The sequence below is a fragment of the Micromonospora sp. NPDC049359 genome (assembly GCF_044466585.1).
GTDB lineage: Bacteria > Actinomycetota > Actinomycetes > Mycobacteriales > Micromonosporaceae > Micromonospora.
Window position 1 is genome coordinate 1 of record NZ_JBITMW010000008.1, and the last position, 55,753, is coordinate 55,753.

Below are 55,753 nucleotides of genomic sequence, written 5' to 3' on the forward strand. Positions count from 1 at the left end.
CTGGCCCGCGAGCTGACCGACGCGATGGAGATCGCCACCAGCTCCGCCGGCACCACCGTCCGAATCACCACCACCCTCCCCCCCCCCCAAACCCCCCCCCCCCCCCCCCCCCCCCCCCCCCCCCCCCCCCCCCCCCCCCCCCCCCCCCCCGCGGCGGGGGGGGGGGGGGGCGCCCCCCGCCCCGGGGGGGGGGGGGGCGCCCCCCCCCCCCCCCCCCCCGCCACTCGCGTCACGGACGGGGTAGGCGCATCGCCATGGTGGGAGCCTCGGCCATTACCGAGGTGGGGGTGAACGGGGCGCCGGTGGGCAACTCCTCGGCGCGGCCGATCTGCACGCCGGGGTACAGCTCGATCATGTCGTTCTCGCCGAGGACCCGGGACTGCTGCGGGGCCAGCGGAATCCGGTCCGACTCGGCCATCGAGCCGGCCGGTCGGATGCCCGAGCCGTTGGTGCTGATGTCGGTCACGATGACCTCGCCGACCCGCAGCTCGAAGTGGACGTGACCACGGCTGATCCACCGCCGGGCCTCGTCGTTGAGCCACTGCCCGAGCATGATCCCGCCCTCCTGCTCGGGTGCCCGGCCGGCCACCACCGGCTGCTCCTCACTGAGCACGAACCGCCGCCGGACCAGGCCGCCGACGCGCACCGCGAGCACCTCCGTACGCGGACGCGGGCCCACGTCACCGAGCCGCGCGCCGTGTCGGGGGCAGGTCGGTACGCCGTTGCGCAGCGAGGGCGGCGGCTGCGCGGCCGGACTACGGTCGGCGCCGCCGGCGAGGTCGGCGAACGCGCCACCCCCACCACCGCCGCCGAACAGCGCGCACCCCGACTCCGGGCACCGCCACTGGCGGGCCAGCAGCTTCGCACCGGTGGGCGAGCGCTTGCCGGCGACCGGGGCGTGCCCGCCGCCGACGTGCGCGATGAACACCGGACCACCCGCGCCCGGCACCGGGGCGACCACCCGACCGGGCTGCTCGACCAGCCACGGGAACCGCCCACGCAGCCCGTCGAAACGGACCCGGGTGAGCACCGGCACGCCCAGCAGGTCGGCCACCTCCAGCATCCGGTCACCGGGATTGTCGAGCACCTCGACCAGCCCGTCGTCCGCCCAGCGGCGGACCACCATCCGCTCGTTGGAGGTCAGGTCGGCGTCGGAGAGCAGCGCGCGGTGCACCACCGCGTACACCTGGACGCTGTCCTCCTCCAACTCGCGGGAGAGCGCGTCGATGACCATGCCGAGGCGCAGCAGGCTCGCCGGCCGACCGCCGTCGATGTCCTGGTAGCGAATGATCTCGGCCAGGTCGAGCACCGCCCGGACCAGCGACGGGTCGGTGCAGACCCGCCCCTCGATGGCGTCCAGCACCTTGCTGATCTCAAATCTCATGCCGCGCTCCGGACGATGTCGTCAATCCGCCTGGCCAGCTCGATGTCCCGGTGGGTGACCCCGCCGGCCGAGTGCGTGACACAGCGGAAGGTCAGGGTCCGCCATCGGATGTCGATGTCGGGATGGTGGTCGATCTCCTCGGCCACCGCCGCCACCCGGTCCACCACCGCGATGGCGTCCGGGAAACTGCCGAGCTGGACGGTACGGCCGATACCGGTCGGGTCGCCCGACCAGTCGGACAACCCGCCCAGCTCTCTCCGCACCGCGTCCGCGGTGAGCAGGTCTGCCATGACCAGACCCTACCGGTGGCGCACCCGCCGCGTCCGACGCGCCACCGGTGGACGGCACAGCGGGACGCGTCAGCCGCGCAACGGCCGGCCCACCTCGTGCAGGTGAGCGAGCGCCTGCCGGTACGACTCGACCAGACCCGTTTCCGCGTACGAGATGCCCTGCTCGGCACAGTAGGCGCGCACGATCGGCTGCGCCCGGCGCAGGTTGGCCCGGGGCATGTTCGGGAACAGGTGATGCTCGATCTGGTAGTTGAGCCCGCCCAGCGCGGTGTCGACCAGCCGGCTGCCCCGCACGTTGCGCGAGGTCAGCACCTGCTTGCGGAGGAAGTCCAACTCGTCCTCGGCGGTCGGCATCGGCATGCCCTTGTGGTTCGGCGCGAACGCGCAGCCCATGTAGAGGCCCCACAGCGCCTGGTGCACGGCGGCGAAGAGCAGCGCCTTGCCCGGCGACATGACCGCCAGCAGCAGCGCCACGTAGCCGACGGTGTGTGCCACGAGCAGCGCCGCCTCGGCCGCGCGGTGCCGCATCGGGGTGGCGTACCGGCCGTCCGGCCCCCGGCCGACGATCGCCCGGATGCTCGCCGCGTGCAGGTTCAGACCCTCCAACAGCAGCATCGGAAAGAACAGGTACGCCTGCCGTCGCGCCAGCCACCGACCGAACCCTCGCGTACCCAGTGCCTGCTCGTACGTCCACACCAGGGCGCCCGCCCCGACGTCCGGGTCCTCGTCCTCGTGGTTCGGGTTGGCGTGGTGCCGGTTGTGCTTGTCGACCCACCAGCCGTAGCTGAGCCCGACCGCCGCGTTGCCGGCGACCAACCCGACCAGCTCGCTGGGAAGGCGACGACGGAACATCTGGCGGTGTCCCGCGTCGTGGCCCAGGAACGCGACCTGGGTGGTGGCGACCGCCAGCACGACGGCCAGCGCCACCTGCCACCAGGAGTCGCCGACGAGGACCACAGCGACCCAGCCGGCCACGAACGCGCCGAGGGTGAGCACGATCCGGGCGACGTACGAGGCGGGCCGCCGCTCCAGCAGACCGGCCTGACTGACCCGTCGGGACAACTGTGCGTAGTCACTACCCCGCCGTCGTGCGGGCCGTTCCGCCACCGCTCCGAGCGCCATCGCTGCTCCCCGCTTCATGTGGATCGGACCGGACGGTCCGGGCTCACCGTCAACCCTGCCCAAAAAAGTTGCGCTGAGTAACCCTGGGAACCCCCGTACGGGGGGTAGGGCGAGCCCTACCCCCCGACCTCGACTCAGCCCAGCCGGGCCACCACGGCGCGCAGTCGGGCCAGGTCACGCCGCCGCCGCTCGTAGCTCGCGGCCAACCCGATCAACGCCAACCCGCCGACGCCCAGGTAGATCCACCGGGGTAGCAGGTCCCAGCCACGGGCCAGCTCGTGCAGCGCCAGGGCCGCCAACACCACGCCCCCGACCAGCACCGGCGCCTGCCAGCGACGGCGGGCCCCGGCCAACACGATGCCCAGTGCCGCCGCTCCGAGCAGCAGCCGCCGCCACGGCTGCGGGTCCGGCCCGGCCAGCACCGACACCAGGCTCGGCACCAGCGCCGCGACCAGCCCCGGACCGAGCGCCGGCCAACTGGTCAGCCCCGGCCGGCTCCGCATCGCCAGCAGCCCCGCCCCGACGGCGAGCGCCGCCGCCGGCAGGGTGTACGCCTCCAGCACGGTCACCCCGCCCGCCGCCAGCAGCACCCACGCCCCGAGCAGCTCACTGCCGGCGGCGACGGCCGCGAACCGCCACCGTCGACCGGCCGGCTCGCCCTGCCGCAGCAGCCGCAGCGCCACGGCCACCCCCCACAGCACGCAGACGGTCGCGAGATGCCGGGCCGACTCGACGGCGAGCACCGCCGCCACCAGCGCCACCGCCTGCGCGGCGGCATCCAGCACCCGGCCGACGACCAGCCGCCGGCCGCTCGCGGCGGCAACGGCGAGGACCAGCACGGCCACCCCCAGCAGCGGGTACGCCGCCGCCCGCACCGGCAGCCCGCCGGCGAGCGTCGCCGACACCGCCAACGCGCACGCCGCCCCCACCGCCGCGACGCTGCCGGCGACGCGTACCCCGGCCAGCCGCGCCCCGACGCCGATGACCACGGCGGCCACGACGAGCGTGCCCTCGGCCACGAGCGTGCCGGACCGGGTGGCCAGGAACCCCGTCACCCCGGACACGGCCAGCACCGCCCCCGTCGGTGCGACGAGCGACGCGAGCGCCCACCGGGGCGTCAGCAGCGCGGCGAGCAGCAGCGCGGACACCCCGGCGAGCAGGGTGGCCGCCGGCAGCACCGGCCAGGGCGCGCCCACCGCGACGAGCAGCACCGGCAGCGCGGCACCGGCGAACGGCACGGCCGCCAGCACGGGTGGGCGTACCCGCCAACCGGCCAGCACCGCCGCCACCGCCAGCGTGCCGAGCGCCAGCCCCGCGGGGAGCAGCCCACGGTCGGCGACGACGGTCGGCGCGCCGGACCAGACCGGCCCGGGGATGCCGTACGGCGTGAACAGCGCCCCCCACACCGCCGGCAACGCGGCCAGCGCCGCGACCCCCGCCAGCACCGCACCCGCCGCCACCAGCACACCCGACACGCCGACCATCGACGGCCCCTCGACCGCCGGCTGTTCCCCCGGCCCGGCCGGCTCGTCACCGGTCGCCGACAGGCCGCCCCAACGGGCGACGAGCACGACGCCGAGCGCCGCCAGCGCGGCGTACAACGTCACCGGCTCGTCCCCCGCCGCCAGCAGCGGCGCGACCCCGGCCGCCAGCGCGGCGACCACCGAGCCCGGCACCGCGTACCCGATGAGGTCGGTCCGGCGGCGACGCACCGCGAGCACCGCGACCAGCGAGAGCCCGGCGGCGGCCAGGGCCGCGCGGGCCTGCCACCACGGCGGCGAGCCGGCCGCGAACACCGCCGTCGCGGCGACGCCGGGCAGCGCGAGCTGCGCGACCAGCACACCCACACCCGCCACCCGGCGGTACGCCCCGACCCCCCGCCGCGACGCCACCGCCACCCCGAGCATCCCGGCGGTGCCCAACGCCACCGCCACGCCGACCGGATCGGCAAGCGCCACCAGCAGCGCGTGCCCGAGCAGGACCGCGCCGCCGGACGCCCAGCCGAGCAGAATCGCCGGTCGGGTCGCCGGACGGGCGAGCACGGCGAGCAGCAGCATGGACGCACCCACCAGGTCCACGGCCACCACCGTCGCCCACGACGCCGTCCAGCCGGCCGGAACGGCGAGCAGCACCGCCACCGCGCCGGCCGAGGCGAGCACCGCCCACAGGCGTCGAGGCAGCAGCGACACGGTCGCGGCCAGCGCCAGTGCCACGGCGGGCGCCAGCTGCCACCCCCAACTCAGGTCCGGCCCCCCACCGGCCCCGTGCCACGGTGGCAGCGACCGGGCGGCGGCGGCCACCGCCAACGCGCCGGTGATCAGCACCGTGATCTGCGCCGTGCCGGCGGCGACCAGCAGCGCGCCGGCACGCGGCCCGGCACGCCAACCGGTGGGCAGCAACCGCACCACCCCCGCCAGGACGAGCGCCACCGCCGACGCCGCGAGCAGCAGCAGCGACGGACGCAGCTCGCCCACCGGGCGCAGCAGCGCGGCGGCGAGCACCGGAACCAGCAGCCCCGCGGTCACCGCCCGCAGCGCCGCGCCGCCGACCAGCCACGCCGCGCCGACCCCCGTCACCGCGACCAGCAGCAACGGCGCCCCGGCCAGCAGCGGCGTACCGGGAGCCCGCCCCAGCAGCAACGGCACCAGCGCACCCGCGGCGGCGGCGACCAGCGCGCCGACGTGACCCACCCCGGCGAGCACCCGACCGGCGAGCCGGCCGCCCGCCACCCCGTCGCGCAGCGCGACCAGCACCCCCAGGTCGAGCAGGGCCACCCCGAGCAACACCAGCGCCCAGCCGTCCGCGCCGACCTCGGCCTCCACCGCGAGCAGCGGCAGCACCGGCTGGGCCGCCACCAGCGCGGTGAACCAGGGCCCGGCCAACCCGCTGAGCCGCCCGTACGCGACGGCGACCACCGCGCTGACCCCCCCGACCAGCGCGGCGTACCGGGTGCCCGGCCAAGCGGACACCCCGGCCAGGTCCACCGACCAGGCGGCGTACCCGTCGAGCAACACCAGCAGCAGGCCCACCGCGGCGAACGTCTCCGCCGTCCCCCGTAGACCCCGCCGGACCACCAGCAGCGGGACGGCCAGGACCAGGGCCGTGACCGCCGCCAGGATCAACGCCCGGCCACCGACCCCCACAGCCGCCCAGGCCACCGCCGTGAAGACCACCGCCGCCGTGCCGAGCAGCAGTCCACCCAGGACGAACAGCAGCCCCTGGACGGTCCGCGTCGAGGTCTCCGCCACACCGGGTGCCGGCGTACCCACCGCTGGCGTCGACGCGGCGAGCGGCGTCGCCGGCACGACCGGAGTCCCCGCCGCCCGCTGTGCCCGCACGACGGCAGCCAGCTCGGCACGCCGCCGCGAGGTCGCCGCCAGCAGGCCCGCCAACTCGGTGTACGTCCGGCGGGCCCGCTCAACCTCGGGTTCGAGCCGAGCCACCTCCCGGCCGAGTCGGACCACCTCGGCCGCCGTCGGGTCCGGTGGGCGGTGGCAACCGGCGCAACCGGCGCTCAGGTCGGCCGGGCCGCCGCAGGCGGGGCAGGGATAGCGGGTGTCGTCCACCCGGTCATCATCGACAAGCCGGTGGGGTACGGCCCAGAGTAGGCGTACCTAGGGGCGGGTGTGGTCGTGCACCCAGGCCGCGTAGGCGGGGTCCCCGCTCTCCACCCTGGACACGAGGATCTCCGGAACCTCGTACGGATGGCTGGCCCGGATCTGGTCCACCAGCGCGGCCAACCGGTCCGGCGCGGTCTTGAACAGCACGGACCACTCGGTGCTGGTCTCCACTCCGGAGCGCCACCAGTAGGTGCTGTCCACCTGACCGCCGACCTGGGCACAGGCGGCGAGCCGCCCGGCGACGGCCGCGGCCGCCAACACGTCCGCGACCGAACGCGCATCCACCACCGTCGTCACCACGCAGATCTGCTCCACGAGCGCACCCTACGCGGAGACCTCACGGTTGGCGGCGATCCACGTGTCGATCTGCGCCCACCAGTCGAAGAGCCAGTCGATGCGCTGCTGCCGCCCGGTCGGCACCTCCTCCGGCGGCACCGACCAGAACCGCATCACGATCCGCTTGTCCATGGGCAGTTCCCGCCACACGTCGCCGATGCTGACCAGCTGGTCCAGGCCGGTGTGGGCGACGAAGATGACCCCGGCGTCCGGTGCGGCGTCCAACGCGGCGAGCACCCCACCGGGCTGCGGGGCGAGCACGTGGCGCATGCGTTCGGCACGCCTCGCCATGCGTTCCATACCGAGCGAGCGGAGCCGGGCGATGGCGCGCAGTCGCCGCCTCGGGGTGAAGTTGCCGCCCTCCGGGAAGATCACGAAGGCGTCGTTGTCGTCCAGGCCGGTGGCCAGGTGCCCGACCTGGCGTACGGTCTCCTCGCCACGCTCCGCCATGGGCGCGATGAACCGGTTGGGCAACCTGTTGAGCAGCACGTCGATCGCCGGGTCCCACTGGAGGCTGTCCTTGAGGACGATCCGCGGCTCCCGCTTGAACCAGTTGACCAGCCCGTGGATCAGGATGAACGAGTCGCCCGGCCCGGCGTGCCGGCACAGCACCAGCTCGGGCCGCCCGGGCAGGGCAGTGTCCGGGTCGGTGCCGACCACGTCGATGCTCAGCCGCAGCGACCAGCGGGCCTGCCAGAACAGCACCCGCAGGAACCAGCCGGCCAGCACGTAGTGCGCGCGCTGGAAGGCCGGCGACCGGCTGCGCCAACCGAAGCCCGAGGCGAGCCAGAGGACGAACAGGGCGAGCAGCGCGGCGGCGTCCCAGACCAGGTAGACACAGCCGATCCAGAGCAGTCGCAACGGACGCAGCCGGCCCGGGACCAGCGGTGAGGCAGCCGCGGCCAGCAGCGCCCAGACCGGCAGCGTGGTCACCACGACCACCGCGAGCAGCACCACGCCGGGAGCGATCAGCAGCCGCCGCAACCACCTGGGAGGAAGCGGCATCAGCGTTCCACGTGAGTGGCGAGGTAGCGGCGGGAAGCGGTGTACGCCCGGCTGATCCGGCGGCCCACCGCCGCCATGTCCCGGTACGCCCACGGCGTGTCGTCGCGCGGATTCAGCCCACCGGTCGGGAGGACGTGCACCTCCACCCCCTCGGGCAGCGCGGCCATCTCCCGGAAGAAACGGTGCCGGCGGGAGATCTCGAACGCCACCTGCGCGATCTCCCACGGCCGCCGGGGCGGCGTCAGCTCCCGTTCGATCCGGCCCACCTGAAGGACGAAGACCTGACTCGCGCCCGCGGCCACCGCCTCGCCGATCGGGATCGAGTTGACGATGCCGCCGTCGATGTAGTGCGCGCCGTCGATCTCCGTGGGCGGGAGCAGGCCCGGCACCGACGCCGACGCCAACACCGCCGGAACGACCGGGCCGCTGGTGAACCAGTGCTCGGCGGCCCGCTCGATGTGGGCGGCGCAGCAGCGGAACGGCACCCGCAGGTCGGCGAAGGTGGTGTCCACGCCCAGCTCGGATTCGAGCAGCCGGCGCAGCGGCCGGGGCGAGTGCAGATGGGTACGGGCGGCGAAGCGGCGCAGTTGTCGGGCGACCGAGTCGCCGTACACCTCGCTGGCCTCGGGTGACGCCCAGAGCCGGACCAGCCGGTCGGTCACCGCCTCGGACGGGTCGGCGGCGACCAGCGCGCCGTTGACCGCGCCGATCGACGTGCCGAGCACCATGTCGGGCTGGATGCCGGCGCGGAACAGCGCGCGCAGCATGCCCACCTCGACGGCGCCGAGCACCCCGCCGCCGCCGAGTACGAACGCCACCGGTCCCGGAGCCATGTCCTCATCCTGGCACGGGCCCGCCGCCCACCCACGGCCCGCCGCCAGCGGACGGTCGGCGCACCCCAGCCACCGTCCGCCGACGATCCGTACCGTCGGCGTTGACAGGGTGGACACATTCGCGCAACCTGATACCGCTCCCACCCCGAGGGCAGGTGCGATCCGTGAAGGCAGCATTGCATCCGGGCCGCTTGCTGGCCCGCAGGTACCGACTCATCGACCAGATCGGTGCCGGCGGCATGTCGGTCATCTGGCGCGCGCGGGACGAGGTGCTCGACCGCTTCGTGGCGCTCAAGGTGCTCGCCGCCTCGCTGGCCGCCGACGCGCGGTTCCGCGACATGGTGCGGGAGGAGGCGCGCGCCGCCGCCCAGTTGGTGCACCCGCACGTGACGTCGGTGCACGACTACGGCGAGACGGTCGACCCGGACGGCTCCATCACCTCGTTCGTCGTGATGGAGCTGCTCAGCGGCGAGGAGCTGGAGCTACGGCTCACCGAGGGGCCGCTGCCGTGGCCCGAGGCCGTCGAGGTGGGGGCCCAGGTCGCCGACGCGCTGGCCGCCGCGCACCGGCTGGGCATCGTGCACCGGGACATCACCCCGGCCAACGTCATGATGACGGCGATGGGGGTGAAGGTCCTCGACTTCGGCATCGCCACCCGGATCGGCGCACCGGACGAGGACGAGGACGGCGGCACCTTCGGCACCCCGGCGTACGTCGCCCCGGAACGCCTCGACGGCGCGCCCGCCCAGCCGGCCACCGACGTCTACTCGCTCGGCGTCCTGCTGCACGAGGCGTTGACCGGGCGGGTGCCGTACCCGGCGGACACCTGGGAACAGCTCAGCGCCGCGCTCGCCGGCGGCCCCGCGCCGACGCTGGCCGGCGTGCCGGAGCTGCCCACCGAGGTCGCCCGGATCTGCCTGCGCAGCCTCGCCCGCGACCCGGCCGACCGGCCGACGGCCCGGCAGGTCGCCACCGTGCTGCGCGGGCACCTGCTGACGCCCGAACCGCCGACCGCCACGATCGCGGTGCCGGTCCCGACCCTGTCGGGTTCGTTGCCGCAGCCGGCCGTTGCTCCGGCCGCGCGGGCGGGCGTCGTGACGGTGGTACGCGCCGACGACGTGGCCCGGCCGCTGACCTCGCCCGGTGACGGTACCGGCCGGTCGTTCCGACGTCCGGCGCTGCTGCTGATCCCGGTGGTCCTGGCCGTCGCCGTGGCGCTGGCCGGGGTGGCCCTGCTCCCCGACGACCAGCTGCGTCGTCAGGTCCAGCCCACGGCCGGCCCGACGACGCCCGCAACCAGCGAGCCGCCGACCGATCCGCCCGCCACCCAACCGCTCCAACCGGCGCCGGCGAAATCGTCGGCGCCGCCCAGCGTCGCGTCCACCGCCGGGCCGGGCACCCTCGCCGAAGCTGGCCTCCGCGTCAACGGGCTTGTCGACGCCGGGGTGCGCGACGGGGAGATCCGTAGTGATGTCGGCCTCGACCTGCGCCAGTCGCTGGGCAACCTGCTCGTCGCCGTCAGCTCCGGCCGGGACGAGCTGGCACCATCGGTGGCGCGGCTGCGGGCGAAGGTCGCCGTCCGGCTCGGCGAGGGAGCGATCAGCCCGGCGTACGCGCAGCGGCTCGACGCCGCGATCGCCGAACTGGGCGCGGCACGTGTCTGATCCGGGGCGAGGCGGTCAGCGCACCGCGACGGTGGCGGTGCGCCGCACGTCGGGCCGGCCGAGGGCGAAGCGCTGGTAGACCTCCTCGTAGCCGTACGCCATCCGCTCGACCGAGAAGTTCTCGGCGACGTGCGCCACGCAGTCGCGCGGGTCCAGCCCTCGCGCGGCCAGCAGCGCGGCGGGCAACTCCTCAGGCCCTCGGCAGATCAGCCCGGTTCGTCCCGGTCGCACCAGTTCCGGCACCGCGCCCCGATCCAGCGCGACCACCGGCGTACCAGTCGCCATCGCCTCCAGCATCACCATCCCGAACGGCTCGTCCCACTGGATCGGCATGATCAGACAGCGGGCGTCGACGAGCATCCGCAGGGTCTCGGCACGGTCGGCGTTCAGGACGACTGTCACGTCCTCGTCGAGAAGCGGCTCGACGACCTGCTCGTAGTAGCGCCGCTCGGCCGGCTCGTTGCACTTGCCGGCCAGCAGCAGCGGTAGGCCCGCCTCCCGGCAGGCGCGGATGGCGACGTCCGGACCCTTGTCCGGGCTGAACCGGGCCAGCCACAGCACGGGCCCGGGGCCCGGCTCGGTCTTGCGCGGAAAGCCCCGCAGGTCCAGCGCGTTGTGCACGGTGCCGGCCCAGGGCAGGCCCGTGTTGAGTCGACGCTGGGCGTGCGAGATGGCCACCAGGGCGACGTTCTCGTCGGCGTCGCCGAGCACGTCGCCGTACTCCCCCACCGGGTTGCCGTGCACGGTCGCCACCGTCGGCACCGACCGGCGACCGGCCACCAGCGGGCCGATCGTGCTGTGGTCGTGGATCACGTCGAAGTCGGCCGGCGTGATCAGGCGGTTCACCCGGGCCAGGTGCGCCAGCTCCGGCAGGGACTCGCCGAGTCGTTCGTACTGCACCTCCGCCACGGTGGAGACGAAACCGCTGGCGGCGGTGCCATGGTGATCGCCGGCGCCGAACAGCGTCAGCGCGTGACCGTGCGCGGTCAACGCGTCCACCAGGCCGGCCACCACCTGTTCCAGGCCGCCGTAGCCGGGCGGCGGCACGGACAGCCAGGGCGGGACCACCATCGCGATGCGCAACGACCGCTCCGGCGGGCGGTCGGCGGGCGGGTGGTTCACGGCCACGAGTCCTCCCCGTTGGTCCCCCGGTCGGCATGGTTCGCGGCGGGTTCCCCCCGCGACGACCGATAAACCGGACACGACGGACGCTCACCCGCCGACCAGGAGTTGGTCGTGCACGACCCGCACACCCGGCGTGGACCACGCCACCCGCTCCACCTGGTCCCGTTCCCACCACGAGCGGACCACCCCGGCGAGGACCAGCGTGTCACCGTCCACCTCCACCGTCACTCGTTCGCCGCCGAGCGTCCGCGCCAGCGCGCGCTGGACGTCCTGCCGGGTCCGCTCGTCCGGCGGCGGCGTCGACGGTCGCACCTCGACGAGGTTCGTGACACCCCGTACGCCGTCCAGGCGGCGCAGCTCCCCCTCGGCGGCGCGGCGCTGCCAGCCGAACTCGACCTCGCCGCGCAGCATCAGCCAGCCGTTGGCCACGCTGACGTCCAGCCGCTCGGCGGGTACGAAACTGTCCCATTCGAGGGCGCGGGACGCCGCGAGGGCGATGTCACCGTCGGTACGCCCCGGCGTCCCCGGTAGCCGTACCTCGATCTCGTCGGCCACCGCGCGTACGCCCCGGACCCGCTGGGCGCACCGGGTGGCCGCCCAGCCACGGGCAGCGCCGTCGACGTACCCGGTGAGGGTGACCACCCCCCGGTCGACGGTCACCCCGATCTCGTTCGGCAGCACCTGCGGATCCCAGGCCAGCTCGGCCAGGACGTCCCGCTGGATCCGCTGGTCGTCCTCGACATCCACCGTGCTCATCGGCCTACCCCCGTACGCTCGCCGGCTCGCCCGCCGAGCCTTCCGGGCACACGGGTGACGGCGGTTCACCCGAACCGGGTGAACCGCCGTGGAAAAAGCGGCGGGTGGCGGAGCCAACCCCCTTGGCTCCGCCACCCGCCGCCGGAGGGAGGCAGGTTCTGTGGTGTCGGTCAGGACGTCTCGGTGAGCGTCACCGTCGCGGTCTTCTCGGCCCCGTTGCGCTTGAAGTGCAGCTCGACCCGGTCGCCGACCTTGCCGGCCTGCACCGCGCCGACCAGGTCGTCGGAGTCGTTGATCGGCTTGTCGCCGAAGCGGGTGACCACGTCGCCCTGCTGGAGGCCGGCCTTCTCGGCGGGGCTGCCCGGGGTAACCGAGGCGACCAGCGCGCCGCCGCCCTCGGCCTGGTTGACGCCGACCCCGAGCGACGGGTGGCTGACCTTCTCGCCGCGCTGGAGCTTGCCCGCGACGTCCTTGGCCTTGTTGCTCGGGATGGCGAAGCCGACGCCGATGTTGCCGGTGCTCTGCCCGGAGGTGGCGATGGCGGTGTTGACGCCGATGACCTCACCCCGGGTGTTGACCAGCGCGCCACCGGAGTTGCCGGGGTTGATCGGCGCGTCGGTCTGCAGCAGCCCGGAGATCGAGCTGACGGCCTGGCCCTGCTGCCTCGGGTCCTGCTGCTGGCCCTCGCCGGCCCGGATGGTGCGGTCCCGGGCGCTGAGGATGCCGGCGGTCACCGAGCCCTGGAGGCCGAGCGGGCTACCCAGCGCGAGAACCTGGTCGCCGACCTGCATGGCGTCGCTGTCGCCGAACTTTGCCGGCTTGAGGTCGCTCACCCCGTTGGCCTTGACCACGGCCAGGTCGGTCTTCGGGTCGGTGCCGACGATCTTCGCCTGGACGTTCCTGCCGTCGGCGAAGACGACCTGCACGGTGTCCCCGCTCGCGGAGGCGACCACGTGGTTGTTGGTGAGCACGTAGCCGTCGGCGGTGAGCACCACGCCGGAGCCCTCACCGCTGTCGGTGGCGATGGAGACGACGCTGTCCTGTACGGCGGCGGCGATCTTCGGCAGGTCCGCGCTGTTGAGCACCGGCGCTGCCGTGTAGGTGCGGGTGACGCCGCCACGGTCGCCGTCGAGGGCGAGCGCGAGCGCCCCACCGGCCACGCCGGAGCCGAGCATCAGGGCGAACACCGCGACGCCGGCGCCGGCGAACTTGGCGATCCGGCCCGGTCGGGGCCCGGAACCGGGCGGCGTGGCCTGCGGACCCCAGGGCGGCACGGGCTGTCCGGGGTGCTGCGCGTGCTGTCCCGGGTGCTGCGGGTGCTGTCCGGGGTGCTGCGGGTAGGTCCCGCCCGGCTGGCCCCCGCCGGCCCAGCCGGACTGCTGGCCCGCGTACCAGGGGGCACCCGGGTAGCGACCGTCGGACGGCTGCGGGTAGCCGTGCTGGCCGGGCGTCGGGTGGCCGGAGACCGGGTACGGCGGCGCGGACGCGCCGGCGGTCGGCGGCTCGTACCCGGTGGGCTGGCCGGCAGCCGGCTGGTACCCGGCGGTCGGCGGCTCGTACCCGGCGGGCTGCGCGGCGGTCGGTGGCTCGTACCCGGCGGGCTGCGTGCCGGTCGGTGGCTCGTACCCGGCGGGCTGCGTGCCGGTCGGTGGCTCGTACCCGGCGGGCTGGCCGACGGGCGCGACGGGCGCGGTCGGCGCGTCGTCGGCGGCCGGCATGGCGGCGGTCGGCGTCGCGTCCCCGTGGGTCGCAAGGGAGGTGGTCGGAGAGTCGGACTGCGCGCGCTCGTCGCGCGGCAGCTCGGCGGTGGGGTGCGACGGCTCGGCGTCGGTGGGGGCCGGCCGGCGCTGCGGGTCGGACTCGAACTCGGTCATGCCCCTACCTTCTCCCCCGGCACTGCGATCAAGCTGGAACCGTCCTGGAAGTTGGCTGAAAGTCACTCGCCGCTCTCCTCGGTCGACGGCAGCAGCGGCAGCCGGACCCGGAAGGTCGCGCCACCACCCGGCGTCTCCACCACCTCGACCGAACCGTGGTGGGCGGTCACCAGGGCCGCCACGATGGCCAGGCCGAGGCCCGTACCGGTGTTGCCGTCGGCGCGTCGGGTCCGCGCCGCGTCGGCGCGGTAGAACCGCTCGAACACCCGCTCCGCCTGCTCCCGGGAGAGCCCCGGGCCGGTGTCCGCCACCTCGATGACGGCGAGGTTGCCCGTCTCGGCGCGCAGTCGCAGGCGGATCTCGGCGTCCGGTGGGGTGTGGGTGAGGGCGTTGGTGACGAGGTTGCCGATGACCTGGCGCAGGCGCGCGTCGTCGGCGAAGACGACGAGCGGACCCGATCCGGGCTCGATGTCCAGGTCGATCCGCCGGTCCGGGGCCATCGCGCGGGCCGCCTGCACCGCGTCGGAGGCGAGCACCGGCAGCTCCACCGGGGCCAGCGAGAGCGGGCGTTCCCGGTCCAACCGGGCCAGCAGCAGCAGGTCCTCCACCAGCAGACCCATCCGGGCCGCCTCGTCCTCGATCCGGCGCAGCAGGCCGGCGGTCTGCTCCGGCGCGCGGGCCGCGCCCTGCCGGTACAGCTCGGCGAAGCCGCGGATGGTGGTCAGCGGGGTCCGCAGCTCATGCGAGGCGTCCGCCACGAACTGCCGCATCCGCTCCTCGGAGCGCCGGGCCCGCGCCTCGGACGTCTGGGCGGCGGCGGCGGCGTCCCGGGCACTGCTCTCCGCCGAACGGGCGGCCGTCTCGGACGCCGCGCGAGCGGTGAACGCCGCCTCGATCTGGGTGAGCATCGCGTTCAAAGCGCGGGACAACCGCCCCAGCTCGGAGGTGGGATGCTCCTGGCCCTGTTCGGGGTCGGGCACCCGGCGGCTGAGGTCGCCACCGGCGATGGCGGCGGCGGTCTGTTCGATCTCGACGAGAGGCTTGAGGCTGGTCCGGACGATCGCCGCGCCGACCGACGCCAGCATGATCAGCACCGCGCCACCGACCAGCAGGTCGATCCAGACGAGCTGCTTCACCGCCCGGTCCACGTCGGTCAGCGGCTGACCCACGGCCAGCACCGAGCCGTCCGGCTGGGGAGCGTAGTACACCCGCCAGCGGGTGTAGCCGTTGTGGGCCAGGACGGTCTGCGGCTCGCCCTCCGCCGCCTCGAATCCCGCGCGGCTGGTGGGGAACGCGGGCAGTTGGTCGGGGTCGTAGCTGAGACGGTCGTATTTGGGCTGGTACACCTGCTGCTCGTCGGCCACGATGACGACGTAGTCGCTGGGCAGCATCGCGCCGACCTCACCGCTGCGCAGCTTCGGGAGCAACTGGCCGAGGCCCTGGGCGGTCGACCTCACCTGCCCGTCGACCTGGCCCTGGAGGTAGTTGCGCAGGAAGTAGGCGGTCAGCGAGCTGATCACCAGCAGCGCGACGGCGACCAGCGTGAGCACCGAGGTGACCAGCTTGAGCCGCAGCGGCACGCCGCGGACCCGCACCTTCGCCTGGTGGACCGGGTTCACGCCGCCGGCTTGCGCAGCACGTACCCCACGCCGCGGAGGGTGTGGATCAGCCGGGGCTGCCCGGTGTCCACCTTGCGCCGCAGGTAGGAGATGTAGGACTCGACGATGTTGTCGTCGCCCCGGAAGTCGTAGTTCCAGACGTGGTCGAGGATCTGCGCCTTGGACAGCACCCGGTTGGCGTTGAGCATCAGGTAGCGCAGCAGCTTGAACTCGGTCGGCGAGAGCTGCACCCGCTGCCCGGCGCGGTGCACCTCGTGGGTCTCCTCGTCCAGCTCCAGATCGGCGAAGGTGAGCCGGGACGGGGTCTGCTCGCCGGTGGAGGTGCGACGCAGCACGGCGCGGATCCGGGCGGTCAACTCCTCCAGGCTGAACGGCTTGGTGACGTAGTCGTCGCCGCCCAGGGTGAGCCCGCGGATCTTGTCGTCGGTGGCGTCCCGCGCGGTCAGGAAGACCACCGGGGTACGCGTACCGCCCTCGCGCAGCATCCGGATGACCTCGAAGCCGTCGAGGTCGGGCAGCATCACGTCGAGCACGACGAGGTCGGGCCGGTGGTCCTTGGCGGCGTTGAGGGCCGCGCTGCCGCTGGTCGCGGTTGCCACGTCGAAGCCCGCGAAGCGCAGGCTCGCGGAGAGCAGTTCGAGGATGTTGGGGTCGTCCTCGACGACGAGAAGTCGCGCCTCGGTCTGGGTAGCGGCCATGGGCCCAATCATCGGTGAACTCACTGCGCCGGCGCTGGACGCTTGCTGGAAAAATCCTGTGAGTCGCCGAACGGTCAGCGCAGCAGCCGCCGCAGCCCGTCCAGGGCCCCGTCGAGCAGCCGGATCGCCGTGCGCAGTTGAGTGTCGCTGAACTGCCGCCCGCGCGCCAGGCGGCTCACCTCACCGGTGAACGAGGCCAGCCGCTCGTCGAACTCGTCGAGCAGGGCGGCGCGTGGCGCGTCGGACGGCGGCGGTCGGTGCGACGACGCGGAGGGTGCCCACCGCGCCCGCCGGGTCTGCCGGGTGGCCTCGCTCAGCTCCCGCTTGAGGTCACGCGTCGAGCCACGCACCTCGCTGCGGATCTCGCCGGCCAGGGTGGAGAGGTCCGCCACCGAGGCCGCGATGTCCGCCTCCAACGCGGCCAGCTCACCGGCACGTTGGCGCAGCTCGTCGAGGCCGGCGTCGGTGATGGCGTACGTCTTGCGCCCGCCGGCGGCGGTGTGGCTGACCAGCCCTTCGGCCTCCAACCGTTGCAGCCGGGGATAGATGGTGCCGGCGCTGGGCGCGTAGAGCCCGAGGAACCGGTCCTCCAGGAGGCGGATCAGCTCGTAGCCGTGCTTGGGACCGTCGTCCAGGAGCTTGAGCAGGTAGAGCCGGAGCCGTCCGTGGCTGAACACGGCGGTCACGGCAGCTCCTCGGAATCGTCGTCGACCGCTCGGGCGAGCAGGGCGATGCTGCCCGAGGTCGCGGAGGCCCAGAGCTTACCGTCACCGCTGCCGAGGACCCCCTCGCTGCTCGGCAGCGGATATGTCGAGCTGCGTACCTGCGGGAAACCGCTGGTGATCCGGCCGGCGGCGGTGTTCAGCCGGACGGAGAGGTCGCTGTCCTCGCGGACCCGGACGGTGATGCTGCCGGAGATCGTGGCGAGCCGGATGTCGCTGCGTCGGGGGTTGTCCAGGTCGCAGGTGATCGCGCCGGAGACGGTCTGCGCCCGCACCCGCTCGGCGGCGCTGTCGGCGAGGATCACCTCCCCGGAGACGGTCTCCAGGGTGAGATCACCGCGCACCCCGAGCGCCTCCACCGGCCCCGAGGTGAGCTTCGCGAAGGTGGTGCCGCGCAGCCCCATGAGAGTGATCTGGCCGGCGGCGAGGTCGACGGTGGTCTGCTTGCGCAGCCCGGAGACGACCACCGAGCCGGCGCCCAATCCCAGGTCGGCGAGGACGTCGGCCGGTACGGCAACCGAGACGTCCACCCGGGGGAAGCGGTGGATCGCCCGGAGGCCGCGCAGGAAGTTCGGCCAGCCCCAGTCGCGCTCCTGGCGGATGCTGAGGCGACCGTCGGAGTGGTCGATCAGGACGGGTCGACGGCCGACCTCGGTGATGTCGATCCGGGCCGGCCCGTCGGCGGCGACCACGTTGAGCCGTCCGCTGACGAGGCGGACGTCCAGCCGGGTGACCGGACCGTCCAGGGTGAGCCGCTGCGGCGTCTCGACCGTCCATCCGGCCATGGGTGTGCTCCTCTCGACGGCACGCCGTGGCGCGCCTCCCGAGAAGACAGTAACGCGATACATCGCGATACGACAAGACTGTCGCGAGACGTTGTCCGGCGGCGTCCGCCAAGACCCGCGCAGTTTCCCGGATGTTGCTGCCTCCGGCACACGGGAGGCAGCAACAACCCGGTTGTTGCGCGGATCTTGACCGGCGTTCCCCCGCGAGGGCACGCGGCGCGCGGGGGCCGGCCGGGACAGCGGGCGGGGGCGGGGCCGGGGGGTCGGGACAGCGGGCGGGGGCCGGATCAGGCGGCCAGGTCCAGCTCCCGACCGGGGTTGGGCGTTGGCGCCGGGACCGCCGGGGTCGCCGTGGGCACCGGCCGCAGCCGGGTCCGCGCCGGGGCGGCCGCCACCAGGTGTACGGCCGACTCGGCGGCCCGGGCCAGCAACCGCCGGTCGGCGTCCTGCCCCGGGTGCAGCGCGGCGGCGATCGTCACCGACACCACCAGATGCCGGGCAGCGACCACCCGGGCCACCGAGCGCAGCAGGGTGTCCGCGCCGAGGAACGCGGCGACCGTGGTGCACGCCCCGGTGTCCGCGATCCGGTACCCGAGCCGCAGCGGCACCACCGGAGCGCCCGCGTCGATCGCCGCCTGGAACATGGCCGGACGGAAGCCGCCCCCGGGGCGACACTCGGCCGCGCCGTTCCCGGCACACCAGGTCGTACCCTCGGGAAAGACCGCGACCGACCGGCCAGCGCGCAGCGTGTCGGCGAGCCGGCGCACGGTGGCCGGCAGCGCGCGCGGGCGCGACCGGTCCACGAAGACGGTGCCCGCGGCGGCGGCCAGCAGCCCGACCACCGGCCATGACCGGATCTCCCGCTTCGCCACCATCCGGGTGGGCGCGACCGCCAGCACGGCGAGGATGTCCAGCCACGACACGTGGTTGGCGACCAGCAGCGCGCGCCGCCGGGGCAGCCGCCCCTTGATCACCAGCCGGACGCCGAAGGCGCGCACCGTGCCACGGGCCCAGCCACGCAGCAGGGCCTGCCGCTCCGGCGCTGGCAGCACGGGCAGCAGCACCGCCACGCCCACCCCGGCCAACAGCATGACTCCCGCCCCGACCAGCCGGAGCACCCGGCGGGCCACCGACACCGTGGGCACCTCGCCGGTCGCCGGTAGGCACTCGTCGTCGCAGCCCGACGAGGGCCGCCACAGGTCCTGCGCCGCGACGCTCACCGGTCGTCTCCGCCGAGGAAGTGCCGCAGGTAGCGCGGGTTCATCCGGTCGAGGGAGAAGAGCACGTAGAAGTCGGCGCACCCGAAGTCGGGGTCGTACGACGGCTCACCGCAGATCCACGCGCCGAGTCGCAGGTAACCGCGCAGCAGCGGCGGGACCGCCACCCGAGCGCCCGGATCGGGGGCCGGGGCGGCCAGGGCGGCGGCCGGCTCGGCGAACCACGGACGCAGCGGCCGGACCCGCAGCGGCGGCGGCGACAGGTGCCGGGCCTGGGCCTGCGCCCACACCCCGGCGACGGTACGACCGCCGTCGTCGACCGGCACCGAGGCGCAGCCGCCGAGCCAGCGGGAGCCGCGCAGGTGCAGGTAGCGGGTGAGACCGGCCCACATCAGGTTGATCACCGCGCCGGAGCGGTGGTCCGGGTGCACGCAGGAACGGCCCGTCTCGACGAGGTCGTCGCGCAGTGGGTCCAGCGCGGCGAGGTCGAACTCGCTCTCGGCGTACCGCCGGTCGGTACGCCCCGGCGGCAGCAGCCGGTACGTGCCGACCACCTGCCCGGTGCTGTCCTCCCGGACGATGAGGTGGTCGCAGTGGGCGTCGAAGGGGTCCACGTCCAACCCGGCCGCGCCGGGTGCGAGGGTGGCGCCCAACTCGGTGGCGAACACCTCGTGGCGCAGGCGTTGCGCGGCCGCGACCTGGGTGGGGTCGTCGGCGATCAGCAGGGTGTATCCGCTGGTAGTCAGTGGCGTGCCAGCGACATGCAGAACGGCCATGGGATCTGTGTAAGGGCCCCGGGTGCCATCGACGGGCACCGCTGGTGTCGGACGGGTGAACGCCGGCCGGCGGATGCCTGCGGGGTGCCTTCGTGCAAGGCTGCGGGACGGATCAGCGACGATGCCGGTCCACGCTTCACGGAGGTCACCCATGCGCGTCGAGTCCCGCTACAACGGGCCCACCGGCTCCGGCAACGGCGGGTGGAGCGCCGGCCTCTTCGCCACCGCGGCGGGGCCCGGACCGGTCGAGGTGACGCTGCGTCGCCCACCGCCGCTGGAGACGGAGCTGACCCTCGTCGACGGCGAGGTCCGGGACCCGGCCGGCGACCTGGTGGCCGAGGTCCGCCCGGCCGGTGTCGTGGACGCCGTCGTACCACCTGTCGACGCCGGGACGGCGGCGGAGGCGGCCACCCGCTACCCCGGGTTCGTCGCGCACCCGTACCCCCGGTGTTTCGTCTGTGGTCCGGGCCGGACCGACGGCTTGCGGATCTTCCCCGGACGGCTGCCGGACGGCCGGACCGCCGCGCCGTTCCGCGCGCCCGAGCAGGTCGACGACGCCACCGTCTGGGCCGCGCTGGACTGCCCCGGCGGCTGGACGGTGCTCGCGCCGGACCGCCCGTACCTGCTCGGCCGGATCGCCGCCGTGGTCGCGGCCCGGCCGGCGCCCGGCGACGAGTGCGTGGTGACCGGCGCGCTGATCGGTGTCGACGGCCGCAAGGCGCTGGTGCACACCAGCCTGTACGGCCCGGACGGCACGCTGCTCGGCGCTGCCCGCGCCACCTGGATCGCCCGCTGAGGCCCGTCGCCGTTCCGGGCGTCCTTCCCAAGGAGGACCACGCCGTAGGTACTCGGGCTGATTGACCTTGTTGCTCGGTACCGTCACGCTGTGCCACGGCGTACCTCGACGCCACACGGGAGGAGAACGATGACTGACGGGCAGCGAAGCCCCACCAGCGACGGTCAGATCGTGGTGTCCGGTCTGACAAAGCAGTACAAGAACGTGCGGGCGGTGAACAACCTGTCCTTCACCGTGGCACCGGGGCGGGTGACCGGCTTCCTCGGCCCGAACGGCGCCGGCAAGACCACCACGCTGCGCATGCTGCTGAACCTGGTCACGCCCACGGGCGGCACGGCCACCATCAGCGGCCACCGCTACGCCGACCTGACCGACCCGCTGCGGCACGTCGGCGCGATCCTGGAGGCGTCCAGCGCGCACAAGGGCCGCACCGGCATCAACCACCTGCGGGTGATCTGCGCGGCGGCCGGTCTGCCCCGCAGTCGGGCCGACGAGGTGCTGGAACTGGTCGGGCTGACCCCGGCCGCCAAGCGCAAGTTCAAGGGCTACTCGCTGGGCATGAAGCAGCGGCTCGGTATCGCCGCCGCGATGCTCGGCAACCCACGGGTGCTGATCCTCGACGAGCCGGCCAACGGCCTCGACCCGGAGGGCATCCGGTGGATGCGCGGGTTCCTCAAGAACCTCGCCCACGAGGGCCGTACGGTGCTGGTCTCCAGCCACCTGCTGTCCGAGATGCAGCTCCTCGCCGACGACGTGGTGATCATCGCGGCCGGGCAGCTCGTCCGGCAGGGACCGGTCGAGCAGGTGCTCGGGTCGATGGCGCAGGGCGCCCAGGTCCGGGTCCGCACCCCGCAGGCCGAGGCGCTGACCACCGCGCTGAAGGCGCAGTCGGCCACCGTCACCACCGACGAGCACGGCGTGCTGCTGGTCTCCGGGGTGGACGCCCCGACGATCGGCCGGGCCGCCCTGGCCGCCGGCGTGGAACTGCACGAACTGTCCACCGAACGACCCGACCTGGAACGGGTCTTCCTGGAGCTGACGGCCGGAAAGGCGGGCATCCGATGAACCTGGTCCGATCCGAGCTGCTCAAGATCCGTACCACCAACACCTGGTGGATCTTCGCGCTGATCAGCCTGCCGCTGTGGGCGCTCACGCTGCTCATCAACTGGTTGCAGGCCGACGCCCTCACCAGCACCGACCCCGCCCAGGTGGGCGATCAGGCGGACCAGTTCGCCGCGGCGGCCACCCCGGACGCGCTCTCGTCGAACCTGTTCACCACCGGGCAGTTCTTCGGCCTGCTCATCGTCATGCTGCTCGGCATCATCGTGGTGACCAGCGAGTTCTTCCACCAGACGGTCACCACCACGTTCCTCACGAGCCCGCACCGCACCGCGGTGATGCTCGCCAAGTTGGTCGCGGCGGGGGTGCTGGCTCTGCTGTTCTGGCTGGTCACCACCGTGTTCAACCTGATCGCCGGGTCGGCCGTGCTGAGCGCGGTCGGGGTGGACGGGCAACTGGGTAACGACGCGGCCTGGCGGGCCATCGGGTTGAACCTGCTCGCGTACCTGCTCTGGGCGGTGTTCGGCGTCGGCATCGGCGTGCTGATCCGCAGCCAGATCGGCGCCACCGTGACCGGCATCCTGCTCTACCTGGGCGGCTCGATCGGCGCCATCTTCGTCATCGCCATCCTGGCGGATCGTTGGGGCGACTGGATCAACAACCTGCAACTGCTGGTGCCGTCGCTGGCGTCGTCGCTGATGGTCACCGGGGCGGACATCCCTGGCAACCCGCCGCGCTGGGCCGGCGCGGCCGTGCTGATCGGATACGCGGTGGTGACCGGTGTGGCCGGCTCCCTGCTGATCCGCCGGCGCGACATCTCCTAACCAAGGGTTCTCCCGAAGGAAGGGCCCCTTACTAACGCCTGGTGTCTAGTAAGGGGCCCTTCCTTTCACAATCGGGGGTGGCGGCGGCACGGCCGCACGGGCGTCAGCCGCCGGGGCAGCCCCGGCCGCCGCTGATGGGTATGCACTGGGTGATCTGCGGGGCCGGCTCCTGGTCGTCGGGGACGTGCCCGATCAGGGCGCTGGTCGCCATGCCGCCCACCAGCGCGACCGCCACGTAGATCAGCGCCACCCCGGCGAATGCCCCGGCGAAGTGGCGACGCCACCGTTCGTCCCCGGCCAGCCTGGCCAGGAGCAGACCGATCACCGGAAGCACCGCGTTGAGCAGGAGCCCGGTCGTCAACAGGGCGTCGGTGGTGGCGCCGAAGGCCTTGGCTTCGGCGTACGTCGGCGTGTAGGGCGCAGAGACGCGGCGGATCAGCCCCACCATCAGCAGGAACGGCACCCCGTAGAGCCAGGCGAAGAAGAGCCCTCCGAGGCCGAGGCGCTTCATACCAGCCCCGCGAGGACGGCGCCGCAGAGCGTGAGGCTGACCACCGCGGCCAGGGTCCCGGCGATCACGGCCGACGGAACGAGCCGGGCGGCCAGCGCGGCCACCAGCGCCGTCACGAACATCACCCCGACGAATATCGGTGCTCCCCACACCAGCGCGACGAACGCCAGCGACTCCCCCGGCGACAGACAACTGAACCAGGCCGCGCAGTCGCCGCCCGGCGGCGTGCTCGGCACGCTCGTGGTGCCCACCGCCACGGCCGCGATGGCGGTGACGTACCAACCGGCCGCCACCCCCATGCTCCTGCCGTAGCGCCCCCGTACCCCATGTCCATCCATGCGCCCGATCGTGGCGGAGGAGGGCCGGCTGAGACATCCGTCGGGATACTCAATCTCGCCGTACCAGCCGGCGACGATCGCCGCAGGGGTTGCCGAACTTCTGGCATCTTCTGTGAATCGGGCCACCCGACCGAGGCGGAAATGCCGGGGCGATCCGTACGGCGTAGCCTGGGAGTCGTCTGTCCGTTCTCCTTGATCGGCGTGACGGACACCGCGTGACACACAAACCCGCGTGAAAGAGGCGATTACCGGCCGTGTCGACCCAGCAGACTTCGCAGGAGAACCCACTGGCGGGTTTCGGCCCGAACGAGTGGATCGTCGAGGAGATGTACCAGCGTTACCTCGCCGACCCCACGAGCGTCGATTCAGCCTGGCACGACTTCTTCGCCGACTATCGACCAGCTCCCGGCGCCGCCACACCCCGCCCGACGGAGAGCGCCGGCAAGCCGGCCGCCGCCCCCGAGCCGGACGGCCAGCCGGAGGCCGCGGCCAAGGTGACCCAGCCCGCCACGAAGCCGGCCGCCGCCGCTCCGGCAAAGCCGGCCGCCGCCGCGCCCGCCCCGGCCAAGAGCGCCCCGGCGCCGGCCAAGGAGGCCCTGGCCAAGCCGGCCGCGAAGGCGCCCGCGCCGACCGCCGACGGCCCGCAGACCACGCCGCTACGGGGTGTCGCCGCGAAGATCGTCCAGAACATGGACGCCTCGCTGAGCGTGCCGACCGCGACCAGCGTGCGCGCGGTCCCGGCGAAGCTGCTCGTCGACAACCGGATCGTGATCAACAACCACCTCGCCCGGGGGCGGGGCGGCAAGGTCAGCTTCACCCACCTCGTCGGCTACGCGATGGTCCGCGCGTTGGTCGAGCACCCCGAGATGAACAACTCGTTCGCCGAGGCCAACGGCAAGCCGGCCGTGGTCCGCCCGGCGCACGTCAACCTCGGCATCGCCATCGACCTGGCCAAGCCGGACGGCAGCCGCAACCTGGTGGTCCCCTCCATCAAGGGCTGCGAGACGATGGACTTCCGGCAGTTCTGGCAGGCGTACGAGGACGTCGTCCGGCGGGCGCGGCGCAACGAGCTGACCATGGAGGACTACGCCGGCACCACGATCTCGCTGACCAACCCGGGCGGCATCGGCACCGTGCACTCGATGCCGCGGCTCATGCAGGGGCAGAGCGCGATTATCGGCGTCGGCGCGATGGAGTACCCGGCCCCCTACCAGGGCATGTCCGAGGCCACCCTCGCCGAGCTGGCGGTCAGCAAGGTCATCACGCTGACCAGCACGTACGACCACCGGATCATCCAGGGCGCGCAGTCCGGCGAGTTCCTCAAGGTGATGCACGAGCTGATCCTGGGCGAGCGCGGCTTCTACGACCAGATCTTCACCTCGCTGCGGATCCCGTACGAGCCGGTCCGCTGGATGCGGGACGTCGCCGTCAACTCCGAGGGTCAGATCAACAAGACCGCCCGGGTGCACGAGCTGATCCACGCGTACCGCGTGCGCGGTCACCTGATGGCCGACACCGACCCGCTCGAGTTCAAGATCCGCAAGCACCCCGACCTGGACGTTCTCCAGCACGGGCTGACCCTGTGGGACCTGGACCGCGAGTTCCCGGTCAACGGCTTCGCCGGCCGGCAGCGGATGAAGCTGCGCGAGATCCTCGGCGTGCTGCGTGACTCGTACTGCCGCCGGGTCGGCATCGAGTACATGCACATCCAGGACCCGGAGGAGCGGCGCTGGATCCAGGAGCGGATCGAGCGCAAGTACGAGAAGCCGTCCGCCGACGAGCAGAAGCACGTGCTCAACCGGCTCAACGCGGCCGAGGCGTTCGAGACCTTCCTGCAGACCAAGTACGTGGGCCAGAAGCGCTTCTCGCTGGAGGGCGGCGAGTCGTTGATCCCGCTGCTCGGCGAGGTGCTGGAGTCCTCCGCCGAGAACGGCCTGGACGAGGTCGTCATCGGCATGGCCCACCGGGGCCGCCTCAACGTGCTGGCCAACATCGTCGGCAAGCCGTACGAGAAGATCTTCTCGGAGTTCGAGGGCCACCTGGACCCGCGCTCCACGCAGGGCTCCGGCGACGTGAAGTACCACCTGGGCCAGAACGGCAAGTTCACCACCCCGGACGGCGAGCACGCGGTCAAGGTGTCGGTGGTGGCGAACCCGTCGCACCTGGAGGCCGTCGACCCGGTGCTGGAGGGCATCGTCCGGGCCAAGCAGGACCGGATCGACCTCAAGCTGGAGGGCTACACCGTGCTGCCGCTGGCGGTGCACGGTGACGCCGCGTTCGCCGGGCAGGGCGTGGTCGCCGAGACGCTCAACCTGTCGCAGCTGCGCGGTTACCGCACGGGCGGCACGGTGCACGTGGTGGTCAACAACCAGGTCGGCTTCACCACCGCCCCGGAGTACAGCCGGTCCAGCCTCTACAGCACCGATGTGGCCCGGATGATCCAGGCGCCGATCTTCCACGTCAACGGCGACGACCCGGAGGCCGTGGTCCGGGTGGCCCGGCTGGCCTTCGAGTACCGGCAGACGTTCAACAAGGACGTCGTGATCGACATGGTCTGCTACCGCCGGCGCGGCCACAACGAGGGCGACGACCCGTCGATGTCCAACCCTCAGATGTACAAGATCATCGACTCGAAGCGTTCGGTGCGCAAGCTCTACACCGAGGAGCTGATCGGTCGCGGCGACATCACCGTGGAGGACGCGGAGGAGCTGCTGCGCGACTACCAGGCCCAACTGGAGAAGGTCTTCAAGGCCACCCGGGACGCCGCCGCCGCGCCGCGCCAGCTCAACCGGCCGCGCCGCGAGGAGGAGCCGGAGCCGGCCGTCGACACCGCCACCGACGCCGCCGTCGTCAAGGCGATCGGCGAGGCGCACGTCAACCTGCCGGAGGGCTTCACCCCGCACAAGCGCATCCAGCAGCTGCTCGACCGGCGGGCCAAGATGTCCGTCGAGGGCAACATCGACTGGGGGTACGGCGAGATCATCGCGTTCGGGGCGCTGCTGCACGACGGGGTGACCGTCCGGCTCGCCGGTCAGGACTCGCGTCGCGGCACCTTCGTCCAGCGGCACGCGTCGGTGGTCGACTCCCGTACCGGGGACGACTACCTGCCGCTCAAGTCGCTCACCGGCGACGGCGAGCGCTCCCGGTTCTTCGTGCACGACTCGCTGCTCAGCGAGTACGCGGCGATGGGCTTCGAGTACGGCTACTCGGTGGAGAACATCAACGCGCTGGTCGCCTGGGAGGCCCAGTTCGGCGACTTCGTCAACGGCGCCCAGTCGGTGATCGACGAGTTCATCTCGTCCGGTGAGGTGAAGTGGGGTCAGCGCTCGGCTGTCACCCTGCTGCTGCCGCACGGCCACGAGGGCCAGGGCCCGGACCACACCTCCGGTCGCCCGGAGCGGTTCCTGCAGATGTGCGCCGAGGACAACATGCGGGTCGCCATCCCGACGACCCCGGCGAACTACTTCCACCTGCTGCGCCGCCAGGCCCTGTCGCCCAAGCGCAAGCCGCTGGTGGTGTTCACGCCCAAGTCGCTGCTGCGGCACAAGCTCTGCGTCTCCTCCGTGGAGGACTTCACCACCGGCACCTTCCAGCCGGTGCTGCGCGACACGGCCGCCCCGGCGCCGGAGGCGGTGAAGCGGGTGCTGCTCTGCTCCGGCAAGGTCTACTACGACCTGTTCCAGGCCCGGCAAGAGCGCGGCGTCACCGACACCGCGATCCTCCGGATCGAGCAGCTCTATCCGCTGCCGGTCGAGGAGATCCGCGCCGCCCTGGCGCAGTACCCGAACGCGGAGGACTTCGCCTGGGTGCAGGAGGAGCCGGCCAACCAGGGCGCCTGGTCGTTCGTGGCGCTCAACCTGCTGGAGCACCTCACCGACGTCCGGCTGCGGCGGATCTCCCGCCCGGCCGCGGCGGCCCCGGCGGTCGGCTCGGCCAAGACCCACGAGGTCGAGCAGACCGCGCTCATCGAGGCGGCACTTCCCCGCCCGTGAACTGACCGCGCCACGCGAGCCGGGGCAGGGCCGTCGACCGCGGTCCTGCCCCGGCTCGCGTCGGTCCATCCGATCACCGACCCGCCCGGTCCGCGCCGGGCCGAGCACGAGGACGTACGCCGTGTACTTCACCGACCGTGGCATCGAGGAGCTGGTCGAACGCCGGGGCGACGAGCAGGTGACCCTGGAGTGGCTGGGCGAGCGCCTGCGCGACTTCGTCGACCTCAACCCGGAGTTCGAAACCCCCATCGAACGCCTGGCAACCTACCTGGCCCGCCTGGACGACCCCGACGACGAAGACGCCTAACCCCTTTGACCCGGTGATCAAGAGGTTCGCGTCACTTCTGGCCCCGATCGTGACGCAAACCTCTTGATCACGAGGGCGGGGTGCTCGGGAGGGGGCGGGGTGCTCGGGAGGGGGCGGGGTGCTCGGGAGGGGGCGGGGTGGGGCCGGCGATCTTCTAGGGTGGGGGCGTGGCTCGCAGCGTGTACCTGACCAGCGTGGGTTCGGGCGGGGGTAAGTCGACCATCGCTCTCGGACTGGCCGAACTGCTGTCGCGGCAGGTGGGGCGGATCGGCGTGTTCCGGCCGCTGGTCGCCGACACCGGCCCCGATTCGATCCTCGCCCTGCTCAGCGAGCGGTACCGGGTCGAGGTGCCGGTCGCCGAGCTGGCCGGGGCCACCTACGCCGAGGCGGCCGCGCTGGTCGCCGACGGCCGGCGCGAAGAGCTGATCTCCGCGATCGTGGAGCGCTACCGGGCGGTCGAGCGGCAGTGCCCGGCGGTGGTCGTGGTGGGCAGCGACTTCGACGAGCCGGGTGACCCCGCGCACCCTCGCGAGCTGGCCTTCAACGCCCGGCTGGCCACCGAGTTCGGCAGCGTGGTGGTACCGGTGGTGGACGGCTACGAGCAGGAGCCGGCGACCGTCGCGGCGGCCATGCGCGGGGCGTACCACGATCTGGCCGACCTGGGCGCGACAGTGCTCGCGGTGATCGCCAACCGGGTGCCCGGACCGATGACGCTGCCGGAGCTGCCGGTGCCCGCGTACGCCATCCCGGAGGTGCCGAGCGTGTCGGCGCCGACGGTGGCCGAGGTGGCGGCGGCGCTCGGCGCCACCCTGCTGGCCGGGGACGACGCCGCGCTCGGGCGGGACGTGCTGGACTTCGTGGTCGGCGCGGCGCACGTGCCGACCCTGTTGGGCCACCTCACCGAGGGGGCGCTGGTGATCACCCCGGGCGACCGGGCCGACCTGCTCGTCGCCGCCAGCGCGGCCCACGTGGCCGGGCAGGTGTCGGTGGCCGGGTTGGTGCTCACCCTGGGCGAGCAGCCCGATCCGCGGGTCATGCGGCTGGTGGAGGGGTTGAACACCGGGCTGGCGGTGCTGTCCGTGGGCAGCGACAGCTACGACACGGTCGAGGCGTCCAGCCGAATCGAGGGGCGGCCCAGCGTGGCCAACCCGCGCAAGGTGGAGGCCGCGCTGGGCGCGTTCGAACGCTGCGTGGACACCGACGACCTGGCCCGCCGGCTCCGGGTGAGCCGCTCGACGCGGGTCACCCCGCTGATGTTCGAGAACGAGCTGATCGACCGGGCCCGCTCGCAGCGCCGCCACCTGGTGCTTCCCGAGGGCACCGACGACCGGATCCTGCGGGCGGCGGAGATCCTGCTACGCCGGGGCGTGGCCGACCTGACGCTGCTGGGCCGTCCCGACGACATCGCCCGGCGCACCCGCGAGCTGGGCATCGACCTCGGCGACGCGCGGCTCGTCGACCCGACGAACAGTGGGTGGCACGACGAGTTCGCCGCCGAGTACGCGCGCCTGCGCGCCCACCGGGGCGTCACCGCCGAACTGGCGTACGACATCGTGGCCCAGCCCAACTACTTCGGCACGCTCATGGTGGCCACCGGGCACGCCGACGGCATGGTCTCCGGCGCCACGCATACGACCGCCGCCACCATCCGACCCGCCTTCGAGATCATCCGTACCGTCCCGGACGTCTCGGTGGCCTCCAGCGTCTTCTTCATGCTGTTGCGCGACCGGGTGCTGGTCTACGGCGACTGCGCGGTGAACCGCGACCCGGACGCCGCCCAGCTCGCCGACATCGCGATCTCGTCGGCCGACACCGCCGCACGGTTCGGCATCGAGCCCCGGGTGGCCATGCTGTCGTACTCCACCGGCAGCTCCGGCGCGGGCGCCGACGTGGAGAAGGTCGCCGCGGCCACCGCGCTCGTCCGGGAACGCCGGCCCGACCTGCTGGTCGAGGGGCCGATCCAGTACGACGCGGCGATCGATCCGGCGGTGGCGGCGACCAAACTGCCGGAGAGCAAGGTCGCCGGGCACGCCACGGTCTTCATCTTCCCGGACCTCAACACGGGCAACAACACGTACAAGGCGGTGCAGCGCTCGGCCGGGGCGGTCGCCGTCGGGCCGGTGATGCAGGGCCTGCGCCGGCCGGTGAACGACCTGTCCCGGGGCGCGCTGGTGCCGGACATCGTGAACACGGTGGCGATCACCGCCATCCAGGCGGCCGCCGGGGAGGCGTCATGAGTCGGGTCCTGGTGCTCAACTGCGGGTCGTCGTCGGTGAAGTGGCGGCTCTACGACGGGGACCGCACGCTCGGGCAGGGCACCGTCGAGCGGGTCGGCGAGGCCGGTGGCGGCCCGGCGGACCACGCCAGCGCGGTCCGGCAGATCCTGGACGGGCTGGACCTGACCGGGTTGACAGCCGTCGGGCACCGCGTGGTGCACGGCGGCCGGACGTTCACCGCCCCGACGCTCGTCGACGACGCGGTGCTGGCCGCGATCCGCGACCTGGTCCCGCTCGCCCCGCTGCACAACCCGGCCAACCTGGCCGGCATCGAGATGGCACGGGCGGCCCTGCCGGACGTACCGCAGGTCGCCGTCTTCGACACGGCGTTCCACCACACCCTGCCCGAGGCCGCCGCGACCTACGCGATCGACCGGGACACCGCCGAGCGGTACGACATCCGCCGGTACGGCTTCCACGGCACCTCGCACGCGTACGTCTCCCGGCGCACCGCCGAGCTGTTGGACCGCCCGTACGGGCAGCTCAACACGATCACCCTGCACCTGGGCAACGGGGCGAGCGCCTGCGCGGTGGCCGGTGGTCGCAGCGTCGCCACCTCGATGGGGATGTCACCCCTGCAAGGGCTGGTGATGGGCACCCGCAGCGGCGACCTGGACCCGACCGTGATCTTCCACCTGCGACGCGAGGGCGGCCTGTCGGTGGACGAGATCGACGACCTGCTCAACCACCGCAGCGGCCTGCTCGGCCTGAGCGGCGTCAACGACATGCGCGAGGTACTGCAACGCCGGGCCGCCGGCGACAGGGCCGCCGCGCTGGCCTTCGACGTCTACTGCCGGCGGATCACCGGGTACGTCGGGGCGTACTACGCGCTGCTCGGCCGCGTCGACGCGATCGCGTTCACCGCCGGGGTGGGCGAGCACGCCGCCGGAGTGCGGGCTGCCGCGCTGGCCGGCCTGGACCGGCTCGGCATCAGCGTGGACGACACCCGCAACGGCGGCCAGGGTGACCGGGTGATCTCACCCGACGGCGCCGAGGTGAGCGTCTGCGTCATCCGCACCGACGAGGAACGGGAGATCGCCCGGCAGACCCGCGACGTGGTGGGGAAGCTCTAGGCCAGCCAGACGACCAGGGCCACCAGCAGCACCACGACCACCGCCGCGCCGACGATGAGGGGCAGCCGGGACGGCGCGTCGGCCGGGGCGGTGGCCTCCGGCGTCTGGGTGAAGGCACGGAACGCCTCGGTGTTGCCACTGGGGTCGGTGTAGTTCTCAGCCATGCCGGTGACCCTAGCGAAGCCGTGGCCGACGCACCGCCCCCACCTCCCGTGGTCGCGTCGGGTCGGACCGGGCGGCGGAGGTGACCCGACCGGGTGGGGGCAGAGGCAGGCCGGACGGCGGGGTCGTCGCGCAGGTCCCGACGCCTACGGTGAGACAGTGGGGGCGGGACGGCTGGTCGCCGTACTGGTGACAGCGCTGCTGGCGGGGTGCGCGCCGGCCTCCGCCGTGGCCGGCGGGTCCACCGGGGCACCGGCCGCGCGCCGAGCGCCCGAGGGGTCGTACACCGTCGGCCTGCGTACGCTCACCCTCGATCCGCGCTCGGCGCGCCCCCTGCCGGTGACCCTCTGGTATCCGACGGGCACCGACGGTGTGGCCGCCGGACGATTCCCGGTGGTCGTCTACAGCCACGGGCTGCACAGCCGGCCCGAACTGCACGCCGGGTTGACCACCCGGTGGGCGGCGGCCGGATTCGTGGTGGCCGCGCCGGCGTACCCGCACACCCGCTCGGACGCCGCGCACTTCACCCGGGCCGACGTCCGCAACCAGCCCGCCGACGGTTGGCGGCTGATCCGGCACCTGGGACGCCTCGACCGCGACCCGGGTGATCCGCTCGCCGGCCACCTGGATCTCGCGTCGGTCGCCGCCGCCGGTCACTCGGCGGGTGGCTTCACCACCTCCGGCATGTTCACCGAGGGCCACCCGACCCGGCTGCGCGCCGGCATCGTGATCGCCGGCGGCGGACTGCCCGGTAGCTTCGCGGGGCCGAGCGCCCCGGTGCTGTTCGTGCACGGCACGGCCGACCCGGTGGTGCCGGTGACGGTCGGGCGGGCGGCGTACGCGCGCACCCGGGGTCCGGCGGCCTTCCTCAGCGTCGTGGGGCAGGGGCACGGCGAGTACCTCACGCCGGACCGTCCCGGGTTCACACCGGTGCTGGCCACGACGACCGACTTCCTGCGCTGGACCCTCTACGGCGACAGCACGGCCGGCGCGCGCCTCCCCCTCGACGCCCGCAGGGCGCTGACCCGCTACGAGTCACGCCCGGCCCGCTAGCAACTCCCCACCCGGCACCCGGCCGAGCCGTCCGGTCACACCTTGAGGACGTCCACGTCGTACAGGGCTATCGACGCGTCGCGCGAAGCGAGGGTCAACCCTTCGGTGATCGCCTGCGCCACCAGCATGCGGTCGAAGGGGTCGCGGTGATGTGGTGGCAGGCGGCCAGCGGCGATGGCGTGGGCATGGGTCACCGGGAGGTCCCGGAAGCCCATGTCTCGAACCCGCTCCGCAAGGTCAGGCGGTCCGGCGAGTTTCCCGGTGCTCTGCTTGATGGTGATCTCCCACAGGGTGACCGGGGAGAGGAAGATGTCTGGCTCGTGGCGTAGTTGGTCGAGCAACTCGGGGCCGAGGTCCGGGTCGCCGGCGATGGCCCAGAGGGCGACGTGAGTGTCCAGCAGCAGGTTCATGCGCCGAGGCCGAAGTCCTCGGCGATCTCGGCGTTGGTCCGTGGTGAGTCCCAGTCACCCGAGAGGTCCACTTGGCCGGCGAGCGAGCCGATCGCGGTGCGGTTGGCCCGCCGGACCAGGGGTACGACCTTCGCCACCGGGGTGCCCGCCCGGTCGATGATGATCTCCTCGCCGCGTTCCACCCGTTCGATGATGCGCGACAGATGGGTCTTGGCATCATGCATGTTGTAGTGCACGGCCTCAGCCGACATGGCGCAGCCCTCTCGCTTAGCTAAGGGACTAGTCTAGCCTGTTTGAACGCCGACGTCAGCGGCCTTGTCGGCTCGGGGCGGGGGTCGGACGCGCACGCCTCCCGACGGTACCGTGGCCCGATGGACGACCTCGCGCGTCGCCAGTTGGCGAGCATCGCCGAACTGGTCGAGGTGAGCACGCCGGCTGGTGTCCCGGTGTGGTTGCGCGGCGGCTGGGCGATGGACTTCCACCTCGGCGCGGTGACCCGCCCGCACGTCGACGTCGACTGGTACTGCTGGCACGAGGACGCGCCGCGACTCCCCGCACTGCTGCTGGCCCGGGGCTGGCGTCCCGACCCGAGGATGCCGGCGGAGCGACAGCTCGACCTGTTCGCGGGAGACGTCGAGGTCAGCGTGGCGTACCTGGGCCGGGACGACAGCGGTCGGCCGACCGTGGGCGCCGGCCCCTGGGCGGGCACCCCTCTGCCGGCCGGGATGCTGGACGCGCCGCCCGGCCGGATCGGCGCGTTGGTCGTACCGGCGATCTCGGTGGCGGCCCAGATCGAGTTCAAGCAGATGTACCCGGTGTGGATGCCGGAGCGTCCCCGCCGTCCGAAGGACGCGGACGACCTGGCTCGACTGCTCGCTGGGCCTCGTCGAGCAGGTCCTCGTACACCCCGATCTTGAAACCGATCAGGTCCAGGCACTGCGTGAGTTTGCCGATCTGGCCGGTGACGCGCTCGCGGTGCTCCCGCATCAGGGCAAGACGTTCCTCCTCGTTGCCGGCACCCGCCCGGACGAGGTCGGCGTACCGGCGCAGCGCGGGCAACGGCATGCCCGAGGCACGGAGAATGATGCAGACGGTCAACCAGTCCACGTCGTCCTGGCTGTAGACGCGACGCCCGCCGGGCCCACGTCGTACCGGATCGACGAAGACGCCCTCCTGCTCGTAGAAGCGCAGGGCGTGCACGCTCAGGCCGGTGCGTTCGGCGACCTGCCCGATGCTCAGACTCGCGATGTCGTCGGCCATGCCGAGCAGGGTAGCGAGGCTTGACCTAGAGCCGACTCCAGCTCCTAGGGTCCCCCGTGATCGTCACGACATCGCCAGAGGAGCATCGGCATGCGCTATCGCACCCTCGGCGGGACCGGCATCGAGGTGAGCACCCACTGCCTCGGAACCATGATGTTCGGTGCCGTCGGGAACCCGGACCACGACGAGTGCGTCCGCATCATCCACACCGCGATCGACAGCGGCATCAACGCCATCGACACCGCCGACATGTACGGCCGGGGTGAGTCCGAGCAGATCGTGGGGAAGGCGCTGCGGGGGCGTCGCGACGACGTCGTCCTCGCCACCAAGGTCCACTTTCCGATGGGCGAGGGGCCCAACCAGGGTGGCAACTCGCGGCGGTGGATCCTCAAGGCGGTCGAGGGGAGCCTCCAACGTCTGGGTACCGACTGGATCGACCTCTACCAGGTCCACCGCCCGGACCCCTCGACTGACATCGAGGAGACGCTTTCGGTGCTCACCGACCTGGTGAGCCAGGGAAAGATCCGCGCCTTCGGATGTTCGACGTTCCCCGCTGAGGAGATCGTCGAGGCACACCAGGTGTCCGAGCGTCGCGGCCTCGGCCGGCTGCGCACCGAGCAGCCGCCGTACTCGATCCTCGCCCGCGGGGTGGAGACCTCGGTCCTCCCGGTCTGCCAGCGCTACGGCATGGGGGTGCTGGTCTGGAGCCCGCTCGCCTTCGGCTTCCTCAGCGGCAGGTACCGCAAGGATCGGGCCGTCGACCTGTCGACCGGGCGGGCGGTTCTCCGGCCGGCGCAGTTCGATCCCGCGATCGCGGAGAACGCGGCCAAGCTCGACATCGTCGAGCGGCTCGTCGACCTCGCGGCGGACATCGGGTGCACGCTGCCGCAACTCGCCATCGCCTTCACCGTGGCCCATCCGGCGGTCACCTCGGCGATCATCGGGCCACGGACCATGCAGCACCTGGAGGACCTGCTCAAGGGCGCGAGCCTCGCCCTGGACGACGCGACCCTCGACCGGATCGACGAGATCGTGCCACCCGGCACGAACCGGTACGAGCCCAACGCCGCCTTCCGCCCCCGCTCCCTGACCGACCCGGCGCGGCGGCGGCGTCCGCTCTCCGAACGCGCCGCGGCCTGAGACGACCGGTGACAGCGTGGCCGCAGCGCGCCGGACCGCCCCGAGCCACCGGCACGGCACGGCACAATTGAGGCCATGTCGCGTCGTGTCACCCCCACGCTGCTGGCCAGCGCCCTGCTCCTGACCGGTCTGGTCGGCTGCTCCACGGACGCCCCGAGGAAGGAGACCGCGCCGGTCGCCGTCGAGCCGCCGCCGGCCGCCACGCCGACACCGCGGGTACCCGCCGGGTCCGCGCCCGAGAGCGCCTTCGGCGTCGGCGTACGACAGCTCAAGCTGAACCGGGACGGCCGTGCGCTGCCGGTGACCCTCTGGTATCCGGCGGCCGGGAAGGCCGGCGGCGCGGCCAGGCGGTCCGCGGCGGCGGCGGACGGCCGGTTTCCGGTGGTGATGTTCAGCCACGGCCTCGGCGGGCGGCCGGAGGACTACGCCGCGCTGCTGACCCGCTGGGCCGCGGCCGGCTTCGTGGTGGCCGCGCCGACCTTCCCGCACACCTCCAAGGGCGGTGACGGCAACGTCCTCGACGTCCTCAACCAACCGGCCGACGTGTCGTACGCGCTGACCCAGGTGCTGGCGCTCGACGGCAGGGCCGGCGACGGGCTGCGCGGCCGGTTGGCGACCGACCGGGTGGCCGCGGCGGGGCACTCGGCCGGCGGGGTGACCACCATCGGCCTGTTCACCGCGGGCCGGGACGAACGGCTGGACGCCGGTGTGGTGTTCGCCGGTACCGCCGTCGGCGTGGGTACGGCGTTCGCGGGCGCGACCGCGCCGCAGTTGTTCGTGCACGGCGAGTTGGACGAGGTGGTCGACTACGCGGCGGGCAAGGCGGCGTACGACAAGGTGCCGTGGCCGAAGGCGCTGCTGAGCCTGCCCAAGGGTGACCACGGCCGAGCGCTGCTCGGCGACGCCGCGTCACTGCGGGTCGTCTCGGACACGTCCGTCGAGTTCCTGCGCTGGTCGCTGTACGGCGACCCGGCGGCCAAGAAGCGCATCGCCAAGGACGCGACCCGCAACGACATCGCAACCTTCGACGATCACCTCTGACCGTCGCCCCCTCCCCCGCGCGATCTTGCACTTTCTGTCGCGTCATAGCGGGACATTTTTCGCGAGACGACAACAGAAAGTGCAAGATCGCGGGGGTGTGGAGGTGTGGGGGCCGGGCGCGGGGGTCAGGCGGTGTGGTCGATGACGACCTTGCCGAAGGCGTCGCCGGAGTGCAGGCGGGCGAAGGCGTCCTCGACCCGGCTGAACGGGACCACGCTGTCCACCACCGGGCGGACCTCGTTCCCGGCGCAGAACGCCAGCAGCTCGTACAGCTCCCCGGGGGTGCCCATCGACGTGCCCAGGATCTCCAACTGCATGGCGAAGACCCGGCGCAGGTTGACCGTCGGCTGGTGGCCGGCGGTAGCGCCGGAGACCACGATTCGGGCCATCGGGGCGGCCGACTTCATCGAGTGCTCGAAGGTCGCCGCGCCGACCGTCTCGATCACCACGTCGACCCGCTCCGGCAGCCGGGCGCCGGGCTCCACAGCGGTGGCCCCGAGAGCGGAGATCCGCTCGCGCTTGGCGGCGTCGCGACTGGTCGCGTACACCCGCTTGCCCATCGCGACGGCGAGCGCGACGGCCGCCGTCGCGACGCCGCCGCCCGCACCCTGCACCAGCACGCTGTCGGCGTCCGCGACGCGACCCTTGGTGGTCAGCATCCGCCACGCGGTCAGCCAGGCCGTGGGCAGGCACGCGGCGTCGGTCGCGGCCATGCCGTCGGGCAGCGGGACCAGGTTCGACCGGGGTACGGCGACCTGCTCGGCGAGGGTCCCGGCGAAGTGCTCGGAGAGGATGGAGACGCCGCGTGGGTCACCGGGAGTGACGACGACCGGGTAGACGACCACGTTGTTGCCCTCGGGGTCCACACCCACCGCGTCGCAGCCGAGGATCATCGGCAACTGCGCCTCGGTGAGCCCCACCCCGCGCAGCGACCACAGGTCGTGGTGGTTGAGCGAGGTGGCGCGCACCCGCACGGTCACCCAGTCGTCCTCCGGGTGGGTCGGCTCGGGTCGCTCACCGACGGTGAGGGCGGTGAGCGGATCGGCGTCGTCGAAGCGGGAGACGAAGGCAGCACGCATGATCGGCACCGTAACAAGCTGAGCGCTCGTTAAGAAGGGCCGGCCGCCGGGCCACGCCGCACTCCGGTCACGCCGTCGCGGTCACCACGCCGGTCACGGCGTTCCGGTCACCACGCCGGTCACGGCGTTCCGGTCACCGCCGGGCCACGCCGTCACGGCGGGCGGCCTCGGCCACCGCCTCGGCGACGGCCGGAGCGACACGCGGGTCCAGCGGCGACGGGACGATCGCCTCGGGAGTCAACGACTCGGCCACCACCCCGGCGATGGCGTCCGCCGCGGCGACCTTCATCGCGTCGGTGATCCGGGTGGCGCCGGCGTCCAGCGCGCCCCGGAACACCCCGGGGAACGCCAGCACGTTGTTGATCTGGTTGGGGTAGTCGCTGCGGCCCGTGGCGACCACCGCGACGTGCCGGGCGGCCACCTCCGGGTGCACCTCCGGGGTAGGATTGGCCAGCGCGAACACGATCCCACCGGGTGCCATACCGGCGATGGCGGCCTCCGGGATCTCGCCTCCGGAGACGCCGATCAGCACGTCCGCGTCGCGCAGCGCCTCGGTGATGTCGCCGTGGCGGCCGTCCGCGTTGGTGCTCGCCGCCAACTCGGCCTTGCCACCGGTCAGCTCGGTGCGGTGCCGGCCGATGATCCCCTTCGAGTCGCAGACGACGACCTGGTCGGGGTTGACGCCACCGGCGATGAGCATCTTCGTCACGGCCACCCCGGCCGCGCCCGCGCCGCTCACCGCGACCCGCAGGTCGCCGAGCTTGCGGTTGAGCAGGGTGGCGGCGTTACGCAGCGCCGCGAGCACCACGATGGCGGTGCCGTGCTGGTCGTCGTGGAAGACCGGGATGTCCAGCGCCTCGTCGAGGCGACGCTCGATCTCGAAGCAGCGCGGCGCGCTGATGTCCTCCAGGTTGATCCCGCCGAACGAGGGGGCCAGCGCCCGCACCACCGCGACGATCTCGTCCACATCCTGGGTGTCCAGGCAGATCGGCACCGCGTCCACCCCGGCGAACTGCTTGAACAGCACCGCCTTGCCCTCCATCACCGGCAGGGCGGCGCGCGGGCCGATGTTGCCGAGCCCCAACACGGCCGAGCCGTCGGTCACCACCGCGACAGCGTGCGACGCCCAGGTGTACTCGTCGGCCAGGGCGGGGTCGGCGGCGATCGCCTCGCACACCCGGGCCACCCCCGGGGTGTACGCCAGGGAGAGGTCCTCGCGGCTGGTGAGCGGCACCGTCGAGGCGACGGCCATCTTGCCGCCGACGTGCAGTTGGAAGACGGGATCAGCGGGGTCCACGGTGGATGAAGACATGGCGGTGACTCCAGGATCTGTCGAGCAGATGTGAGGCGGCGGGCCCGGCCGCGAGGTGGGCGGCGAGCGATGGCACGCGGCGCGGGGGGTCACCCGGCACTTTCCGAGCATAGTGTCGACCCTGCCCCTCGGATGTGAGCAGGGTCATATATCCCGACGAGGCACCCGTCCGGGGCGCGGCCAGTAGCGAGCCACCACCCGGCCGCGTACGTCGGCCACGCCGTACGCCCGGGAGTCGTCGGTGATCAACTCGTTGTCACCGCGCAGCCACCAGCCGCCATCCTGGGGCCGGACCGCCCGCTTGACGACCAGCAGTTCCGGCCGTGTTCGGAAGACCGCGACCACCACGTCGCCGGGCCGGATGGGACGCCCGCCCGAGCGGACCAGCACCGCGTCGCCGTGCCGCAGCGTCGGCGCCATGGACGGGCCGGCCACCGCGACCGCCGTCAGCGGGCCGCGCAAACGAGGCGGCTCACCCGGGTGATCGGCGCGCACCGGTTTCACCTCCACCCGGTTCGGGGAGCATTCCCAGGAGTAATGTCGCCTTTGATCATCGCAAACTTCCCATGGAGGATCCCGATGCGACTTCCGCGCATCCTTGCGCCCCGCGTCACCGCGAGCGCTCACTGCGACCTGCCGTGCGGCGTCTACGACCCGGCCCAGGCCCGGATCGAGGCCGAATCGGTCAAAATGATCTGCGAGAAGTACCAGGCGAACACCGACCCGGAGTTCCGCACCCGGGCGGTCATCATCAAGGAGCAGCGCGCCGAGCTGGTCAAGCACCACCTGTGGGTGCTCTGGACCGACTACTTCAAGGCGCCGCACTTCGAGAAGTACCCGAACCTGCACACCCTGTTCAACGAGGCCACCAAGCTCGCCGGCGCCAGCGGCGTCAAGGGCAGCCTCGACCCGGCCACGGCCGACCAGCTCCTCGCGAAGATCGACGAGATCGCGAAGATCTTCTGGGAGACCAAGAAGGCGTGACCAACCCGGTCACCCCGACGATCCGGCCGGTACGTCCCGCGGACGTACCGGCCGTCGTCGCCATGGTGCACGAACTGGCGGCGTACGAACGCGCTCCCGAGCAGTGTCACCTCACCGAGGAACAGCTCACCTCGGCGCTGTTCACCACCGCTCCGGCCCTCTTCGGTCACGTCGCGGTCGACGAGCACGACGCGCCGGTCGGCTTCGCCCTGTGGTTCCTCAACTTCTCCACCTGGGCCGGCGTGCACGGCATCTACCTGGAGGACCTGTACGTCTCCCCGGCGGCCCGGGGCACCGGCGCGGGCCGCCTACTGCTCGCCACGCTGGCCGACATCTGCGTACGTCGGGGTTACCGCCGGCTGGAGTGGTGGATGATCGAGTGGAATCCGGCCGCCGGCTTCTACGCCTCGATCGGTGCCCAGCAGATGAACGAGTGGGTCCCGTACCGGCTCGGCGGTGACGCCCTACGCGATCTGGCCGCTCAGGCGGAGGCCGCCGACACGCGCCCGGGCGACTGACCGGGTAGAGTCCCCGACCGGGGGGATGAGCGTGACTCAACTGACCGGCCAGCCAACGACCGACGACGACGTGGTGCACCTCACGGTGCCCGCCGACGGCGGTTACCTCGGCGTGCTCCGTACCGCCACCGCAGGCCTCGCGGCCCGGCTGCAGTTCGCGCTCGACGAGATCGAGGATCTGCGGATCGCGGTCGACGAGGCGTGCGCCATGCTGCTCGCCATCGCCACCCGTGACGCCGAGTTGGAGTGTCGGTTCGCTGTCACCAACGACGCGCTGACCGTCGAGGTGACCGTGCCGACCGTCCGCGGCGCCACGCTGCCCGCCGAGTCGTCCTTCGCCTGGAAGGTGCTCACCGCGCTGACCACGTCGGCGTCCGCCACGGCCACCGACGGCCGGGCGACCATCTCGTTGCTGACCCGCCGCTCCGGCGGCTACTGACCGGCAACGCTCCGCCGTGCCGGGCCGCGAGGCTCAGGCGGCGCGGCGGGCGGGACCACCGTGCACGTCAGCGTGCCGCGACGGGCTCAGCCGCGCCCGCCGGTCGACGTCACTCGAAGCCGAGGGCCTTCGTCGTGGGCGGGCTGACGAGCAGCCAGCCGACGCCCAGGCCGAGCGCCATCAGCGGAATGCCCAGCCAGCCCAGCCCGCCCTGGATCATGAACCAGCCGATCGGCAGCAGCATCAGCTGAAGGACGATCGCGGGGGCCCGTGCGCCGGCCCGGCGGCGCAGCAGCGCGCGGCCCAGCGCCCACAGCGCGACGGCCGCCCCGACGGCGAAGGCGGTCACCAGCAACGCCGACGCGAGATCGGTGGTGGCGGCGGTCAGGTCGGCCCAGAGCAACCAGACCGCGATCAGCCCGACGGCGACCGCCTCCGCCCACAGCAGCCGCACCGCCCAGCGAAGCGTGCCGGGAATCCGGGCCGAGTCGATGGTCACGCGCGCCACGATACCCGTGCTACCGAGAGGTACAGTGCCGCCCATGCGGGCCGTCCTGGTGGTCAATCCGAAGGCCACCACCACCAGCGAACGCAGCCGAGACGTGCTTGTCCGGGCGCTGCGCAGCGAAGTCGACCTCAGTGTGCGCTACACCCGCCGCCGGGGGCACGCCATGGCGTTGGCCCGGGAGGCCGCCGCGGAGGGCGTCGATCTCGTCGTCACCCTGGGTGGTGACGGCACCGTGAACGAGGTGGTGAACGGCCTGATGACGGCCGAGCCGCCGGCCGGTGTCGGTGACGCGTCGATGGCCCAGCGACTGCCGGCGCTGGCCACCGTCCCGGGCGGTTCCACGAACGTCTTCGCCCGCGCGTTGGGTCTGCCCCGGGAGTGGCCGGACGCCACCAGCATGATCCTGGAAGGGCTGCGCCTGGGCCGGCAGCGCACGGTCGGGCTGGGCCGCGCCGACGACCGCTACTTCACCTTCTGCGCCGGGTTCGGGCTGGACGCCGCCGTCATCCACCGGGTGGAGCAGGCCCGGCGCAAGGGGCGGGTCTCGACGCCCGGGCTCTACTTCCGCTCGATCATGAGCCAGTACTTCTTCGCCTCGGACCGGCGGCATCCGGCGATCAGTCTGGAGCGACCGGGTGAGGAGTCGGAGGGCGAACTGGCCACCGTCATCATCCAGAACACCGCCCCGTGGACGTACCTGGGTGATCGGGAGGTCAACCCGAATCCGGAGGCGTCGTTCGACCTCGGCCTCGACGTGCTGGCACTGCGACAGCTCCGGGTGGCTAGCACAACACGGACAGTCACCCAATTCATGGGTCGGCAGCCAGATCCGAACGGACGTCAGGTGTTACGCCTCCATGACACTGCGGAGTTCACGCTGGTCTCCAGCCGCCCGCAGGCGTTCCAGCTCGACGGTGACTATCTTGGCGAGCGGGAGAAGGTCAGATTCACCTCCATTCCGGCCGCACTGAGAGTAATCTGCTAGGTCTCGGGTACTGCCCTTGGTCGACGCGGCGCCGCAACCGCTTCGGCAGGCGCCGCCACACCGAGGGGCAGGTGCCGGAAATGTCAGCAATGTCACGCGGACTGTACTATATTGATCCTCGACTGTGGCACGGCGGGTAACCAGGAAGGCACTGGAACCCGGACAAATGGGTTGTGGGCTTGCTCACCGCGCGGAGTTTTTCCGAGCGTCACCCTTGACATCGCGAGCGTTCGTGAAAGTATTCACAAGCGAACTTGAGTTACCGGGACATTGCCTGGATATGCTCGTCAGGTTGAGCTGTTCCAGCAGGTCCCCGGGGCTGACTGCCTGCTCACGCACTGCCGAATGGTCAGACGCGAACGGTCACCATAGGCACTGCGGATGCATATAGGAAAAGCACGACCCGCAATAAATTGCCACCCATCCAGAATGAGGAGTGTTGCCGCCATGGACTGGCGTCACCATGCTGTCTGCCGCGACGAGGACCCGGAGCTGTTCTTCCCGATTGGGACGTCCGGACCGGCTCTCCTTCAGGTCGAGCAGGCCAAGGCCGTCTGCCGGCGCTGCTCCGTCACCGACCAGTGCCTTCAGTGGGCGCTCGAGTCGGGTCAGGACGCCGGCGTCTGGGGCGGGATGAGCGAGGAGGAGCGGCGCGCTGTCAAGCGGCGCGGCGGCCTCCGGGTGCTGCGCGCTCACTCCGCCTGATCTCCCAACGACACAGCAGTACGCCCCGGCGGGTCCGCCTGCCGGGGCGTACTGCTGTCCAAAACCGACCGGGTCGGACGAGCGGTCAGGCCGGCTCGTCGACCCGGCTCAGCACCAGCTCTGCCAACTCGGGCGCATCCGTCAACGGGGCCGCCACCGCCACCGCGCCGGCCGCCCGCGCCGAGGCGGTCACCGCGTCGTGGAACAGGCCCGGCGCGAGAAAGTACGCGGACACCGCGACCCGACGCGCGCCCCCCGCCCGCAGCCGCGTCACCGCCACACCCGTCGCCGGCGGGGCCGCCGAGGCGTACGACACCCGGCAGGGCACCCCGAACTCAACGCCGAGCGCATCGGCCACCCGGCCCACGGAACCGCGCGCACGCGCGTCCCGGGTGCCCGCGGCGGCCAGCACCAGGGCGTCGAAGCGCCCCGGCGCGACCTCCCCGAGCCGACGACGCAGCCCCGCCAGCAGGGCCGGCGTCACCGTCCCGTCCGCCGGGCCGAGCACGTCGGTCACCCGTACCGTCAGCGCTGCTCCGGCCGTCGTCGCGGCGGTCACCGCCGCCGGGATGTCCACCCGACGGTGGTACGCGGCGGTCAGCAGTAGCGGCACCACCACCGCACGCCGGTGCCCCGCCTGGACCAGCGTGCGCAGCACCTCGGTCGGCCCCGGCTCGGTGTGGTCCAGCCAGCTCGCCCACACCGACAGGCCGGGCCGGGCCGCCGACACCGCCCGGGCCAGCGCCCGGGTGGCCTCGGCGGCTCGTGGATCCCGGCTGCCGTGCGCCACCAGCACCACCGGGACCGCCCCGCCGGCCGCACCGGGGCCGGTCGGGGTCGTCGACGACGAGGTCAGACGTGCAGCCCGCACTCGGTCTTCTCGAACATGGCCCAGCGGCCAGCGCGCGGATCCTCGCCGGCCTTCGTCCGGCGGGTGCACGGCCAGCAGCCGATCGAGCCGTACCCCTGCTTGAACAGCTCGTTGACCGGCACGTTCCAGCGGGCGATGTAGGCGTCCACGTCCCCCTGCGACCAGGCCGCGATCGGGTTGACCTTGACCTTGCCGCGCCGCGCGTCGAACGTCACCACCGGCGTGTTGGCCCGGGTCGGCGACTCGTCCCGACGCAGACCGGCGGCCCAGGCGTCGTACCCGGACAGGGCCCGCTCCAACGGCTCCACCTTGCGCAACTGGCAGCAGTCGTCCGGCGACTTGTTGAACAGTCGCGGACCGTACTGGCCGTCCTGCTGCCCCACGGTGAGCCGGGGTCGGATCGACCGGACGTTCACCGGCAGCGTACGGGCGACCTCGTCGCGTACGCGGAGCGTCTCGGGGAAGTGCAGACCGGTGTCGAGGAAGACCACGTCCACGCCCGGGGCGACCCGGGACACCAGGTGGGCCAGGACGGCGTCGGCCATCGAACTGGTGACGCAGAACCGGTCGCCGAAGGTCTGCGCCGCCCAGCGGGCGATCTCCAGCGCGGGAGCGCCCTCCAGCTCCCGACCGGCGTCCTCGGCCAGCACGCGCAGCTCGTCCGGACTGCGCAGGGACGGGTCGGCAGGCTTCGGACCACCCGGGCCGACCAGGCGCAGGCTTGCTGCGGAGACGAGGCTCATCGGGTCACCGTCCGGGAGAGCAGCCCGGTGAACTTCACCGAGAAGACCCGGGCGCAGGCGTGGCACTCCCAGGCGCCGTGCCCCGCCTCGTGCGGCCGCAGGTCCTCCTCGCCGCAGTACGGGCAGTACAGGGGTGCCGCTCGGTTCTCGCTGCTCACCGCAGTTCCTCCTCGTCGACTCTGATCACCCAGTTGGCGAACGTCTCGCCCTCGTTCCGCCCGGCCAGGTAGCGGCGGGCCAGCCGTTCCACGTACTCGGGAAGCTCCTCGGCGGTGGTCTTCAGGCCTCGCAGCTTGCGGCCGAAACCGGCGGTCTGCCCCTGCGCCATGCCGAGGCCGCCGCCCAGGTGCACCTGGAAGCCCTCCACCTGCCGGCCGTCCGGGCCGACCACCAGCTGACCCTTGAGGCCGATGTCGGCGACCTGGGTGCGGGCGCAGGCGTTCGGGCAGCCGTTGATGTGGATCGAGATGTCCGCGTCGAAGTCGCGCAGCCGCTGCTCCAGCCGGGCCACCAGCTCCTCACCGCGAGCCTTGGTCTCGACGATGGCGAGCTTGCAGTACTCGATGCCGGTGCACGCCATCGTGCCGCGACGCCACGCCGACGGCCGGGCCTCCAGGCCGATGCCGCGGAGCGCGTCGACGAGCGACTCCGTCCGCGCCGTCGGCACGTCGAGCACCAGCAGCTTCTGGTACGGAGTGAGCCGCACCCGGTCGCTGCCGTGCGCCTCGACCACGTCGGCCAGTTGGCTGAGCTGCGCGCCGGAGACCCGCCCGACCACCGGGGCAGCACCCACGTAGTTCCGCCCATCGGCCTGCTCGTGCACACCCACGTGGTCGATCGGCTTCGACGGCAGGGTCGGCGCGGGGCCGTCGAGCAGCGTACGACCGAGGTAGTCCTTCTCCAGGACCTCGCGGAAGCGCTCGACGCCCCAGTCCGCGACCAGGAACTTCAGCCGGGCCCGGTTACGCAGCCGGCGGTAGCCGTAGTCACGGAAGATGCCGACCACGCCGGCCCAGACGTCCGGTACCTCGGCCAGCGGCACCCAGACGCCGAGCCGCTGGGCGAGCATCGGGTTGGTGGAGAGGCCGCCACCGACCCAGACGTCGAAGCCGGGGCCGTGCTCGGGGTGGTCGACACCGAGGAACGCGATGTCGTTCGACTCGTACGGGGTGTCGACCAGCCAGGAGATCGACGTCTTGAACTTGCGGGGCAGGTTGGAGTACTGCTTGTCACCCACGTACCGGGCAACGATCTCGTCGACCGCCGGGGTCGGGTCGAGCAGCTCGTCGCGGGCCACCCCGGCGACCGGGCTGCCGAGCACGATGCGCGGGCAGTCGCCGCACGCCTCGGTGGTCTGCAGGCCGACCGATTCGAGCCGACGCCAGATCTCCGGCATGTCCTCGACGCGGATCCAGTGGTACTGGATGTTCTGCCGGTCGGTGATGTCGGCGGTGTCCCGGGCGAACTCCCGGGAGATGTCCGCGATGACCCGCAACTGGGCCAGGCTGAGCTGGCCGCCGTCGATGCGGACGCGGAGCATGAAGAACTCGTCCTCCAGCTCGTGCGGCTCCAGCACGGCGGTGCGCCCGCCGTCGATGCCCGCCTTGCGCTGGGTGTAGAGGCCCCACCAGCGGAACCGGCCGCGCAGGTCCTGCGGGTCGATGGAGGCGAAGCCACGGTGCGCGTAGATGTTCTCGATCCGGGCCCGAACGTTGAGCGGGTCGTCGTCCTTCTTGATCCGCTCGTTGGGGTTGAGCGGCTCACGGTGCCCGAGCGCCCACTGGCCCTCGCCCCGGGGCCGGCGCGGCGGCCGGGCGGGCCGGGCCGTCGGGTCCTCGGGCCGGGCCGGGATGCTGCTGACCGCCATCGCGGCGTCCTCCGTTGTCTGCTGTGCCTCGGGGCACGCGCGGGGCGCGACGGCCGGCCCGACGAAGCGGGCGGGACAACGGTGTCTTCAGACAGCCGGCGCGGAGCGCGCCCGAGACAGATTGGTCGGGCGTCGTCAGTGAGCCGGACAGATGGCGCTGCGCACGCGGCCGTAGTCGACGTGGCGACGAGCCACGAAGCGGCGGACGACAGCGGCGGTCATGCGCCCATGCTGCCACACCGGGTAGGGCCCGGCCAATGTCCACGTGCGGCATCCCACATCACGGGCCAGCCAACTCGCGGCACTTCGCGGGGTGGGCCCGAGGGCCTTGGCGGCGTGGCAGGCTCGGGGCTGTGGACGGATGGTCCGGGAAGTCGATCGGGGTCGCGCGGGGCGTGCCGGTCTGGCTTCTTCCGGCGCTGCTGACCCTGGCGGTCACGCTGACCGGGATCGGTTCGGCGCAGCTCTGGCGCGACGAGCTGGCGACCTGGAGCGCCGCCACCCGGTCGCCGGAGGAACTCGCCCGACTGGCCGGGACCATCGACGCCGCCACCGGACCGTACTACCTGTTCATGCACGTCTGGGTCCTGGTCGTCGGCGACTCCACGGTCGCCCTGCGGGTGCCTGCCGCGCTGGCCATGACCGTCGCCGCGGGGCTGCTGGCCGTGCTCGGGGCGCACCTCGTCGACCGGCGCGGCGGTCTGCTCGCCGGGCTGCTGTTCGCGGTGCTGCCCAGCACCTCCCGGTACGGGCAGGAGGCCCGCCCGTACGCCCTGGCCACCGCCCTCGCGGTACTCGCCACCCTGTTGCTGGTGGCCGCGCTGCGCCGGCCGGGGTGGGCCCGCTGGACCGGGTACGGCGTCGCCGTGGCCGCGCTCGGGCTCACCCACCTGGTCGCGCTCACCCTGCTGGCCGCGCACGCGCTGGTCGTGCTGGTCACCTGGTGGGGTGGTCCCGGGGTGGCCGGCATCGCCGCGACCGGCGGTCGGGATCGGCGGGTGTGGCGGTGGGCGGTCGCGCTGGTGCCGGTCGCGCTGGTGGTGACACCGCTGCTGCTGCATGCCCGCGCGCAACGCTCCGAGCAGTTGAATTGGGTCGGCCTGGCACGGCCGGACGACCTGAGCGCGCTGCCGGGCGGCGTGGCCCAGAGCAGCGTGGTGGGCGGCCTGCTGGTCGGGGTGGCGGCGCTCGGCGCGGCCCGACTCCGACGGCGCGCCCTGCTACCGCTGAGCGCGGTGCTGCTGCCGGTCCTGCTGCTCTTCGTGGCCGGGGCGGTCGTACCGCTGTGGGTGCCCCGCTACCTGGTGTTCGTGGTGCCGTTCGCCTGCCTGCTGGCCGGCGCGGCGCTGGCGTCGGTGCCCGCGCCGGCCGCACTCGCCGTGGTGGTCCTGGCCGGGCTTCTCGGCCTCCCCGACCAGGCCGCGTTGCGGCGGACCCACGAGTGGCCGCGCAGCGCGCCGGTGGACTACGCGGGCGTCGCCCGGGTGATCGCCGACGGCCAGCGCCCCGGGGACGCCGTGGTCTACTCCCCCCGGCACAGTTGGCTCTTCCTCGATCTGGGCATCGAATACCACCTCGACGACCCGCCACGGGACGTGCTCGTCACCGAGGACGAGGTCGCCCGGGGCGATCTCTGGGCCGCCGAGTGCCCGCGACCGGCGCAGTGCCTGGCCGGCACGGCACGGGTCTGGCTCGTGGTTGCCGGGCGGCACGCCGAGCCGCTGGCCGCCGTGCCGGACGCCAAAGGCGACGCGCTGCGCGCGCAGTTCACCGTCGCCCAGGTCTGGCAGCGCCCCGGCCTGACCGTCGCCCTGCTGACCAGCCGCTGACCGACCGGCCCACCGCGCGGACCCGCGCGTCGACCGTCGGCCTGCTCGCTCGCCGGCGAGGTCGACCGTGGGCCCGACCGAGCAGGAGGCGGGCGGACCCCCGCGGCGTCGGCTGACGGCCTCATCGCCCACGAGGCGTGGCCGGCCCACTGCGATGAGCGTGATGCCGGTGAGTCATCTTGATGACTCACCGGCATCACGCTCATTCACATATCCGCTCCCCGCAAGGGCCCGCGGGCAGCGGACAGCTCAGCCCTGGGAGCGGCCGTCCGAGGCGCTGCGGCCCAGGGGGACGACCAGCAACGCCTCGGTGCCTCCGTTGACGCCCGCGCGCAGCTCGATGGTGCCGCGCAACTCCCCCGTGACCAGTGCCCGGACGATCTGGAGGCCGAGTCGGCTGCCACGTTCGGCGTCGAACTCGGGCGGCAGCCCGCGTCCGTTGTCGGTCACCGAGACGTGCAGCATCTTGCGGAACCGGTGCGCCGAGACGACCACCTCGGGTCGCAGCGACGGATCGACCTCGGGTGCGGCCACCGGCACCAGGCCCGAGGCAGCCGCGCTCACGGCTGGCTCCTCCGCCTCGTCCGCCGGTGGGAAGCCGTGCTCGACGGCATTGAGCAGCAGTTCGTTGAGCACCATCACCAGCGACGTGGCGATCTCGGCCGGCAGTACCCCGAAGCTGCCCTGGCGGCGCATCCCGACGCTCACCTCGGTCGCCGCGACCTCGGTCGCCGCGCTGGCGACCCGGTCGACGATGCCGTCGAACTCGACCGCCTCGTCGCTCGACATCGACAGCGTCTCGTGCACGAGGGCGATCGAGGCGACCCGGCGGACGGACTCCTCCAGGGCCACCCGGGCCTCCGGCATGGACACCCGGCGGGCCTGCAACCGCAGCAACGCGGCCACCGTCTGAAGGTTGTTCTTGACCCGGTGGTGGATCTCCCGGATGGTGGCGTCCTTGGTGATCAGCGCCCGATCCCGGCGGCGGACCTCGGTGATGTCCCGCACCAGCACCAGCGCGCCGATCGGTACGCCGGCGGGCATCAACGGCAGCGCCCGGGTGAGCATCGTGGCCCCGCGCGCGTCGATCTCCCGGCGGGGCGGGGCCTCGCCCCGCAGCGCGGCCAGGATCCCGGTCGCCGCCTCGGTGCCGTCGAGCGGGTCGCCGGCCAGTCGGCGGTGCAACGCCGCCAGGTCCTCACCCACCAGGTGCGAGGCGTAACCCAACCGCCGGTACGCCGACTGGGCGTTCGGGCTCGCGTAGGTGACCTTGCCCCCGGCGTCGAGGCGTACCAGGCCGTCACCGACGCGGGGCGCGGACGTTGTCTCGCCCGGGTGCCGGGGCGGCGGGAAGGTGCCGTCCGCGATCATCTGGGCGAGGTCGTCGGCCGTGGTCAGGTAGTTGAGTTCGAGCTGGCTGGGCGTTCGCGCGGTGGAGAGGTTGGTGTCCCGGCCGACCACGGCGATCACCTCGCCGGCCTCGCCGTCGGCGGTGCGCAGCCGGACCGGGATCGCCTCGTGCCGGGCGGGCACGTCGCCGTACCAGACCGGGTCTCCTTCGCGCCAGATCCGCCCCTGGGAGTAGGCGACCGCCAGGTGGGCCACCTCCGAGCCGCCGATGATGCGGCCCACCTGGTCGTCCTGGTACGCGGTCGGCGCGGTGGTGGGGCGCACCTGGGCGACGCAGAGGAACGTGCCCTCGGCGTCGACCGGCACCCAGAGCAGCAGGTCGGCGAAGGACAGGTCGGAGAGCAACTGCCAGTCACCGGCGATCCGGTGCAGGTGGTCGATGTCGGCCGGACGGAGGTGGGTGTGCTCCTCGGCGAGGTCGCGCAGCGTGGACACGGTGACCAGGGTGCCACGCCGCGCCGCGCCTCACATCGTCGCGGTGACCTTCTTCAGGCCGCGCGGCGCGTCCGGGTCCTCGCCGCGGGTGAGCGCCAACGCCAGCGCCAGGCGCTGCAACGGCAGGATGTCCAGCAGCGGGGCGTACCGCTCGTCGACCTCGGGGACGGCGAGCCGCGCGGTGCCCGGCACGTCGGCGGAGCCGACCACCACCACGTCGGCGCGGCGCTCGCCGAGCCGGGGCAGCACCTCGCCCATCGACCGGCCGCCGGGGCCGGAGCCGACCACGGCGAGGACCGGGACCTCCGGATCGGTCATCGCGAGCGGGCCGTGCAGCAGGTCGGCGCCGGAGAAGGCGAGCGCCGGCAGGTACGAGGTCTCCATCAGCTTCAGCGCCGCCTCGCGGGCGGTCGGGTAGGCGTACCCCCGGCCGGTGGTGACGAGTTGGCGGGCGAAGCGGTATCGCGGCGCGAGTTGGGCCGGGGTGTCGTCGGCGAGGGTGCGGGCGGCCAGGTCGGGCAGCGCGGCGAGCGCCTCGCTCTCGGCCGTGGGGAGTACGCCGTCGCCGGCCCGGATGCCCTCCACCAGCATCAGCAGGGCGAGCAGCTCGGCGGTGTACGTCTTCGTCGCCGCCACCGCGCGCTCGTGGCCGGCGGCGATGTCGATGCTCAGCTCGGCCGTCTCGACAAGCGGGGAGTCGGGGGCGTTGGTCACCGCGAGGGTGAGCGCGCCGGAGGCCCGCGCGGCGCGCAGCACCTCGGCCAGGTCGGGCGAGCCACCGCTCTGGCTGACCCCGACGACGAGGGCGTCGGACAGGTCGGGGCGTGCGCCGAAGAGGGTGACCACGCTCGGCGAGGCGAGCCCGGCGGGCAGGCCGAGCCGGATCTCGGTCAGGTATGCCCCGTAGAGGGCGGCGTGGTCGGAGGTACCCCGGGCGGTGAAGACGACGTGCCGTGGTCGACGCTCGGCGACGACGGCGGCCACCCGGGCGATCGCCGCCGCGTTGGCGGTGTCGAGCAGGCGCGCGTAACCGGCCGGCTGCTCGTCGATGTCGGCGGCCATTCCCGACCCTGCACGTGACACGGACACTCCCCTCCTGCGCGATTGCCGCGCGTTTCCTGCTCAGTCTTGCACCCTTCTGCTGGCCAGAGCAATTATTCGAGCAGTAGTGCGCAGTTGATCACTTGATCATCTCAATATCAACTACGCTGGCCCCGCCGAGAAACTGCGACGAGAGGACACCGTGCCCGAGGGAAGGGACAACCCCGCGCTCTCCGCGACGGAGGAGCTGGCCCTGGCCCGGCTGGCACTGGGCGAGGGTGACCTGCACCACGCCGCCCGCCACCTCGCTGGCGCGTTGGCACGAGCGCCCACCCTGCCCGAGGTGCACGAGACGCTTGCCCACCTCGCCGCGGCCGACGGAGGAGGCCTCGACCTCTTTCCGATCAACCACCACACCTTCGTGGGCGCGGTCGTCGCCCGTGCCCACCTACTGGCCGCCGCCGGCCGCCCCGCCGAAGGGCTGGAACTGCTCGCCGCCGCGACCGGCCACGCGCCGGGCGCCGAGTGGGCGGGCGTGCCCTGGGTGACCGCTCCCGAACTGGCCGAACGGCTGGACCCGGGCCGCCTGGCCCGCGTCCTCATGCAGGTCTGCGCGGCGCTCGGCGACCCGGTGCCGCGCGCCGGCCGGGCCGCCCTCACGCCGTACCTCACGCTGGCCCGCAACGCTGTCACCGTCCATCCGGAGAACGGGACGCTGCTGGGCGCGGCGTCCGCGCTGGCCCGGCGTCTCGGCGAGGTCACGCTGGCGATCCGCTGGGCCAGCCGAGGGGTACGGAGCCAGCCGTCGAAGATGGGCGAGGTCTGGCTCGGGTACGCGTACCGCAGCGCGGGACGGACCCGCGACGCCCTCGCGGCCCTGTACCGGGCAGTCGATCTGGACCCCGACGACCTGGCCGTCTATGCCGACATCGCCGGCACCCTGGCCGACATCGGCCGGCTCGACGACGCGCTGGAGTGGACCGAGCGGGCGCTGGCCCGGGACCCGACGTTCGACTGCGCGGTGCACACGACGCACCGCCTGCGGCACCTGCGCGACGGCGACGTGTCCCACCTGGTCGCGCTCGCCGACTTCATCCGTGACCACCCGGACGACAGTCACGAGCACGGCGACCTGGCCCAGTGCTGTCGGGCGCGGCCCTGGCTCGGGCAACTGACGCCGGCCGGCGGGCCCCTGCTGGACGCGCTGCGCCAGGCGGTCGCCGACGACGACAACGGCATCGGCGGTGTCGTACACCTCACGGCGGCAGCCCCACCGAGCGCACTGCGGACGGTGACGTCCGTGGCGCCTGGGCTGCACATCGAGGTGGCGGGCGCGGTCGAGCCGGACCCGCGCGAGCCCCGGCGCGCCTCCGCACGGCGGCTCTGGACCTTCACGGGGCACCTGCCGACGCCGGCGCTTCCCGGGCCCTCGGCGGTGGCGGTCGAGCGGATCGGTCAGGTGGCCCAACCGGCGTGGCCGCACCCACCCGCCGCCTACGACGCGGCGGTCGGTCTGGCCGGTCTCGACGTGGACGACCTGCTCGGGTTGCTGGTGCGTCCGCCCGCCGCGCCGGCCAACGCGCTGGGCCGGTTGCTGGCCGCGCAGGATCCGTCGATCTGGGTACGCGCCGTTCAGGTGTGGGCCTGCCTGGGGCTGCTGCACCAGCGCACCGACGAGCCCTGGGACGGCTCGACGAGACGACAGGTGCTGCTCGACCTGGTCTGGGGCGTGGAGGACTGGGTCACCGAGGCGGCGCTGTTCGCCCTGGTCACCGCCGCCTGGGTGGACCCGGAGGCGCGGTCGGACGTGGCCCGGGTGGTGGCGGAGCGGTTGGCCGACGTGGCGACGGTGGCCCAGACGCGGCCGGTGCCGATCGCGACCTCGCTGGCCCACCTCGCGCTGGCCGCCCCGGCCGTCGATCCGGTCACCACGGCCCTGGCCACCCGGATGCTCGGTGAGCGGGCCCCCCGCCTTCCCCGCCCCCGCAACCCGCTACGCCGTCTCTGGCAGCACCTGACCCACCGACGCTGAGTGTTCCGCGCACACGCGAGAAGCGCCCCGCCGAGGATCGGCGGGGCGCTTCTTCGGGGGAGGATCAGGCGACCGGGGCCTTGCCGAGGGCGACCTCGGCGTCTTCCTCCGGTGTCGCCTGCGCCGGCGCCTCGTTGGCGGTGCGCAGCGGGATCTCCTTGATGAACCAGGCGAGCACCGGGATCGCCACGGTGAACAGCACGGCCCAGAGGAACACGTGCGAGATCGCGTCGGCCAGGCCGCTGAGGACCAGCTCCTGCGCCTGGGCGGGGAGCTGCTTGAGCTTCTCCAGGTCCATCCCACCGCCGCTGGACTCGCCGCCGAAGGCCGCGCCGGCGGCGGAGTCGGCCAGCCGGTTGGCGAAGATCGCGCCGAACAGCGAGATGCCGAACGAGCCGCCGATCGACCGGAAGAACGTGGCCGCGCCACTCGCCGCGCCCAGGTCCTTCTGCTCCACGCTGTTCTGCGCGATCAGCATCGAGGTCTGCATGAGGAAGCCCATGCCGACGCCGAGCACGACCATGTAGAGCGAGGACGTCAGCTTGCTGGTGTTGGTGTCGAGCATGGACAGCAGGGCCATGCCGCCGGCCATCACCACACCACCGACGATCGGGTACGCGCGGTACTTGCCGTTCTTGGTGATCGCCCGGCCGACGGCGAGCGAGACGACGAGCATGCCGAACATCAGTGGCAGCAGCAGCAGACCGCTGTTGGTGGCCGAGGCCCCCTGGACGGTCTGCTGGTACAGCGGCAGGAAGTTCATGGCGCCGAACATCGCGAAGCCGAGCAGGAAGCCGACCACCGAGATCAGCGCGAAGTTGCGGTTGGCGAAGAGCGTCAACGGCAGGATCGGCTCCGGGACCCGACGCTCCACCAGGCCGAACGCCACAAGCGTCACCAGCGCCAACGCGGCGAGGCCGAAGATCTGCGGCGAGGTCCAGTCGTACTCGTTGCCGCCCCACGTGGTGATCAGGACGATCGCGGTGATGCCCACCGAGAGCAGCCCGGCGCCGAGCCAGTCGATCCGGTGCTCGGTCCGGTACTTCGGCAGGTGCATGGTGGTGATGAGCACGAGCAGCGCGATGCCACCCAGCGGCAGGTTGACGTAGAACGCCCACCGCCAGGAGAGGTTGTCGGTGATGAAGCCACCGACCAGCGGGCCGGCCACCATGGCGATGGCCATGATGCCGGCGATCATGCCCTGGTAGCGCCCGCGCTCGCGGGGCGGGACCAGGTCGCCGATGATCGCCATGACGCCGACCATCAGGCCGCCCGCGCCCAGGCCCTGCACGGCCCGGAAGGCGATGAGCTGCACCATGCCGTCCTCGGGCCCGCCGAAGATCCCGGAGCCGGCCATGCCGCAGAGGGCCGAGCCGACGAGGAAGATGACGACCGAGGTCAGGAAGACCGACTTGCGGCCGTAGAGGTCACCGAGCTTGCCCCAGATCGGGGTGGAGACGGTGGTACCCAGGACGTACGCGGTGACCACCCAGGTGAAGTGGTTGAGGCCGCCGAACTCGCCGACGATCCGCGGCAGCGCGGTGCTGACGATCATGTTGTCGAGCATCGCGAGCATCATCGCGATCATCAGCCCGAACAGCACGACCCGTACATTGGGTCGCACGTCGGCCTGGGTTGCCTGAGTCATGGGTAAGCTCCCCCCGAGGTTTGTCGTACTTACTTGCCGCCCGGCTAGTCACCTTACTAGCCGCACGGTAAGTTGGATACCGGCACGCGGTCAAACGAATTGGAGGGCGTGGGTGAGGGAGAGCACAGGCGGCACCCGGGAGCGGATCAAGGCCGTCGCGTTGGAGCTCTTCACCGAGCAGGGGTACGAGAAGACCTCGCTACGGGAGATCGCCGAACGCCTCAACGTCACAAAGGCCGCGCTCTACTACCACTTCAAGAGCAAGGACGACATCGTCGCCAGCTTCGTGGAGGATCGGCTCGACCAGATGGACGCGCTGACCACCTGGGGCGAGTCACAGCCGGCGACCCTGGAGACTCGGCGCACGCTGATCTCCCGCTACGCCGACACGATGTTCGGCGGCGACATGCCCTCGGTGATGCGCTTCTTCGAGCAGAACCAGACCGTGCTCAAGAGCCTCTCCTCCGGCCAGCAGATGCGCGGCCGGATGATGCAGCTCGCCAACGCGCTCTGCCGCGGCGACGACTCCCCCGCCGCCCAACTCCGCGCCGCGCTGTCCCTCTTCGCCGTGCACACGAGCTGGTTCGCCGTACGGGCGCCGGGCATCACCGACTCCGAGCGCCGCCGGCTAGCGCTGGAGGTCGCCGACGAGTTGCTGGCCGCGATCGGCACTCCGCGAGACGGGGACGCCACCCCGACCAGCCCGGCCAACGCTCGCGGCTGACGGGCCGACGGTCAGCCGCGGGACAGCTCCAGCCGCAGGCCGAGCAGAGCCACTCCGGCCGCCGGCGACCAGTCCTTCTCCGGCGTCCGCACGAACCCGAGACGCTCGTAGAGCCGGTGGGCCGACACGGCCATCCCCGCGCGGACGCAGATCACGACCGCCGTGCAACCCAGCTCGGCGGCCCGGTCGACGCAGGCGCGCGCCAGCGCCACGCCGACACCCCGCCCCTGGGCGGCCGGGTCGACGGCCAGCATGCGGAACTCCGCCTCGCCCGGCCCGGACAGCTCGGCGAACAGGGTGCCCGGCAGCACGAAGGTCACCGAGCCGAGCACCGATCCGGTCGCCTCGTCCACCGCGACCAGCACCTCGCCGGCGGCGGCCCGGGTCGACACGTCGGCCAGTACCGCCGCGTAACCGTGCTCACCCTTGAGCTGACCATCCGCCTCGTACGCGGCCACGGTCAGGCGGGCGACCCCCGGGAAGTCGGCCGGATCGGCGAGCCGGACCAGCAGGCCGGTCAACCGATCACCGCGATCAGGTCACCGTCCTGCACCA

At 72.8% G+C, this 55,753-nt stretch carries 55 protein-coding genes (1 of these 55 cut by a window edge); 20 read left to right on the forward strand and 35 right to left on the reverse strand.

The window, feature by feature from the left end; genetic code table 11:
- Positions 1-229: 229 nt before the first annotated feature.
- From ACIBTX_RS18960 to ACIBTX_RS18990, 7 genes are all read right to left on the reverse strand, one after another.
- Entirely contained in the window at positions 230-1,384 is a 1,155-nt protein-coding gene (locus tag ACIBTX_RS18960; RefSeq protein ID WP_357125731.1) for an FHA domain-containing protein, read from the reverse strand.
- Entirely contained in the window at positions 1,381-1,674 is a 294-nt protein-coding gene (locus tag ACIBTX_RS18965; RefSeq protein ID WP_357399004.1) for a 4a-hydroxytetrahydrobiopterin dehydratase, read from the reverse strand. Before ACIBTX_RS18965 ends, ACIBTX_RS18960 begins: the two co-directional genes overlap by 4 nt.
- 69 nt (positions 1,675-1,743) lie before the next feature.
- A complete protein-coding gene (locus tag ACIBTX_RS18970; RefSeq protein ID WP_357175269.1) occupies positions 1,744-2,796 on the reverse strand; it encodes an acyl-CoA desaturase in 1,053 nt (350 codons plus the stop codon).
- Positions 2,797-2,930: 134 nt separating this feature from the next.
- On the reverse strand, positions 2,931-6,362 hold the full coding sequence (locus tag ACIBTX_RS18975; RefSeq protein ID WP_396832800.1) for an SCO7613 C-terminal domain-containing membrane protein: 3,432 nt from the start codon (positions 6,360-6,362) through the stop codon (positions 2,931-2,933).
- Between the two features lie 48 nt (positions 6,363-6,410).
- Positions 6,411-6,731, reverse strand: coding sequence for a divalent-cation tolerance protein CutA (gene cutA / locus ACIBTX_RS18980; RefSeq protein WP_357125743.1), 321 nt, complete (start codon positions 6,729-6,731; stop codon positions 6,411-6,413).
- Between the two features lie 9 nt (positions 6,732-6,740).
- Positions 6,741-7,757 (reverse strand): 1-acyl-sn-glycerol-3-phosphate acyltransferase, encoded by a 1,017-nt coding sequence (locus ACIBTX_RS18985; protein ID WP_396832801.1) that lies wholly within the window; start codon positions 7,755-7,757, stop codon positions 6,741-6,743.
- On the reverse strand, positions 7,757-8,590 hold the full coding sequence (locus ACIBTX_RS18990) for a patatin-like phospholipase family protein (protein ID WP_355052803.1): 834 nt from the start codon (positions 8,588-8,590) through the stop codon (positions 7,757-7,759). Before ACIBTX_RS18990 ends, ACIBTX_RS18985 begins: the two co-directional genes overlap by 1 nt.
- Positions 8,591-8,754: 164 nt before the next feature.
- Between ACIBTX_RS18990 and ACIBTX_RS18995 the strand changes: the two genes are divergently transcribed.
- Positions 8,755-10,254, forward strand: a complete 1,500-nt coding sequence (locus tag ACIBTX_RS18995) for a protein kinase (RefSeq protein WP_396832802.1) — start codon at positions 8,755-8,757, stop codon at positions 10,252-10,254.
- A 15-nt stretch (positions 10,255-10,269) separates the two neighbouring features.
- Here ACIBTX_RS18995 and ACIBTX_RS19000 read toward each other — a convergent pair whose 3' ends face one another.
- From ACIBTX_RS19000 to ACIBTX_RS19040, 9 genes are all read right to left on the reverse strand, one after another.
- Positions 10,270-11,325, reverse strand: coding sequence for a glycosyltransferase family 4 protein (locus tag ACIBTX_RS19000; RefSeq protein WP_357126535.1), 1,056 nt, complete (start codon positions 11,323-11,325; stop codon positions 10,270-10,272).
- 141 nt (positions 11,326-11,466) lie between these two features.
- A complete protein-coding gene (locus tag ACIBTX_RS19005) occupies positions 11,467-12,135 on the reverse strand; it encodes a BON domain-containing protein (RefSeq protein ID WP_357125754.1) in 669 nt (222 codons plus the stop codon).
- A 170-nt stretch (positions 12,136-12,305) separates the two neighbouring features.
- The gene (locus ACIBTX_RS19010) at positions 12,306-14,009 is read right to left on the reverse strand and encodes a trypsin-like peptidase domain-containing protein (protein ID WP_357396526.1); all 1,704 of its coding nucleotides are present in this window, start codon (positions 14,007-14,009) and stop codon (positions 12,306-12,308) included.
- 62 nt (positions 14,010-14,071) lie between these two features.
- Positions 14,072-15,628 carry a sensor histidine kinase gene (locus ACIBTX_RS19015; RefSeq protein ID WP_396832803.1) on the reverse strand — a complete coding sequence of 519 codons (1,557 nt, stop codon included), beginning with the start codon at positions 15,626-15,628 and terminating at the stop codon, positions 14,072-14,074.
- Entirely contained in the window at positions 15,625-16,326 is a 702-nt protein-coding gene (locus ACIBTX_RS19020) for a response regulator transcription factor (protein ID WP_357125763.1), read from the reverse strand. Before ACIBTX_RS19020 ends, ACIBTX_RS19015 begins: the two co-directional genes overlap by 4 nt.
- A gap of 74 nt (positions 16,327-16,400) precedes the next feature.
- Positions 16,401-17,012, reverse strand: coding sequence for a PadR family transcriptional regulator (locus tag ACIBTX_RS19025; protein WP_357125766.1), 612 nt, complete (start codon positions 17,010-17,012; stop codon positions 16,401-16,403).
- Positions 17,009-17,833 carry a DUF4097 family beta strand repeat-containing protein gene (locus tag ACIBTX_RS19030; protein ID WP_357175283.1) on the reverse strand — a complete coding sequence of 275 codons (825 nt, stop codon included), beginning with the start codon at positions 17,831-17,833 and terminating at the stop codon, positions 17,009-17,011. Before ACIBTX_RS19030 ends, ACIBTX_RS19025 begins: the two co-directional genes overlap by 4 nt.
- A gap of 287 nt (positions 17,834-18,120) precedes the next feature.
- Entirely contained in the window at positions 18,121-19,053 is a 933-nt protein-coding gene (locus tag ACIBTX_RS19035) for a lysophospholipid acyltransferase family protein (RefSeq protein ID WP_357175286.1), read from the reverse strand.
- The gene (locus ACIBTX_RS19040) at positions 19,050-19,826 is read right to left on the reverse strand and encodes a GNAT family N-acetyltransferase (RefSeq protein ID WP_396832804.1); all 777 of its coding nucleotides are present in this window, start codon (positions 19,824-19,826) and stop codon (positions 19,050-19,052) included. The genes ACIBTX_RS19035 and ACIBTX_RS19040 overlap by 4 nt, the downstream gene beginning before the upstream one ends.
- Before the next feature lie 151 nt (positions 19,827-19,977).
- On the opposite strand from ACIBTX_RS19040, the gene ACIBTX_RS19045 reads away from it, so the two are divergent.
- The 3 genes from ACIBTX_RS19045 (at position 19,978) to ACIBTX_RS19055 (ending at position 22,505) form a co-directional block, all read left to right on the forward strand.
- Positions 19,978-20,622, forward strand: coding sequence for a hypothetical protein (locus ACIBTX_RS19045; RefSeq protein ID WP_396832805.1), 645 nt, complete (start codon positions 19,978-19,980; stop codon positions 20,620-20,622).
- 129 nt (positions 20,623-20,751) lie between these two features.
- Positions 20,752-21,687 (forward strand): ABC transporter ATP-binding protein, encoded by a 936-nt coding sequence (locus tag ACIBTX_RS19050; RefSeq protein WP_357125781.1) that lies wholly within the window; start codon positions 20,752-20,754, stop codon positions 21,685-21,687.
- Positions 21,684-22,505: an ABC transporter permease gene (locus ACIBTX_RS19055; protein ID WP_357125785.1), complete on the forward strand. Its 822-nt coding sequence runs from the start codon at positions 21,684-21,686 to the stop codon at positions 22,503-22,505. The genes ACIBTX_RS19050 and ACIBTX_RS19055 overlap by 4 nt, the downstream gene beginning before the upstream one ends.
- A gap of 103 nt (positions 22,506-22,608) precedes the next feature.
- On the opposite strand, the gene ACIBTX_RS19060 is transcribed toward ACIBTX_RS19055, so the two are convergent.
- Both ACIBTX_RS19060 and ACIBTX_RS19065 read right to left on the reverse strand, forming a co-directional pair.
- Complete coding sequence (locus tag ACIBTX_RS19060; protein ID WP_357175292.1) at positions 22,609-23,016, reverse strand: hypothetical protein; 408 nt, start codon at positions 23,014-23,016, stop codon at positions 22,609-22,611.
- Positions 23,013-23,354: a hypothetical protein gene (locus ACIBTX_RS19065; protein WP_357175294.1), complete on the reverse strand. Its 342-nt coding sequence runs from the start codon at positions 23,352-23,354 to the stop codon at positions 23,013-23,015. Before ACIBTX_RS19065 ends, ACIBTX_RS19060 begins: the two co-directional genes overlap by 4 nt.
- Positions 23,355-23,608: 254 nt before the next feature.
- On the opposite strand from ACIBTX_RS19065, the gene ACIBTX_RS19070 reads away from it, so the two are divergent.
- The 4 genes from ACIBTX_RS19070 (at position 23,609) to ACIBTX_RS19085 (ending at position 31,002) form a co-directional block, all read left to right on the forward strand.
- On the forward strand, positions 23,609-27,346 hold the full coding sequence (locus tag ACIBTX_RS19070) for a multifunctional oxoglutarate decarboxylase/oxoglutarate dehydrogenase thiamine pyrophosphate-binding subunit/dihydrolipoyllysine-residue succinyltransferase subunit (RefSeq protein WP_357175297.1): 3,738 nt from the start codon (positions 23,609-23,611) through the stop codon (positions 27,344-27,346).
- A 121-nt stretch (positions 27,347-27,467) separates the two neighbouring features.
- Entirely contained in the window at positions 27,468-27,653 is a 186-nt protein-coding gene (locus ACIBTX_RS19075; protein ID WP_139582193.1) for a DUF6104 family protein, read from the forward strand.
- A gap of 167 nt (positions 27,654-27,820) precedes the next feature.
- A complete protein-coding gene (gene pta, locus ACIBTX_RS19080) occupies positions 27,821-29,890 on the forward strand; it encodes a phosphate acetyltransferase (RefSeq protein ID WP_396832806.1) in 2,070 nt (689 codons plus the stop codon).
- Positions 29,887-31,002 (forward strand): acetate kinase, encoded by a 1,116-nt coding sequence (locus ACIBTX_RS19085; RefSeq protein ID WP_357125801.1) that lies wholly within the window; start codon positions 29,887-29,889, stop codon positions 31,000-31,002. Before pta ends, ACIBTX_RS19085 begins: the two co-directional genes overlap by 4 nt.
- Here the strand turns inward: ACIBTX_RS19085 and ACIBTX_RS19090 are convergent.
- Positions 30,999-31,166, reverse strand: coding sequence for a hypothetical protein (locus tag ACIBTX_RS19090; RefSeq protein WP_357175305.1), 168 nt, complete (start codon positions 31,164-31,166; stop codon positions 30,999-31,001). The two genes, ACIBTX_RS19085 and ACIBTX_RS19090, sit on opposite strands and share 4 nt — an antisense overlap.
- Before the next feature lie 157 nt (positions 31,167-31,323).
- Between ACIBTX_RS19090 and ACIBTX_RS19095 the strand changes: the two genes are divergently transcribed.
- Positions 31,324-32,217, forward strand: a complete 894-nt coding sequence (locus ACIBTX_RS19095) for an alpha/beta hydrolase family protein (protein WP_396832807.1) — start codon at positions 31,324-31,326, stop codon at positions 32,215-32,217.
- Between the two features lie 35 nt (positions 32,218-32,252).
- On the opposite strand, the gene ACIBTX_RS19100 is transcribed toward ACIBTX_RS19095, so the two are convergent.
- The gene (locus ACIBTX_RS19100) at positions 32,253-32,627 is read right to left on the reverse strand and encodes a type II toxin-antitoxin system VapC family toxin (protein WP_357125810.1); all 375 of its coding nucleotides are present in this window, start codon (positions 32,625-32,627) and stop codon (positions 32,253-32,255) included.
- Positions 32,624-32,878 carry a type II toxin-antitoxin system prevent-host-death family antitoxin gene (locus tag ACIBTX_RS19105; protein WP_357396506.1) on the reverse strand — a complete coding sequence of 85 codons (255 nt, stop codon included), beginning with the start codon at positions 32,876-32,878 and terminating at the stop codon, positions 32,624-32,626. Before ACIBTX_RS19105 ends, ACIBTX_RS19100 begins: the two co-directional genes overlap by 4 nt.
- Positions 32,879-32,998: 120 nt before the next feature.
- On the opposite strand from ACIBTX_RS19105, the gene ACIBTX_RS19110 reads away from it, so the two are divergent.
- The gene (locus ACIBTX_RS19110) at positions 32,999-33,544 is read left to right on the forward strand and encodes a nucleotidyltransferase domain-containing protein (RefSeq protein ID WP_396832808.1); all 546 of its coding nucleotides are present in this window, start codon (positions 32,999-33,001) and stop codon (positions 33,542-33,544) included.
- Here ACIBTX_RS19110 and ACIBTX_RS19115 read toward each other — a convergent pair.
- On the reverse strand, positions 33,426-33,887 hold the full coding sequence (locus tag ACIBTX_RS19115; protein ID WP_363661185.1) for a MerR family transcriptional regulator: 462 nt from the start codon (positions 33,885-33,887) through the stop codon (positions 33,426-33,428). The two genes, ACIBTX_RS19110 and ACIBTX_RS19115, sit on opposite strands and share 119 nt — an antisense overlap.
- A 90-nt stretch (positions 33,888-33,977) precedes the next feature.
- Between ACIBTX_RS19115 and ACIBTX_RS19120 the strand changes: the two genes are divergently transcribed.
- Positions 33,978-35,027: an aldo/keto reductase gene (locus ACIBTX_RS19120; protein ID WP_357125822.1), complete on the forward strand. Its 1,050-nt coding sequence runs from the start codon at positions 33,978-33,980 to the stop codon at positions 35,025-35,027.
- 75 nt (positions 35,028-35,102) lie between these two features.
- Positions 35,103-36,068 carry a chlorophyllase gene (locus ACIBTX_RS19125; RefSeq protein ID WP_357125825.1) on the forward strand — a complete coding sequence of 322 codons (966 nt, stop codon included), beginning with the start codon at positions 35,103-35,105 and terminating at the stop codon, positions 36,066-36,068.
- 125 nt (positions 36,069-36,193) lie between these two features.
- Here the strand turns inward: ACIBTX_RS19125 and ACIBTX_RS19130 are convergent, their stop codons facing one another.
- The 3 genes from ACIBTX_RS19130 to ACIBTX_RS19140 all read right to left on the reverse strand — a co-directional run bounded on the left by ACIBTX_RS19130 (position 36,194) and on the right by ACIBTX_RS19140 (position 38,954).
- Positions 36,194-37,156: a zinc-binding dehydrogenase gene (locus ACIBTX_RS19130; protein ID WP_396832809.1), complete on the reverse strand. Its 963-nt coding sequence runs from the start codon at positions 37,154-37,156 to the stop codon at positions 36,194-36,196.
- A gap of 124 nt (positions 37,157-37,280) precedes the next feature.
- On the reverse strand, positions 37,281-38,459 hold the full coding sequence (locus ACIBTX_RS19135) for an NADP-dependent malic enzyme (RefSeq protein ID WP_357175327.1): 1,179 nt from the start codon (positions 38,457-38,459) through the stop codon (positions 37,281-37,283).
- A 144-nt stretch (positions 38,460-38,603) separates the two neighbouring features.
- Positions 38,604-38,954 carry a S24/S26 family peptidase gene (locus tag ACIBTX_RS19140; RefSeq protein WP_357125834.1) on the reverse strand — a complete coding sequence of 117 codons (351 nt, stop codon included), beginning with the start codon at positions 38,952-38,954 and terminating at the stop codon, positions 38,604-38,606.
- Positions 38,955-39,038: 84 nt separating this feature from the next.
- On the opposite strand from ACIBTX_RS19140, the gene sodN reads away from it, so the two are divergent.
- The 3 genes from sodN to ACIBTX_RS19155 are packed head-to-tail and all read left to right on the forward strand — an operon-like array spanning position 39,039 to position 40,400.
- Positions 39,039-39,443 (forward strand): superoxide dismutase, Ni, encoded by a 405-nt coding sequence (sodN, locus tag ACIBTX_RS19145; RefSeq protein WP_355050524.1) that lies wholly within the window; start codon positions 39,039-39,041, stop codon positions 39,441-39,443.
- Complete coding sequence (locus ACIBTX_RS19150; RefSeq protein WP_396832810.1) at positions 39,440-39,961, forward strand: GNAT family N-acetyltransferase; 522 nt, start codon at positions 39,440-39,442, stop codon at positions 39,959-39,961. Before sodN ends, ACIBTX_RS19150 begins: the two co-directional genes overlap by 4 nt.
- A 31-nt stretch (positions 39,962-39,992) precedes the next feature.
- Complete coding sequence (locus ACIBTX_RS19155) at positions 39,993-40,400, forward strand: ATP-binding protein (RefSeq protein ID WP_357126538.1); 408 nt, start codon at positions 39,993-39,995, stop codon at positions 40,398-40,400.
- A 109-nt stretch (positions 40,401-40,509) separates the two neighbouring features.
- Here the strand turns inward: ACIBTX_RS19155 and ACIBTX_RS19160 are convergent, their stop codons facing one another.
- On the reverse strand, positions 40,510-40,899 hold the full coding sequence (locus ACIBTX_RS19160; protein WP_357125841.1) for a hypothetical protein: 390 nt from the start codon (positions 40,897-40,899) through the stop codon (positions 40,510-40,512).
- A 43-nt stretch (positions 40,900-40,942) separates the two neighbouring features.
- Between ACIBTX_RS19160 and ACIBTX_RS19165 the strand changes: the two genes are divergently transcribed.
- Positions 40,943-41,893 (forward strand): diacylglycerol kinase family protein, encoded by a 951-nt coding sequence (locus tag ACIBTX_RS19165; protein WP_357125844.1) that lies wholly within the window; start codon positions 40,943-40,945, stop codon positions 41,891-41,893.
- Between the two features lie 447 nt (positions 41,894-42,340).
- The gene (locus ACIBTX_RS19170; protein ID WP_007072794.1) at positions 42,341-42,598 is read left to right on the forward strand and encodes a WhiB family transcriptional regulator; all 258 of its coding nucleotides are present in this window, start codon (positions 42,341-42,343) and stop codon (positions 42,596-42,598) included.
- A gap of 85 nt (positions 42,599-42,683) precedes the next feature.
- On the opposite strand, the gene ACIBTX_RS19175 is transcribed toward ACIBTX_RS19170, so the two are convergent.
- The 4 genes from ACIBTX_RS19175 to ACIBTX_RS19190 are packed head-to-tail and all read right to left on the reverse strand — an operon-like array spanning position 42,684 to position 46,079.
- A complete protein-coding gene (locus tag ACIBTX_RS19175; RefSeq protein WP_396832811.1) occupies positions 42,684-43,469 on the reverse strand; it encodes a sirohydrochlorin chelatase in 786 nt (261 codons plus the stop codon).
- Positions 43,451-44,212, reverse strand: a complete 762-nt coding sequence (locus tag ACIBTX_RS19180; protein ID WP_357125848.1) for a phosphoadenylyl-sulfate reductase — start codon at positions 44,210-44,212, stop codon at positions 43,451-43,453. Before ACIBTX_RS19180 ends, ACIBTX_RS19175 begins: the two co-directional genes overlap by 19 nt.
- Complete coding sequence (locus ACIBTX_RS19185; protein WP_355050529.1) at positions 44,209-44,370, reverse strand: hypothetical protein; 162 nt, start codon at positions 44,368-44,370, stop codon at positions 44,209-44,211. Before ACIBTX_RS19185 ends, ACIBTX_RS19180 begins: the two co-directional genes overlap by 4 nt.
- Positions 44,367-46,079 (reverse strand): nitrite/sulfite reductase, encoded by a 1,713-nt coding sequence (locus tag ACIBTX_RS19190; protein ID WP_357175330.1) that lies wholly within the window; start codon positions 46,077-46,079, stop codon positions 44,367-44,369. The genes ACIBTX_RS19185 and ACIBTX_RS19190 overlap by 4 nt, the downstream gene beginning before the upstream one ends.
- Positions 46,080-46,336: 257 nt before the next feature.
- On the opposite strand from ACIBTX_RS19190, the gene ACIBTX_RS19195 reads away from it, so the two are divergent.
- Entirely contained in the window at positions 46,337-47,908 is a 1,572-nt protein-coding gene (locus ACIBTX_RS19195; RefSeq protein ID WP_396832812.1) for a glycosyltransferase family 39 protein, read from the forward strand.
- 249 nt (positions 47,909-48,157) lie between these two features.
- On the opposite strand, the gene ACIBTX_RS19200 is transcribed toward ACIBTX_RS19195, so the two are convergent.
- Both ACIBTX_RS19200 and ACIBTX_RS19205 read right to left on the reverse strand, forming a co-directional pair.
- Positions 48,158-49,753, reverse strand: a complete 1,596-nt coding sequence (locus ACIBTX_RS19200) for a histidine kinase N-terminal domain-containing protein (protein WP_357125854.1) — start codon at positions 49,751-49,753, stop codon at positions 48,158-48,160.
- A gap of 30 nt (positions 49,754-49,783) precedes the next feature.
- Positions 49,784-50,815: an SIS domain-containing protein gene (locus tag ACIBTX_RS19205; RefSeq protein WP_357126547.1), complete on the reverse strand. Its 1,032-nt coding sequence runs from the start codon at positions 50,813-50,815 to the stop codon at positions 49,784-49,786.
- 181 nt (positions 50,816-50,996) lie between these two features.
- Here ACIBTX_RS19205 and ACIBTX_RS19210 point away from each other — a divergent pair, with 181 nt between their 5' ends.
- Positions 50,997-52,826 (forward strand): tetratricopeptide repeat protein, encoded by a 1,830-nt coding sequence (locus ACIBTX_RS19210; protein ID WP_396832813.1) that lies wholly within the window; start codon positions 50,997-50,999, stop codon positions 52,824-52,826.
- Positions 52,827-52,890: 64 nt separating this feature from the next.
- Here the strand turns inward: ACIBTX_RS19210 and ACIBTX_RS19215 are convergent, their stop codons facing one another.
- On the reverse strand, positions 52,891-54,474 hold the full coding sequence (locus ACIBTX_RS19215; RefSeq protein WP_357125861.1) for an MDR family MFS transporter: 1,584 nt from the start codon (positions 54,472-54,474) through the stop codon (positions 52,891-52,893).
- 112 nt (positions 54,475-54,586) lie between these two features.
- On the opposite strand from ACIBTX_RS19215, the gene ACIBTX_RS19220 reads away from it, so the two are divergent.
- Entirely contained in the window at positions 54,587-55,198 is a 612-nt protein-coding gene (locus ACIBTX_RS19220) for a helix-turn-helix domain-containing protein (RefSeq protein ID WP_357125864.1), read from the forward strand.
- Positions 55,199-55,209: 11 nt separating this feature from the next.
- On the opposite strand, the gene ACIBTX_RS19225 is transcribed toward ACIBTX_RS19220, so the two are convergent.
- Positions 55,210-55,719, reverse strand: a complete 510-nt coding sequence (locus ACIBTX_RS19225; protein ID WP_357125867.1) for a GNAT family N-acetyltransferase — start codon at positions 55,717-55,719, stop codon at positions 55,210-55,212.
- Positions 55,716-55,753 carry the 3' end of a biotin/lipoyl-binding carrier protein gene (locus ACIBTX_RS19230; RefSeq protein WP_007464729.1) on the reverse strand. It continues 184 nt past the right edge of the window, so the window shows 38 of its 222 coding nt (coding positions 185-222); the start codon falls outside the window, past its right edge — the gene reads right to left on this strand; it ends in the stop codon at positions 55,716-55,718. The genes ACIBTX_RS19225 and ACIBTX_RS19230 overlap by 4 nt, the downstream gene beginning before the upstream one ends.

Excerpts from the sequence above, each read along its gene's own strand:
- ACIBTX_RS19125 (WP_357125825.1), top strand. The coding sequence starts at position 35,103 with ATGTCGCGTCGTGTCACCCCCACGCTGCTGGCCAGCGCCCTGCTCCTG.
- ACIBTX_RS18985 (WP_396832801.1), bottom strand. The coding sequence starts at position 7,757 with ATGCCGCTTCCTCCCAGGTGGTTGCGGCGGCTGCTGATCGCTCCCGGC.
- ACIBTX_RS19165 (WP_357125844.1), top strand. The coding sequence starts at position 40,943 with ATGCGGGCCGTCCTGGTGGTCAATCCGAAGGCCACCACCACCAGCGAA.
- ACIBTX_RS19170 (WP_007072794.1), top strand. The coding sequence starts at position 42,341 with ATGGACTGGCGTCACCATGCTGTCTGCCGCGACGAGGACCCGGAGCTG.
- ACIBTX_RS19215 (WP_357125861.1), bottom strand. The coding sequence starts at position 54,474 with ATGACTCAGGCAACCCAGGCCGACGTGCGACCCAATGTACGGGTCGTG.
- ACIBTX_RS19030 (WP_357175283.1), bottom strand. The coding sequence starts at position 17,833 with ATGGCCGGATGGACGGTCGAGACGCCGCAGCGGCTCACCCTGGACGGT.
- ACIBTX_RS19180 (WP_357125848.1), bottom strand. The coding sequence starts at position 44,212 with ATGAGCCTCGTCTCCGCAGCAAGCCTGCGCCTGGTCGGCCCGGGTGGT.
- ACIBTX_RS18990 (WP_355052803.1), bottom strand. The coding sequence starts at position 8,590 with ATGGCTCCGGGACCGGTGGCGTTCGTACTCGGCGGCGGCGGGGTGCTC.
- ACIBTX_RS19005 (WP_357125754.1), bottom strand. The coding sequence starts at position 12,135 with ATGAGCACGGTGGATGTCGAGGACGACCAGCGGATCCAGCGGGACGTC.
- ACIBTX_RS19195 (WP_396832812.1), top strand. The coding sequence starts at position 46,337 with ATGTCCACGTGCGGCATCCCACATCACGGGCCAGCCAACTCGCGGCAC.
- ACIBTX_RS19055 (WP_357125785.1), top strand. The coding sequence starts at position 21,684 with ATGAACCTGGTCCGATCCGAGCTGCTCAAGATCCGTACCACCAACACC.
- ACIBTX_RS19045 (WP_396832805.1), top strand. The coding sequence starts at position 19,978 with ATGCGCGTCGAGTCCCGCTACAACGGGCCCACCGGCTCCGGCAACGGC.
- ACIBTX_RS19065 (WP_357175294.1), bottom strand. The coding sequence starts at position 23,354 with ATGGATGGACATGGGGTACGGGGGCGCTACGGCAGGAGCATGGGGGTG.
- sodN (WP_355050524.1), top strand. The coding sequence starts at position 39,039 with ATGCGACTTCCGCGCATCCTTGCGCCCCGCGTCACCGCGAGCGCTCAC.
- ACIBTX_RS19085 (WP_357125801.1), top strand. The coding sequence starts at position 29,887 with ATGAGTCGGGTCCTGGTGCTCAACTGCGGGTCGTCGTCGGTGAAGTGG.
- ACIBTX_RS18965 (WP_357399004.1), bottom strand. The coding sequence starts at position 1,674 with ATGGCAGACCTGCTCACCGCGGACGCGGTGCGGAGAGAGCTGGGCGGG.
- ACIBTX_RS19105 (WP_357396506.1), bottom strand. The coding sequence starts at position 32,878 with ATGTCGGCTGAGGCCGTGCACTACAACATGCATGATGCCAAGACCCAT.
- ACIBTX_RS19060 (WP_357175292.1), bottom strand. The coding sequence starts at position 23,016 with ATGAAGCGCCTCGGCCTCGGAGGGCTCTTCTTCGCCTGGCTCTACGGG.
- ACIBTX_RS19120 (WP_357125822.1), top strand. The coding sequence starts at position 33,978 with ATGCGCTATCGCACCCTCGGCGGGACCGGCATCGAGGTGAGCACCCAC.
- ACIBTX_RS18970 (WP_357175269.1), bottom strand. The coding sequence starts at position 2,796 with ATGGCGCTCGGAGCGGTGGCGGAACGGCCCGCACGACGGCGGGGTAGT.
- ACIBTX_RS19205 (WP_357126547.1), bottom strand. The coding sequence starts at position 50,815 with ATGGCCGCCGACATCGACGAGCAGCCGGCCGGTTACGCGCGCCTGCTC.
- ACIBTX_RS19110 (WP_396832808.1), top strand. The coding sequence starts at position 32,999 with ATGGACGACCTCGCGCGTCGCCAGTTGGCGAGCATCGCCGAACTGGTC.
- ACIBTX_RS18960 (WP_357125731.1), bottom strand. The coding sequence starts at position 1,384 with ATGAGATTTGAGATCAGCAAGGTGCTGGACGCCATCGAGGGGCGGGTC.
- ACIBTX_RS19115 (WP_363661185.1), bottom strand. The coding sequence starts at position 33,887 with ATGGCCGACGACATCGCGAGTCTGAGCATCGGGCAGGTCGCCGAACGC.
- ACIBTX_RS19020 (WP_357125763.1), bottom strand. The coding sequence starts at position 16,326 with ATGGCCGCTACCCAGACCGAGGCGCGACTTCTCGTCGTCGAGGACGAC.
- ACIBTX_RS19090 (WP_357175305.1), bottom strand. The coding sequence starts at position 31,166 with ATGGCTGAGAACTACACCGACCCCAGTGGCAACACCGAGGCGTTCCGT.
- ACIBTX_RS19050 (WP_357125781.1), top strand. The coding sequence starts at position 20,752 with ATGACTGACGGGCAGCGAAGCCCCACCAGCGACGGTCAGATCGTGGTG.
- ACIBTX_RS19040 (WP_396832804.1), bottom strand. The coding sequence starts at position 19,826 with ATGGCCGTTCTGCATGTCGCTGGCACGCCACTGACTACCAGCGGATAC.
- ACIBTX_RS19010 (WP_357396526.1), bottom strand. The coding sequence starts at position 14,009 with ATGACCGAGTTCGAGTCCGACCCGCAGCGCCGGCCGGCCCCCACCGAC.
- ACIBTX_RS19000 (WP_357126535.1), bottom strand. The coding sequence starts at position 11,325 with ATGGTGGTCCCGCCCTGGCTGTCCGTGCCGCCGCCCGGCTACGGCGGC.
- ACIBTX_RS19135 (WP_357175327.1), bottom strand. The coding sequence starts at position 38,459 with ATGTCTTCATCCACCGTGGACCCCGCTGATCCCGTCTTCCAACTGCAC.
- ACIBTX_RS19100 (WP_357125810.1), bottom strand. The coding sequence starts at position 32,627 with ATGAACCTGCTGCTGGACACTCACGTCGCCCTCTGGGCCATCGCCGGC.
- ACIBTX_RS19190 (WP_357175330.1), bottom strand. The coding sequence starts at position 46,079 with ATGGCGGTCAGCAGCATCCCGGCCCGGCCCGAGGACCCGACGGCCCGG.